This window comes from Streptomyces sp. NBC_01451 (genome assembly GCF_036227485.1).
Lineage (GTDB): Bacteria > Actinomycetota > Actinomycetes > Streptomycetales > Streptomycetaceae > Streptomyces.
This window is the reverse complement of record NZ_CP109479.1, coordinates 8,761,208-8,818,878: the sequence shown is the minus strand read 5'-3', so window position 1 is coordinate 8,818,878 and position 57,671 is coordinate 8,761,208. Positions and strand designations below refer to the sequence as shown.

Below are 57,671 nucleotides of genomic sequence, written 5' to 3'. Positions count from 1 at the left end.
ACGCCGCCCCGGGCAGCGCCGCCGCGCACAGCGCCGGCATGCGCTGCATCGCTGTCCCGTACCTCGCCGCACAGGCCGACGCCCCCGGCTTCGCCACGGCTGACCTGCTCCTGCGGGGCGGCCAGCGGGAGTTCACGGCCAGGGCGGCGTACGACTGGCTCGCCGGTACGGCGCGACAGCGCGGACCGGCCTGACCAGCGGGATCAGGGTCGGGGCAGCCGCGAGGCGGCTCCCGGCCCGTTCCCCGCCATCAACTCCCGGCATTCCGCGGCCAGTAGCCGCATCCCGTTGGCCTCCGCCCCCGCCAGCGCCGACCGGAGCAGCGCCACGCCCTCGGCCCGCCGTGCGCCGTCCTTCTCGCGCAGCATCGCGCGGGCCTCGTTCGCCCTGAGGCGTGCCGTCTGGGGTGGCGAGCTGCCCACGACCAGGCGTTCGGCCTGCCGGAAGTGGCCGAGGGCCGTCGCGATGTCGCCCTGTGCCAGTGCCAGCAGGCCCATGGCCCGCTCGGTCGGTCCGACCAGCACCACGGGCCAGCCCGCGAGCGCGATCCCCGTCGGCCTGCGCGCGAGCGCCTCGCGCAGTACCGGTACGGCACGGGCGAGTTCGGCCTCGTACCCGCCGCGTGCGTCGAGTCCGGCGCAGACCTCCGCGAGCAGGACGAGCGCCGGTACGGACCAGCCGTGCGGCGGCAGGGAGGCACAGTCGTCGGTCTCCCGGAGGAAGGCGAGCAGCCGGTCGGCCGCCTCGCCGTGGTCACCCACCTCGCAGCGGGCCAGCGCGAACCCCGCCCGCCAGACGGGGAAGTACCCGTGCCGTTCCACGCCGTCGGCGAGTCCGGAGCTGAAGAGTTCGGCCATCCTGCCCTGCTCTCTGAGCAGCCAGTACACCTGGCCCAGCCGGGTCTGCAGCAGGGTGTCGGCGGGGACGGCCAGGTCCGCCTCCAGGCCCTCGACGATCTCCCGGGACTCTCCGAAGATCCAGTCGGTGGCGGAGTCGAACCGGCCGCACCACAGGTCGAGCAGCGTGTCCAGGGTGCACTGCTGCCAGCGTGCCAGGGTGTTGCGCGTGCGGGCCGCGTGCCTGCGGTGCTCGGCCACCGTCCCGGTGGCGCCGTGCACCCGGCCGACCCGGAACTGGTCGATGGCGAGCGCGACGAGGGACTCGCCCAGGAAGTACGGGGAGCGGGCGCGCAGGGCGCAGTCCCGCAGCCGGAGGGAGATGGTCAGCGATTCGATGGCCGGTACGAAGTCGTACAGGCCCCAGCGGCACTCGGTGAGCACCTCGCAGCGCGTCTCGTCGTCCTGGCTGCCGGTGGCGAGCCCCTCCAGGGTCCGCCGGGCAAGGTCGGCGCCCTGTGCGGGTCCGGCACCCGGCCAGGCGGTGTCCTCGCTGACGGACATGGAGAGCTTCTTCGCCAGATGCGCGCCGAGCCGCAGGCGCAGCCCGGCCGCCTCGGTGCCCTCGCGGGTCCTGAGCGTGGCGAGGGTCTCCCGGACGAGGTGCAGGAGTTCGTGGTCGACGCGGCCCGGGTCGGACCAGCGCCGGGCCCGCCGTACGACGGCCACCGCCCGCGCCTCGGGGTTGTCAGCGCCCCGCTGGCACGCCTGGCGGTAGTAGACGTCCGCCTCCTCCATGCGTCCGGCCAGGTAGCTGGTGTCGCCGCGGTGCAGCAGCCGGTCGAACTCCGCGCCGTACCGGGAGGGTTGGGCCGGGACCGGGCCGCCGGTGTGCGTCGGTGGCGGTCGCCGGACGCCGGGGGCCCGCGCCGGTGTCGCGTCGGGGGTGTCGCCGCGCGACTCGGGGGCCAGGTTGAGCAGTTGGCCCTTGGCTTCCAGCGCGTCGTCGCAGGCGTCGGCCAGTTCACGGGTGACCCGGCGGTGGCCGTTCTCGATGCGGCTGAGGTAGCCCCGGCTGCAGTGCACGAGTCCCGCGAGGTCGGCGAGGGAGAGTCCGGCGGCGAGCCGCCGGCGCCGTAACTCCCGGCCGAAATGTCCCGACTCCTCGGTCACACCGTTCGCCACGTTGTCCATGCGGCTCCCAACTGCACGCAATCGCCTGTCTGTTGCTCGGTGTTGCCAAATATGCCCTGGCAACACCGGATCTCTCGCACTGTCGGCGAGTTCGGACAAAGCTGACCCAAAAGGTGTATGGGGCGCCCCATCGAATGTATGGAGAAAGCATTGAGGACCAGGACCGGACGAAGGGAGCCGCCGGGCAGGGCCCGGAGGAGCTCTCCCGTTCCTGGCCCCTGTCTCCTCGGTCTCCTCGGTACAGGTCCGGGGTGTCGAGGGAGAGGTCCCGGGTGCTCCACGGGGGTGGGCACCTGGGACCTCCACAGCCTCGGGAGCCGGCCACCGGGGGCGGAGTCATGCGCTGGCCGGTGAGGCATCCGATCGTCCTGGTCCCGGGAATCCTGGGCAGTGTCCTGGACGGTCCGACGGGTCCGCTGTGGGCACCCGGCAAGCCGTTGCTCCAGTCGCTGACGGAGCTGCGCGATGCGGACACCGCCGGGCATCCGCTGACCCTGCGCTGCGACACGTCGTCGGTCAGGGCGTCCGGCCTGTTTCCCGGCGTCGCCGTACTGCCCGGCCTGTCGCGGATCAAGGGGTACGCACAGACCGTCGACTGGGTGCGCGGGAACTTCGCGGTGACGGACGGTCCGGGCGGCGGGCTGCTGACGTTCCCGTACGACTGGCGGCTGGACAACCGGGTGCACGCCCGCAGACTGGCCGAGGCGATCGACCTGCACGTTTCCGAGTTCCGGGAGCGGACCGGCGCCAAGGACGCCAAGGCCGTCGTCGTCGCCCACGGCATGGGCGGCCTGATCGCCCGCTACTACGTCGAGGTGCTGGGCGGCTGGCGCGACTGCCGGGCGCTGATCACCCTCGGCACCCCGCACCGCGGCTCGGTGCGCGCGCTCGACACGCTCGCCAACGGCTTCCGGCACCTGCCCGGCGTACGGACCCTGACCCGCGGTTTCCCCTCGGTGCACCAACTGCTGCCGGTGTACTCGGTCATCGACACCGGGGCGGGGTACATCCGGATCGAGGACGCGGCGCCGCTGCCGGGGGTGCGCCAGGACCTCGTGGGCGACGGCCTGGGTTTCCACCGGGAGATCGCGGCGGCGGCGGCGTACAACGCCGAGAGCTTTCCCGCGTACGCGCAGCAGCATGTGACGCTCCCGCTCGTGGGCACCCGGCAGAGCGGCACCCTCCAGTCGGCGCGCTGGAACGGCCACGGGGTGGTGTGCTCGGCCGCGCCTCCGGGGGCGCTGGTCCCGCCGGTCCTGGCGGACGGGGACGGTGCCGTCCCCCGGGTCTCGGCGATGCCGCCGGCGCTGCCGGAGGACCGTTGCCGCTTCGTCCCGGCGGCGCACAGCGCCCTCCAGTCGCCGCGCGTGCTGACCGGCCGGCTCCTCCCTCTCCTGCTGCGCCTCCAGTCGCCCGGCCCGATGGACGTGCGCGGCCAGTCGGACCCGCTCACGCTGGTGGCCCCGGCCATCAGCAGCGAGGTCGACGACGCCTACCCCGGCTCGGCGCCGGCGACCCTGCGCGCCCGGGTGGTGGGAGCCGCCCGGCCACCGGAGCGGCTGCTCGCGCGGGTCACCGGGGAGGACGGCGAGACGCTCTCCCTGGTGCTGTCCGAGGTCGCACCCGCCCGGTACGAGGTGCGGAGGGTGCTGCCGCCCGGGCTGTACGAGATCGAGATCGCCGCGGACTCTGGTTCACCGGTCCCGGAACAGGTGCAGGACTGCTTCGCGGTGTTGCCCCACCCCGATTGACGTGCGGTTCCTCCGCGCGGGCCGGTGGGGTGCCGGGCCCGCGGTTCCCCGCGCCCCGTCAGGGCGCGGCGGGTGCTACGACTTGCGGCGGGGCTTGCCCTGGCGGGTGCCGCCCGCCTTGCCGGAACCGCCGCCGCGGGCGCCCCGGCCCGCGGACCTGCCCGCGGCGGGCTTGCGGGCCGTGCCACCCGTACCGGAGCTCTTCTTGGCCTTCGGCTGCTCCGCCTTCGGCTCCTCCCGGCGTCCGCGTGAGCTGTTGACGGTGCGGCCCCGCACAATGCCGATGAAGTCCTCGACCAGGTCGGTCGTGCGGTCCTCCGGCCAGGACAGCGCGACCTGGGACCCGGGCGCGTCGGTGACCGGGCGGTAGGTGAGGTCCCTGCGGTGGTGGAGGCGGGCCAGGGACTGCGGGACGACGAGCACGCCGATGCCGGCCGCTACCAGTTCGACGGCGTCCTCGGTGGTCGCGGGGCGCTCAAGCGCGGGGCGGCCGGGGAACGCCTCCCAGGCGAGGGTGTCGTCGAAGGGGTGCAGCACGATGTCGTCGGCGAGGTCCTCGGCGGTCACCTCTTCGACGGCGGACACGACATGGTCCTTGGGGACGACGACCACCGAGGTCTCGGTGTAGAGGGGGATCGCGCTGAACACCGTACGGTCGACCGGCAGGCGGACCAGGGCCGCGTCGGCGTCACCGGCCAGCATCAGGGCGTGCGCCTCGGCGGCGGACACCTGGAGCAGGGTCAGGGGGACGTCGGTCCGCCGCTCGTTCCAGATCCGCACCCACTTGGCGGGGATCACTCCCGGGACGTACGCGAGCCGGAACGCGGGGGATTCTTCCGAGCCAGTCACCGCGCCAGGCTACCTTCCGTACTCCTCGCGTCGCGCTGCCGCCCTGCTCACCGCTGCCCGCCCGGTCCGCCGTGGTCGGCGCTGGTTCATACGCTCGATACCCTTGAACCATGACGACGCAGCAGACCTCCCAGACCATGAAGCCCGCGACCGCGGCGAAGAAGCTGGGTGTGTACCTCCAGGCCACCCCCGCAGAGTTCCAGGAGGGTGTCGTCACGCGCGCCGAGCTGACCGCGTTGCAGGCCGACCCGCCGGCCTGGCTGCGCGACCTGCGCCGCGACGGCCCGCACCCCCGGCCGGTGGTCGCGTCGAAGCTGGGCGTCTCCATCGCGGGGCTCGCCCGCGGCGGGGTCACCGAGGCCCTCACCACCGAGCAGATCGAGGCTCTGAAGCAGGACGCCCCCGAGTGGCTCCGGCACGAGCGCTCCGTTCAGGTCGATGTCCGCAGGGAAGCGGCGCGCATCAAGGAGCTGCACCAGGAACAGCAGGAGAAGCGGGAGAACCAGGGCCGCTAGCAGCGGGCCGGGGCGTGCGGGACACCCGGTCCGGGCCTCTGCCGAGCCGCCTCTCCCGACGTGCGCGCGCCCCTTGGGTCGCCGATCATTGTCGCTGCCGTGCGGCAGGCGCTGTGCCGCCGAGAAATGAGAGGTACGGAGGCCATGGACGCTTTCCGGCCGCTCCTCTTCGAGGACGTCGAGGCACTGCTCGCCGGACCGACCGCCGGGGACCTGCCGCGACTGGTCGGGGAGTACGGGCTGCTGCGTCAGCTCGTCGAGGGCACGGCCGCCGGGGTGGTCGTCCTCGACACGGAACTGCGCTTTCTGTACGTCAACCCGCACATGGTCCGGATCAGCGGCCTGTCGGCCGCGGAACTCCTGGGGCGGACCCTGGCCGAGGCGTCTCCGGAGGTGGACCGGCCCGAGAGCGTGCTGCGGCAGGTCCTGCACGACGGGCAGCCGCGTGAGCTCGTGGGCACGGGGCACACACGCGCGGACATGCCCTTCACCCGCCGGGCCTGGCACGCCACCTATCACCGCCTCCAGGACGAGCACGGCCGGGTCCTCGGGCTCGCCGGGATCTTCCTGGAGATCAGCGCTCCGCAGCAGCACGTCGACGAGCTGGAGCGCGCGCACCGCCGGATGACACTGCTGGACACCGCGACCGCGCGCATCGGCACCACCTCGGACGTGCAGGCGACCTGCGTCGAGCTGGCCCAGTTCATGGTGCCGGACCTGGCGGACGCCGCCGGTGTCGAGCTGAACCTCGATGTGAAGGCCGGTCCGCACCGGCCGCCTCCGGGAGTGCTGCGACTGCGCCGGGCGGCCCTCGCGGCGGTGCCCGGACTCAAGGAGGCGGTGCTCGCCCTGGCCGGCCTCGGCGACACCCTGGACTATCCGCCGGGCACGGAAGTCCGCGCGTGCCTGGACGCCGGCCTCCCCTGGCTGAGCAACGGCATCTCCGACCAGGAGTGGCATGTCGGGGCCGTGCACACGGACCGGTCCACGTCCTACCGGAACATCGGCGTCCACTCGGTGCTCGTCCTGCCCCTGATAGCGGGCAGGCGCCCCCTGGGCACCCTGTCGCTGGTGCGCGCCTACGACTCCCCCGGCTTCACCGCCGACGACGTGTCGGTGGCCCTCGAACTGGCGCAGCGCGCCGCCCGCGCCCTGGAACGCGCCGCCCTGCACACCCGTGAGCACAGCATGGCCCTGGAGCTCCAGCACGCGCTGCTCACCGACGCCGGCGCGCCGCCCGACCCGCGCGCGCCGACCGCGTTCCGCTATCTGCCCGCCGACGACGTGGCCCTCATCGGAGGCGACTGGTTCGACTCCCTGGCGCTGCCCGACGGCCGGAATCTGCTGGTCATCGGGGATGTCATGGGGCACGGGGTCGAGGCCGCCGTCGCGATGAGCCACTACCGCTCCGCGCTGCGCGCCCTGGCCATGGCGGGCCTGCCCCCGCACCTGCTGCTCACGCATGCCGACCGCACGGTCGCCGACTCCGGGTTCGACCGGGTAACCACCTGTCTGCTGGCCCTGGAGGATCCCGTCCGGCAGACGGTGTCCTACGCGAACGCCGGCCATCTCCCGCCCGCCTTCCTCTCCCCGGACGGCACGGTCGGTCTCGTCGAGGTCCCGGTCGGCCCGCCCCTGGGCACCGGATTCGGCAGCTACACGACGCTCACCCACCCGACGGTCCCGGACGGCGTGCTCCTGCTCTACACGGACGGGCTGGTGGAGCGGCGCGGCGAGGACATCGACGTGTCGCTGCGCCGCCTCACCCGGCTCCGGCTGTCGCCGCGCGCCTCCCTGGACGCCATCCTCGACGACGTCCTGGCCCAGCTCGCGGACGCTCCCGCCGAGGACGACATCGCCGTACTGGCGGCCCGTTCACGGCCGGCCTGACCACTGCCGACGGAGCGGCTCCGGAGGCGGCCGGGGAGCCGGTGCGGAGACCGGACCACCATGGCCCTGTACCTGGTCTGTCCGGCCGGCGGAACGGGCGGGGGCGCCACCCCCGACGAAGGGTGACGCCCCCGAAACTCCGTGCCTGCCGCTACACGGCGGACTCGCCCGCCGTGGGCCGCCGCGAGGCCGCCATCGCCTCGTCGACGTCCGTCAGGGGACGGAGCCGGTAGCTGTACGAGTAGTCGCGGTTGGCGAACAGCTTGTACTCGTCGTGGGTGTGCGCGCCCCAGCTGTTGTCGCCGCCGACGCCCATCTGGCGGTGACTCAGGCGCAGGACGACCTCGTCGCGCGGGGTGAGCTGGTAGTCGTGGCGGGCCCCGACCGACAGGTCCTCCGGGGTGAAGTGCGAGGCGTTGACCTCCAGGAGCGGTTCGGCGGAGACCAGCAGACCGGAGCCCTTGCGGTCGGTGAGGGCGATCCAGCGGACGTCGGTCCTGTTGCCGTTCTCCTGCGGGCGCAGGTAGCCGCTCCACTGTCCGTCGACGGTGCCGGAGTACAGGCCCACGTCGGTGGAGTTGTTGCGGTCCCAGTGGTTCTCCTCGGGGCCCCGGCCGTAGTAGTGCAGCCGGTCCAGGCGGCCGGGCAGCAGGAGCAGGTTCCCGACCTCGGGGATGTACGGCAGTGAACTCGCCCCGGGGTGCAGGGTGTTGTCGACCTTGATCTCACCGTTGCCGAAGACGGTGTAGGTGGTGGTGTACGTCGACGCCGTGGCCGTCGGCAGGGTGCCGGCGACCTTGATCTCGACGGCCTGGTCCCCGAGTGCGCGGACGCTCACGCCGGTCACCGCGCGCCGGGCGCCCGCGTCGCGCCAGGTCTGGTTGCGGGTGTGCTGGCCGTTGCCCCGGTCGTTGTCGGTGGGCGCCCGCCAGAAGTTCGGGGTGGGCCCGGAGACGATCAGCCGGGCGCCGCCCGCCTTGTACGAGGTGATCACGCCGGTCGCCTTGTCGACGGTGACCGAGAAGCCCTTGCCCTTGACGGTGACCGAGGTGTCGCCGTCCTCGTGACGGAGCGCCGGGACGCCGCTCAAGGGGATGGGCGTGACCGCGGGGCTGCCCACGTCGAGAGCGAGCTGCTGCCGGGCCACCTCGAAGCCGGCCTTCGCCCACTTCGTGCTCTCCCTGGTGGTGAAGGACAGCTGGAGGAAGTACTCCGCGCCCGGTGCCGGGTCGTCCGGCAGCTCGAAGGGCACGGTGATGGCCTTGCTGGACAGGGGCGGCACATCCAGCTGGGCGCGGGTCAGCCTGCCGCGCCGGATCACCCTTCCGTCGGCGACCAGTTCCCAAAGCCCTTCGAATTCACGGAGATTGGTGAAGAGGTGCTCGTTGGTGAGGGTGACCGCGCCCGGTGTCGCACCCGAGGTGATCTGCACCGCCTGGTAGATCCGCTTGACCTCGGCGGACTTGCCGGTCAGGCGGCGGTCGGCGGTGATGATGCCGTCCCCGGCGAAGGCTCCGTCGTTGGGGTTGTCGCCCCAGTCGCCGCCGTAGGCGTAGAACGTCTTGTCGCGGGGCCGCTTCTCGGTGAGGCCGGCGGTGTCGGCGTCGAACCAGAACCGTACGCCGTCGTCGCCGGGGCCACGGCTGTCGGAGGCCAGTTCGGCGGCGGTCAGCGCGCGGGCGTAGACGCGGGCCCGCCGGATGGTGCCGCTGAACTCCCGGGTCGGGTTGTCGATGTCGGTGGCCAGCGCGAGGGACGCGGTGTTGTTGTCGGGCCGCCGGGTGGTGGTTCTGGTGGCTCGCGCCACGCCGTCGACGTGGAGGGTGAGTGTGCCCGCCGACGCGTCGAAGACACCGGCGATGTGGTGTTCCCTGCCGGTCCAGTCGTCGGGCAGCGCCCACCACGCGCTGATCCACTGGCCGCCGCCGTAGATGAAGAACTCCAGGCCCCTGTCCGACTGCTTCAGGGCGTACTGGGTGTCGCCCTTGGCGATGACGGGCTGGTGGTAGCCGAGGAAGTGCGGGGTGATCCACGCCTCCAGCGTCAGGGACCCGGTGAGGTCGAGGCTCTCGTCGCGGGCGAAGACGGTGCCGCCGGAAAGGCCCTTGTCGCGGGTGAAGGTGCCGGCGGGGGCGATGATCTCGCCCTTCAGCGCGGTGGGCCCGGTCTCGGTGAGCAGTTTGCGCGTCGGGGTGGGCCAGGCGATGGCCTGGTCGACGAAGTCCCAGATCCAGCCGCCCTGGAGGACGGGGTAGCGGCGGACGAGGTCCCAGTACTTCTTGAAGTTCCCGTTGGAGTTCCCCATGCCGTGGGAGTACTCGATCATCACGTACGGCCGGGTGTCGGCGGTGTCCTTGGCCCGCTGCTCGACGCGGGCGGGACTGTCGTACATCTCGGAGCGGATGTCGCTGATCCCGGGGCGGTCGTCACCCTCGTACTGGATGACCCGCGTGGTGTCGTAGGAGCGGATCCAGTCGTACATGGCGTTGAACGTGGTGCCGCCGCCCGCCTCGTTGCCGAGCGACCAGATGACGACCGAGGCGTGGTTCTTGTCGCGGTGGACCATGTTCTGGGCGCGGGCCACGCACGCGGTGGTCCACTCGGAGTGGTTTCCGGGGTACTCGCCCCGGACGCCGTGGGTCTCGAGGTTGGTCTCGTCCACGAGGTAGAGGCCGTACTCGTCGGCGAGTTCCAGCCACACGGGGTTGTTCGGGTAGTGCGAGGTGCGGACGGAGTTGATGTTCAGCCGCTTGATGATGCCGATGTCCTCGACCATGTCCGCGCGGGTGAGCGCCGAGCCGTGTACGGGGTGCATCTCGTGCCGGTTGGTGCCCCGGAAGGAGACCGGCTTGCCGTTGATGCGCATCAGGCCGCCCTTGAGGGCGAACTCGCGCAGGCCGACCCGGTGGGAGAGCGTCTCGATCACCCGGCCGGCCGGGTCACGCAGACGGAGCACGGCGGTGTAGAGGTTGGGGTGTTCGGCCGACCACAGGCGCGGCGCGGGCACGGCTTTCGCGGCCTGTACGGACCTCTCCTCTCCGGCGCCGAGCGCGACGGTCTGCTGGAGCGGGCGCGACCAGACCGGGTGCCCGTCGGCGTCGTACAGCTGGGTCTCGACGGAGTACTGGCCGGCGCCCTTGCCGCCGTAGTCCCGCACGTTCGCGGTGACCGACAGTTCGGCCGCCGTGTAGTCGTCGCTCAGCGGGGTGTCGAGGCGGAAGTCGCGCAGCCGCACGGCCGGGGTGGAGTAGAGGTAGACCGAGCGGAAGATGCCGCTCAGCCGGATCATGTCCTGGTCCTCCAGCCAGTCGCCGTCGGAGTAGCGGTAGACCTCCACGGCTATCTGGTTGGTGCCCGGCTTCAGGTGCGGGGTGATGTCGTACTCGGAGGGGTCGTAGGAGTCCTCGTGGTAGCCGACCAGGGTGCCGTTGATCCATACGTAGTGGGCCGACTTGACGCCCTCGAAGTGCAGGAACGTACGGCGCCCCGACCAGTCGCGCGGGAGGGTGAAGGTGCGGCGGTACTGGCCCACGGGGTTGTGGACGGTCGGCGCGGCCGGCGGCTGCGCCTCCTCGCCCCGGCCGTTGGCGCCCCACCAGGGGTAGTCGCTGTTGACGTAGATCGGGCTGTCGTAACCGTGCAGCTGCCAGGCGGAGGGGACGGGGATGGTGTCCCAGGCACGGTCGTCGAGGTCGGTGCGGTGGAAGTCGGTGTCCCGGTCGTCGGGGCGGTCGACGTAGGCGAACTTCCAGGTGCCGTCGAGGCTCTGCCGGTACGGGGAGCGGGTGCGGTCGGCGGCGAGGGCCTGGGCGAGGGTCGCGTACGGCATCAGCGTGGTGTGCGCGGGTTCGGTGCCGACGCGGAAGACGTCGATGTGACCGTTCCACTCGGGAGTGGTGGCGTCCGCAGCGGCGGCCCCGTGGGCGGCGGCCGGTCCGGACAGGGCGAGCGCGCCGAGGACGGCGGCTCCGCCCTCCAGCAGACGGCGGCGGCTGACGGCGAACTCGTGGGGGTGCGGCATGACCGTGGCCTTCCTCGGTACGACAGTGCGCTGCACGGACCGAGGGTGCGTCAGATGGTGTTCGTTACTGTTGACAATCGACCCGGAATCCGGCAGCGCTTCGGTCATCGGTGACGGCTCAACTCACCGAGGCGGTGCAGGAGTTGACATTGATTCAGCACACAACTGCTGGTGACAGTGGGAGCTGCCGAGCCAGGCTCACCCTAGGACTTCGAACACAGACGAAGCAAGAATCTTGTCGGACTCTGTTGGATCCTGATGGCTCGCCCATCCGCCCCCCGCCACTGCCCGCCGCTCCCCGCGCCTTCCCCGCTCCGTGACCCCGGAACGCTCCCTCGTCAGACGGGAGCGTCCCACCGCACATGCAGGGCTGACGGCTTGCGGAAGACCAGGCCGTGCACAGCGGCGGGACGGTCCGGGTCGAGGCGCAGCCCGGGCAGGCGTTCGAGGAGCCGGTGGAGGGCGATGCGGGTCTCCAGGCGGGCGAGGTGCGCGGCGAGGCAGTGGTGGGGGCCGTGGGCGAAGGCCAGTTGGAGGCGGGCGTTCTCGCGGCGGACGTCGAACCGGTCGGGGTCGGGGAAGACGGCGGGGTCGCGGTTGGCGCCGGTCAGGGAGACGGTGACCAGGTCGCCGCGGCGGATCGCGGCCGGGCCGAGACCGGTGTCCCGGGTGGCGTAGCGGTCCACTACCGCGGCGCCGGGTTCGAGACGCAGCGACTCCTCGATCGCGCCGTCGAGGAGGTCGAAGTCGTCCCGGACGAGGGCGAGTTCGGCGGGGTGGCGGAACAGGTGCAGCAACGCGTTGGTGATCATCGCCTCGGTGGTCTCGATGCCCCCGAACATCAGGACGGCGGCATTGGACGCCACCTCGGGCACGGTCAGCCGTCCGGCGGCGGAGACGAGGAGCGAGGCAGCGCTCCGGTCGGCGACGGTGGCTTCGACGGCGGCCCTCAGGCGCGCGTAGGCAGCGGTGCCGGCGGCGCCCGCCGTATGGCCGGCGGTGATGTCGGAGACCGACCGCACGATGGCGTCGTACCAGGCGAGCACCGTGTCCGCGGTGGTGCCGGTGAGGCCCAGCGCCTCGGTCACGACGGCGACCGCGAGGGGTCCGGCGAAGGCGCGCCGCAGGTCGGCGGCGCCGGTCGGCGGGAGTGCGGTGATGAGCCGGTCGGTCTCGCGTTCGATGCAGACGGTGAAGCCCTCCCGTACCGCCCTCGGGCGGAAGGGGGCGTTGAAGGGTTCGCGGTGACGGGTGTGCCGGTCGCCGTCGAGGGAGAGCATGCTGGGGCCGACGACCTGCGCGGTGGAGAAGCGGGGGTCGTCGACGGTGAAGGTAGCCGCGTCGCGCATCACGGTCAGGGCGAGGTCGCGCCGGGTCACCAGCCAGCCGTTCAGCTCCGGCAGCCAGGAGACGGGTTCGTGGGCGCGCAGCAGCGCGAGTCGCGGATGCGGGTCGTCGGCGAGTTCGGCGAGGGTGGTGGCGGCGCCGAGTGGGCAGGCGTCGGCGAGGCGGGGTGTCATGCGGTGCGAAATCTTTCTCGGTGGCAGGTGTCCGGGCAGGGGGCGTTCACTCGACGAACAGCCCCCGTGCCGCGGCCCGCGCGTCGAACTCCTCCAAATGGGCCTGCGCGTCCGGCAGGGCGTCGCACATGGCCTCCAGCAGAACCTGCCCCAGCAGCATCGGAGCGCTCACGGTGTCGAACACCAGGCCGGTGCCCACGGCCGCCGGAAGCAGCAGATCGCTGTGCGCGGCCACGGGGGCGAACGTGCCGTCGGCGATCGTCACCACGGTCAGTCCCGCGTCACGGGCGTGGTCGAGGGCATCGAGGACCTCGCGCGGGTGACGCGGCAGCGCGAAGCACAGGAGCGCGCTCGCCCCGGCCTGCCGCGCCGCGTCGATCCGGTCGGCGAGCAGCGAGCCGCCCTCGTCGAGCAGCCGTACGTCGGGGTGGACCTTGGCCGTGAAGTAGGCGAATCCCCGCGCCTGGGCGGCGGAGGCGCGCAGGCCGAGCACCGGGAGGGGCCGGGAGGCTGCCAGCAGCCGCCCCGCGCGTTCCACCGGTGCGGGGTCCGCGAGCAGGGACGCCAGTTGCCGCAGGTTGTCGATCTCGGCCTGTACGGCCTGCTGGTACGGGTTGGCCGACTCCTCCTCCGTCTCCGTACCTGCGGGGGCGACCTCCCGCAGATGTCTGCGCAGTGCCGGATAGCCGTCGAAGCCGAGGGCGACCGCGAACCGGGTCACCGACGGCTGGCTGACGCCCGCCAGGTGGGCCAGTTCCACGCTCGACAGGAAGGGCACGTCCGCCGCCTGCCGGACCAGGCAGTGCGCGATACGGCGCTGTGTCGGGGTGAGCCGGCGCCCCTCGAAGAGCTGGTGCAGCCGTGCGGAGGAGCCGGCCTGAGCAGCCGTGTCGCTACCTGCGCCGTCACTCATCTGCTTCCCCGGGCGGTCGTGTTCGGTCACCTTTCCCCCGCCCGGCGTGCCGGGCGGGGGAAAGGTCGGACGGTGGTGTGCGGCCGGTCCGGGTCAGCTCACGAGACCTTTGCTCGTCAGCCACTCCTTGGCGACGACGCTGGAGTCCTCCTTGTCGTTGACGAGCTTCTTCATCATCTCCAGCAGGTCCTCGGTGGTGAGCTTCGCCGACAGGGCGTTGAGCGCCGCCTTGGCCGTGTCGTCGACCGCCGACTTGTAGACGAGGGGCGTGACGTTCTGCGACGAGAAGAGGTTCTTCGGGTCTTCGAGGACCACCAGCTTGTCCTCGACGATGGCCGGGTCGGTGGTGTACAGGTTGGCGGCCTGCACGTCGTTCGACTTGAGCAGCTTCACCAGGGTGGTCTGGGCGCCCGCGTCCAGCGGCTGGAACTTCCCGAACTCGACGCCGTAGACCGTCTTCAGGCCGACCCCGCCCTGGGTGCGGGTCTTGAACTCGGAACCGGCGCCGATGGTCATGTCCTTGGCGACCGGCTTGAGGTCGGCGAGGGTCTTGAGGTTGTACTTGGCGGCGGTCTCGGAGGTGACGGTCACCGAGTCCTTGTCCTCGGCCGCTGCGGAGTCGAGGATCTCCACCGTGGAGGGGAGCTTCGCCTTCAGCTCGGCGTTGACCTGCTCCGTGCTGGTGGCGGTGCTGTTCTTGTCGACCGCCACCGACAGCAGGGCACCGTTGTACTCCGGGAAGACACCGATGCCGCCCTTGACGACCTGGTCGTAGTAGACCTCGCGGGCGCCGATGTCGAACTTCCGGGTGACCTTGAGGCCCTTGGCCTCCAGGGCCTGGGCGTAGATCTCGCCGAGCAACTGGTTCTCGGGGAAGTTCGCCGAACCGACGACGATGGACTTCCCGCTGCCGCTGCCGGCGCTGTCGCCGGTCAGCGGATTGCTGTCGCTGTCGTCGCCTCCGCCGCATGCCGTCAGCGAGAGCGCGGCGACCAGGCCGAACGCGGCGCCACGGTAGATGCCTCGGGTGGTGCTCATGGGGTGTTTCCTTTCTCGGAGCTCGGAAGCCCGGAAGATCAAGTGGTCAAGTGGTCAATGGGTCAAGGGGATTCGGACGGCGTGGAAGGCTCAGGACTTGGACGGCGCGACCCGAAGGCCCGGCGAGACGACGACGCGCCGCAGCGCGGTGAAGGCGACCTGGACGACCAGTGCCAGTACGACGACGACGGTCGAGCCACCGATGACCAGCTCGTAGTCGTTGCGGGAGAGCCCGTCGACGATGAAGCGGCCGAGGCCGCCGAGGCCGGGGTAGGCGGCCACGGTCGCGGTGGCGACGACCTGGATCGCGGCGACCCTGAGGCCGAGGAGGATCAGCGGCAGCGCCATCGGCACCTCCACCCTCAGCAGGACCTCCCACTCGGTCATACCGACCCCGCGAGCCGCGTCCCTGGTGGCGGGATCCACGCCCCGGACGCCCTCGAAGGTGTTGATGAGGATGGGCGGGACCGCGAGGGCGACCAGGGCGACCAGTACGGGCGTCGTGCTGAGCCCGGCGAGGGTGACGACGAGGACCACCAGCCCGAAGGTGGGGATGGCCCGCGCCAGGTTCGCCACGCTGGCCACGGCGAACGCGCCCCGGCCGGTGTGTCCGACGAGCAGCCCGAGGGTGAGCCCGATGAGGGCGGCGAACAGCAGGGAGATACCGCTGTAGGTGAGGTGTTCGAGGAGCCGGTTGGGGATTCCGTCGTCGCCGTGCCACTGCTTCGAGGACGTCAGCCAGTCCCCCACGAGCCGGATCTGGTTCAGGAAGTCGTTCATGACGCCGTCACCTTGTTCCGGGACCACGGGGTCAGCAGCCGCTGCGCGAGCACCAGAAGGGCGTCGGTGGCGAGTGCGAGGAGCATGATCAGCACGATGGCGGTGATGATCGGCGTCGGGAAGTCGAGCTGGAGACCACGGGTGATGTAGTACCCGAGTCCGCCCTGTCCGATCAGTTGTCCCACCGCGACCAGGCTGATGGACGACACGGCCGCGACACGTACACCGGCGATGACGACGGGCACGGCGATGGGCAGTTCCACCTGGACGACACGCCGTATGGCGCCGAACCCCATCGCGGTGGCCGCGAGCCGGACCGGTTCGGGGACCGAGGCCAGCCCGTCCACGACGTTGGGCACCAGCACCGACAGCGTGTAGATCGTCAGCGGGATCATCACCGTGCGTTCGGTGAGTCCCGTGTACCGGACGAAGATCATGAAAAGGGCCAGCGACGGGATCGAGTAGAGGATGTTGGCCACGGTCAGCACCGGTGGGTACAGCCAGCGATAGCGGTGGCAGAGGATGCCGAGGGGCACCGAGATGATCAGGCCGAACAGCACCGGCAGCAGACCGAGTCTCAGATGGATTCCGGTGTAGTCGGCCAGTTCACCGGCGTGATCGCCGATCCACTGCCACCGGATGAGCGGCTCACCGTCACTCATCGTTTCTCACCGTCCGACCCGGCGACGCCGCCGTCCGTCGCGGCGGTGTCGGCCGTGCCCGCGGACAGTTCGTGGGCGTCCGCGACTCCGACCACCGCGCCGTGCGCGTCCACGCCCACCGCGAGCCGGGCGGGCGACAGGAGCGCCGAGTCGAGGGCGGCCCGTGCCGAGTCGCCGACAAGGCTGAAGGTGTGGCCGAGGGGTGCCAGCGGTACGTCCGCGAGGGTGCCGCTCTCCGGCAGGTCGGCCACCGCTGCCCAGCCGAGCGGCCGGCGGCCCTCGTCGACGACCAGCACCCAGGGCTCGTCACCCGTCCGGGCCGCCGCCACCGGTGAGGTCGCCGGGAGTACCGGACCGTCCCGCAGCGGCACGTCGGCCGCGTTCACGAAGGACAGCCGGCGAATGCCCCGGTCGTGACCCACGAAGTCGGCGACGAAGTCGTCGGCGGGATCGGCGAGCAGCCGTTCGGGGGTGTCGAACTGCGCCAGCCTGCCGCCGGTGCGGAACACGGCGATCTTGTCACCGAGTTTGATCGCCTCGTCGATGTCGTGGGTGACGAACACGATCGTCTTGTGCAGTTCCTTCTGGAGCCGGATGAACTCCGCCTGCAGTTCGCCCCTGACAATGGGGTCGACCGCGCTGAACGGCTCGTCCATCAGCAGCACGGGCGGGTCGGCGCCCAGCGCCCTGGCCACCCCTACGCGCTGCTGCTGTCCGCCGGAGAGCTGGTTCGGATAGCGCTTGGCCATCTCGCCCGGCAGGCCCACCAGCTCCAGCAGTTCCGCTGCCCGCGCGCGGGCCTTCTTCCGGCTCCAGCCGAGCAGCAGCGGAACGGTGGCGATGTTGTCGAGGATCGTGCGGTGCGGGAACAGCCCCGCGTGCTGGATCACGTATCCGATGCCGCGGCGCAGCTCGGGGGCGTTGACCTCCCGGATGTCCTTGCCGCGCAGGCTCACCGTTCCGGCCGTGGGCTCCACCATGCGGTTGACCATGCGCAGGGTGGTGGTCTTGCCGCAGCCGGAGGGACCGACCAGGACCGTGAGTCCACCCTCGGCCAACTCCAGCGACAGTTCGTCCACCGCTGTCGTCCCGTTTGGATAATTTTTGCTCACCGCATCGAATCTGATCAAAGCTGCCCCTTACCCGACTGCATATGGTCATGCAGAGTTATCCGTGACTGAATGACAGTCAATGCCCAGCTGTAAACGGCACGTTACAATCACACGAAATCAGGCCAGGACGTCCGAAATGCGGCAGGACACCAGCATGAATCCGGTCTGGTTCACCTTTTTGAACGGCTCCGACATCGAACAACTGGAGCTGACCGACGCCGAGATCCTCGACGCCGTCGAGGAGGGGCTGCGCGCCCAGGGGCAGGGCGAGACGGTGATCGAACCGCGCGTCCACCTCGTGCCCGACCCCGCGTTCGACGGTCACTTCAACGTGCTGCGCGGCTATGTCGCCCCGCTGTCGCTGGCCGGGGTCAAGATCGTGGGCGACTTCGTCGGCAACTACAAGGCCGGTCTGCCGTCCGAGATGGCTCTGCTCAACCTCTTCGACCCGCGTACCGGAATGCCGGTGGCCGTGGTCGACGCGACCGCCCTGACCGAGATGCGCACCGGCGCGCTCACCGCGCTGGGGGCTCGGCACCTGGCGCGTCCGGACGCCAGGGTGCTGGGACACATCGGCGCCCGCGCCACCTCGTACTGGAACGTCCGCCTCCTCGACCGGCTCTTCGACCTCACCGAGATCCGCGTCCACTCACGCCGCCCGGAGAGCCGCGAGGCCTTCGCCGGGCGTCTGGAACGGGACCTCGGCAAACCGGTCGTCGTGACGGAGGACTGGCGGAGCTGCGTGGAGGGCGCGGACATCGTGGTGGAGGCGTCCCGCCTCGAACGTCCGGAGCCACTCCTGAAGACGGAGTGGATCGCCCCGGGCGCCCTGGTCGTGCCCTACGGGACGAACAGCGCGGTCGAGCTGAGCCTGACCGACATCATGGACAAGATCGTCGTCGACGACTGGGGCCAGGCACACGCCGGACCGTTCGGCGCCCTGCGCGCCCATGTCGACTCCGGTCGGCTCAACAGGACCAATCTGCACGGCGAGCTGGGCGAGATCGTCGCGGGCCGCAGACCCGGCCGGGAGAGCCCCGAGGAAACGAACCTGTTCTGGCACCGCGGCCTCTCCCTCTCCGACATCGCACTGGGCGCCGCCATGCTGAGAAAGGCCGAGGAACGCGGCCTCGGCCAGAAACTCCGCTTCTCATGACGGACACCGGTTTGACGGACGCCGGCATCGCGAAGGTCGCCGAGGTCTTCGTCGACGGGCGGAGTCTGTCCTTCGCCGATGTCGTCGCCGTCGCCCACCACGGCGCCCAAGTCACCCTGGCGGAAGGGGTGTTGCCACGACTGGAACGTGAACGGGCCGTCGTCGAGGACGTCGTCGACAGCCAGGTGCCGACGTACGGCCTGACGACGGGACTCGGCACCCGCTCCTCCTACGCCCTGCCGCGCGCCGAGCTGGAGGAGTTCAGCGTCCGCACGGTACGGGGAAGGGCGAACGCGGTCGGCGATCCGCTGCCGGTGCCGGTCGTCCGCGCAGCCGTCCTCGCCCGGGTGAACGGCATCGCGGGCGGCGGCAGCGGGGTGCGGCCGGAGATCCCGCGGCTGCTCGTGGCGATGCTCAACGCGCGGGTCCATCCCGTGATCCCCGAGGTGGGGTCGATCGGCGCCTCCGACCTGTGCCAGCTCGCGCATGTCGGTCTGGTCGTCATCGGCGAGGGCAGCGCCGAGTTCGACGGGGAGGTGCTCGACGGCGCCACGGCACTGCGGCGGGCCGGACTCGCGCCGGCCGTACTCGGCCCCAAGGACGGGCATGTGCTGTGCAGCGCGAGCCCACTGGCGGCCGGACAGGGCGCGCTCGTCCTGCACGAGGCCGCCGCACTCCTCGCCCTGGCGCAGGCGGTCACGGCACTGACCTACGAGGGGTTCCGGGCGAACACGAGCCCGCTCGACGCCCGGGTACTGGCCCTGCGCCCCGCCCCCGGCCAGTCCCGCGCCGCGCGTGAGCTGCTCGCCCTGCTGGACGGCGGTGAGCTGGGCGATCCGCGCAACGCCCGGCGCGTCCAGGACCCCGTCAGCCTGCGCTGCGCCGCCCAGGTGCACGGTGCCGCGTACGCCGCCCTGGACTTCGCCGGGGCCGCGCTCGCCCCGGAACTGAACGGCTGCGGCGACAACCCGGTGGTGCTGCCCGACACCGGCGAGATCCTCTCCTCCGGCAACTTCCACACCCCGGCCCTGGCCCTCGCCCTCGACACCCTCGCCCTGGCACTGGCCCAGACGGCGTCGGTCTCCGCCGAACGCATGCGCCGACTGCTCGACCCCGGCGTCAGCGGACTGCCCGCGAACCTGTCGCCGTACGGACCGGAGCGCTCGGGCTTCGCGCCCCTGACCAAGACGGCGCAGGCACTCGTGGCCGAGATCCGTCTGCTGTCCGCGCCGGTGTCCACCGACCCCCGTCACGGCGCGGACGCCGTCGAGGACGACTCGACCAACGCGTCGCTCGGAGCGCGACGGCTGGCGACGGTCCTCGCCCGGCTGCGGCTGCTGCTCGCCGTGGAGGCCGTGGTCGCCGCGCAGGCGGTGGACCTGGCGGCGCCGCCCGCCCTCGGCCGGGGGCCCCGGTTCCTGCACCGGGCGATCCGGGCGGCCGTGCCCGGCCTCGACGACGACCGGCCCTGTGGGGTGGACGTGGAGGCGGTGAGTAGGGGCATCCTGGGGTCCGACGACGTCCGGGGCGCGCTGCGCGCGATGCTGGAAGAATCGTCACCCCCGGTGGGAGGAACGTCATGACCAGCGTCGACGTGCACCAGCATCTGTGGACCCCGTCGCTGGTGGCGGCCCTGCGCTCACGTCGCGAACCACCCTTCCTCGACGGCTGGACCCTGCACCTGAACGGTGAGCCGCCCTACGAGATTCCGCCCGCCGACCACGACGTGGCCGGCCGTGCGGAACTCGCCGCCGCCGACGGTCTCGGCCGGGTGCTCGTCTCGCTGTCCGCCCCGATCGGCGTGGAGTGGCTGCCCGCAGCCGAGGCACGACCCCTGCTGGACGCGTATCACGACGGATCGGCCGCCCTCCCGAAACCTTTCGACGCCTGGGCCGCAGCCTGCGTACGGGACATCGACACGAACGCGACGGCCAAGGACCTCGACCGAGGGTTCGCCGGCCTCCAGTTGCCGGCGAACGCCCTTGCCGACGCCGCCGGTTACGAGCGGTGCGCCCCGCTCCTCGATCTGCTCGAAGAACGCGACCTGCCGCTGTTCGTCCACCCGGGACCGGCGGCCGGCGGGCCGACGGGTCCGGGATGGTGGCCGGCGATGGTTCCGTACGTCCAGCAGATGCACGCCGCCTGGTTCGCCTTCCGAGCCTTCGGCCGGCCCCGCCACCCGCAGTTGCGGGTGTGCTTCGCCCTGCTGGCCGGGCTCGCCCCGCTGCACGGGGAGCGTTTCACGGCCCGGGGCGGCGGCCCGGAGGGAAACGTGGACCCGGGCGTCTTCGTCGACACGTCGTCCTACGGTCCTCGCGCCGTCGACGCGGTCGTCCGCGCCCTCGGCGCCGATGCCGTCGTGCAGGGCTCGGACCGGCCCTACGCGGAGCCTCCGCTGCACCCCGGTTTCGGGCTGGGCGGAGCGGCGGCGTACGCCTTCCGCATCGCCAATCCGCGGCGGCTGCTCACAGGCAAGAAGTGACGAAACCTTTCGACGTGAAAAGCGAATGATGCGAGGGGTATTGACGCGCGCCGCGCGCCTTCTAGTATCCAAGATGCCCGAAGACGCGGCCAACGTTCGACATGTCGAACACTAAGAGCCGATTCCTCGCCCCGCGCCCGACTACGCACACCTCTTAGCCCCCAGACAAGAGGAGCGCTCGCATGTCATGGCTACATCAACCGCGCACGCGCCGGAACGCGCTGACCGCGGCGACCGGTCTGGCCGTGGGAGCGGCCCTGCCCGCGGCAGCGTCCGCGCAGACGTTCCCCGCCGCCGCGCAGTACGCGAACCCCGTGCTCTGGCAGGACTTCGCCGACATCGACATCATCCGCGTCGGCGACACGTACTACTACTCGGCGTCGACGATGCACTACTCCCCCGGGGCGCCGATCCTCCGCTCGTACGACCTGGTGAACTGGGAGTTCGCCGGTCACTCCGTGCCGGTCCTGGACTTCGGGGCCAAATACGACCTGAACGGCGCCCGCGGCTACGTGCGCGGCATCTGGGCGTCGTCGCTCGCCTACCGCCCGAGCAACCGCACCTTCTACTGGCTCGGCCAGATCGACTTCGCCCGCACCTACGTCTACACCGCTGCCGGCGTCGAGGGTCCCTGGAACCGTCTCACGACGCTCAACACTGCCTATTACGACGCGGGTCTGCTCGTCGACACCGACGACACCCTCTACGTGGCGTACGGCAACGGCACCATCAGCGTGGCCCAGCTCTCGGCGGACGGCCGTACGCAGGTCCGGGCGCAGCAGGTGTTCAGCACCCCGTCGGACATCGGCACCCTGGAGGGCTCCCGCTTCTACCGGATCAACGGGAACCACTACATCTTCCTGACCCGCCCGGCCAACGGCCAGTACATCCTGAAGTCGACGAGCGGCCCCTTCGGCCCGTACACCCTGCGGCAGGTGCTCCTCGACCTGCCCGGGCCGATCTCCGGCGGTGGTGTCCCGCACCAGGGCGGGCTCGTGCAGACGCAGAACGGGGCCTGGTACTACCTGGCCTTCGTGGACGCCTTCCCCGGCGGCCGGGTCCCCGTGCTGGCGCCGGTCACCTGGACCTCGGACGGCTGGCCCGTCGTACAGCTCGTGAACGGCGGGTGGGGCGCGTCGTATCCCGGGCCCGTCGTCCCGTCGCCGCCCCGGCAGGTGGCCCCGATGACGGGCGTCGACATGTTCGACGGTACGACGCTCAAGCCGAAGTGGGAGTGGAACCACAACCCGGACAACACCAAGTGGTCGGTCGGCAACGGCCTGACCCTGCGGACCGCGACCGTCACCGACGACCTGTACTGGGCCCGCAACACCCTCACCCACCGCGTCCAGGGCCCCACCTCGACCGCCACCGTCCAGCTCGACTTCTCGGCGATGCGGGACGGCGACCGGGCCGGGCTCGCGCTCCTGCGTGACTCCTCGGCCTGGATCGGTGTCAGGCGCGACAGCGGCGCGACCCGGGTGGTGATGGTCAACGGGCTCACCATGGACGGCAGTTGGAATACCACCGGCACGGGATACGAGGCCGCGAGCGCCGGTGTCTCCGGTGGCCGGGTCTGGCTGCGCGCCACGGCCGACATCCGGCCCGGGTCGTCGCGCCCGGGGACGTTCTCCTACAGCACCGACGGCGTCGACTTCGTCCGGCTGGGGCCCGCTTTCACCATGGGCAACAGCTGGCAGTTCTTCATGGGTTACCGCTTCGCCCTCTTCAACCACGCCACGCAGGCGCTCGGCGGGTCGGTCCGCATCGCCCGCTTCGAGCTGTCCACCCCCTGATCGCACCACCCGCACATGGCCACGGGCACACATCCGCACCCGCATCCCGCATCCCGCATCCCGCATCCCGCACACGACCGTACGAGGAGAGCAGATGACCCTTCTGAAACGAGCGAGTCGGCGCCGCTCACCGGCACTCGGCCTGTTGGCCGCGACCGCTCTGATGGTGACCGGCACCGCCTCGGCCGTGCCCGCGGCCGGGACCGGAGCGGATGTCCGCGCCAGCACTCTGGGGGCTCAGGCGGCCCAGTCCGGGCGGTACTTCGGGACCGCGGTGGCCGCCGGCAAGCTCGGCGACACCACCTACACGAACATCCTCAACCGTGAGTTCAACTCGGTGACCCCCGAGAACGAGCTGAAGTGGGACACCACCGAGCGCACCCGCGGTTCGTTCGACTTCGCTTCCGGCGACCGCATCGCCAGTCAGGCCTCGTCGCACGGACAGCGCCTGCGCGGCCACACCCTGGTGTGGCACTCCCAACTGCCCAGCTGGGTCAGCTCGATCACCGACGCGAACACGCTGCGCAGCGTGATGAACAACCACATCAGCACTGTGGCGAACCACTACAAGGGCAAGGTCTACGCCTGGGACGTCGTCAACGAGGCGTTCGCCGACGGCGGGAGCGGCACGCACCGTGCCTCGGTGTTCCAGAACCTGCTGGGCGACGGCTTCATCGAACAGGCCTTCCGCACCGCGCGGACGGCCGACCCGGCGGCCAAGCTCTGTTACAACGACTACAACATCGAGAACTGGAGCGCCGCGAAGACGCAGGGCGTCTACCGCATGGTGCGTGACTTCAAGGCGCGCGGGGTGCCCATCGACTGCGTCGGCTTCCAGGCGCACTTCGGCACCGGCGGCCCGCCGTCGAACTTCCAGACCACACTGTCGAGCTTCGCGGCGCTCGGAGTGGACGTACAGATCACCGAACTCGACATCGCGCAGGCGCCGTCGGCCGCGTACACGAACACCGTCCGGGCCTGCATGAACGTGGCGCGCTGCACCGGCATCACGGTGTGGGGCATCCGCGACAGCGACTCCTGGCGCAGTGGGGAGAACCCGCTGCTGTTCGACGGCAACGGCAACAAGAAGGCGGCCTTCCAGGCGACGCTGACCGCGCTCGGCGGCAGCGCGGCCACGGTGGCGGCGCAGCCCACGAACACCCGCTCGGCCGCCTCGGCGGCAGCACTGCCCGCCAGCTTCAAGTGGAGTTCCAGTGCCGCGCTGATCGGGCCGAAACCGGACGCCACCCACAACATCGCGGCGCTCAAGGACCCGTCGGTCGTCTACTACAACGGCAAGTACCACGTGTTCGCCAGCACGGCGAGCGCCTCCGGCTACAACCTCGTGTACCTGAGCTTCACCGACTGGTCGCAGGCGGGCTCGGCCACCCACTACTACCTGGACCGCACCGCGATCGGCACCGGGTACCGGGCCGCGCCCCAGGTCTTCTACAACGCGCCCCAGAAGCTGTGGTACCTCGTCTACCAGACCGGCAACGCCTCGTACTCCACCAACTCCGACATCAGCAACCCGGGCGGGTGGAGCGCGCCCCGCAACTTCTACTCCGCGATGCCGGACATCATCAAGCAGAACATCGGCACCGGCTACTGGGTCGACATGTGGGTGATCTGCGACAGCGCCAACTGCTACCTGTTCTCCTCCGACGACAACGGCCACCTCTACCGCTCGCAGACGACCGTCGGCCAGTTCCCGAACGGCTTCACCAACACCGTCATCGTGGCCCAGGACTCCAACAAGTACGCCCTGTGGGAAGCGAGCAACATCTACAAGGTGCAGGGCAGCAACCAGTATCTGATGCTCGTCGAGGCGATCGGCTCGGACGGGAGGCGCTGGTTCCGTTCCTGGACCGCCGGCAGCCTCACCGGCTCGTGGACGGCGCTGGCCGCCTCCGAGAGCAACCCGTTCGCCCGGGCCAACAACACCACCTTCCCGGCCGGAGCCTGGACCAAGGACATCAGTCACGGCGAGATGATCCGCGCGGGCTACGACCAGACACTGACCATCCCCGGCTGCAAACTCCAGTACCTGTACCAGGGGATGAACCCCAGTGCGACCGGCGACTACAACACCCTGCCGTGGCGCCTCGGACTGCTCACCCAGACCAACTCACCCTGCTGAACGGCTGATTGTCCCGATGAGGTGAGCCGGGGTGCCGGGTCCTACGACCCGGCACCCCGGCTCACCTCGCGCTCGCGCAGGCCGCCCGGGTCGACGACCTCGCGGATGAGCCGCAGTTCGGTCCCGTCGGGCAGACGGGTCTCGGGGGCGCCGGTCGCGTCGAGCGCGAAGCCGGTGTTCGCGTGCACCTCGTCCGCGGTGACGCCGGGATGCAGTGAGCGCACGCGCAGCCGTCCGTCGTCCCCGTAGTCGAGGACCGCGAGGTTGGTGATCACCACGCCGAGGTCGTGGAATCTGAGCCCCTTGCCGCCGCGCGCACGGTCGTTGCCCACACCGCAGACCACGTCGACCTTCTCGACGAAGACCTTCGGGGTGTGCCGGGCCACCCAGTAGTCGGTGCGGTGGTTGGCCGTGTTGCCCGGGGCGCCGCGCACGCCGATGAGCTGGCGCGTGGGACGGCGCCAGTCGCCGATGAGGGAGATGTTCTGGTTGCCGTAGCGGTCGATCTGGCTGGCGCCCATCATGCTCTGCCGACGGCCACTGGCGACGATGTCGAAGACCCGCCGGTACGGCACCCAGCCCTCGACGACGCCCCCGTCCGCTGCGGTCCGGCCGAGCGGTGGCGGATCACTCATGAAATAGGCCTCGCCGTCGGTCAGCACCAGGTCCGGGCTGGTCGTCAGACGGGCGAGGCGTGCTCCGATCGAGGGCAGCACACCGGCCGTGTGCGCGAGCACCTCACCGGCATCGCGCCACGCGTCGGCGCAGGCCGCGGCGCACACCTCGGCCCGGGTGATCTCCGTCATCGGCCCTCCTCCTGTCCGTCGCGGTTGGCGTGGAACTCCGCCACCGCCTCCTGGTACGCCCGCTCGTCGCCGTCGAGGAACGTCTTGCGGAACAGCCGCCAGGAGTCCGCGTCCCGCGCCGCCGACGCGTAGTGCGCCTGGAAGGCCTCGTCCCGCCCGTAGTCGGGATCGCAGGAGGTGAAGTGCGCGCCACGAGGTGCCTCGATCACCCCGTTGACGAAGAGGCGGCTGATCAGCAGTGACTGCGCGGGCCCGGCGGCGAGCAGGTCGGCCGGCTCCACGATGCGCTCGGTGCTCACATAGCAGCGGTCGGCCGCCATCGCGAACAGGTCGTCGAAGTACGGGTCCGGGCCCAGGTACTGGGCGTTGCCCGCCCGGTCGGCCCGGTTGACGTGCACCAGGGCCGCATCGAGCCGCAGGGCCCGCATCGCGACGTACTCCTCGTCGTCGTACGGGGAGGCGATCGTCACCAGGTCCGGGTTCATCGTGAGGACGTCGGAGCCCAGGCCCGCGCGGGTCGGCAGGAAGGACAGACGGCTCGCGGCGGCCCGCAGGCCGGTGACGAACATGCCCTCGTCGTACTCGGCGGTCTCCACTCCGCCCCGCTCCCGTACCGCGCGGAAGTGCGGGTCGAGGGCGATGCTGTCCAGCGACACGAAGCCGTAGACGAGCTTGCGCACCTTTCCCGCCGCGCACAGCAGCCCCACGTCCGGGCCGCCGAACGTGACGACGGTCAGGTCACGCACGTCGGAACGCAGAAGCCGGCGCACGAGTGCCATCGGTTTGCGTCGCGATCCCCACCCGCCGATTCCGATCGTCATGCCCGACTCGACGGTGCCGGCGAAGTCCTCCAGGGACATCGACTTGTCACCCATGGACCGATCCCTCCCACGCTCTCACCCTTACGGAGTCTTACCTATCAAACACTTGTTAGGTTACGTTGGCCAGACCGACAACCCCTCGGAAGCCGGGCCCGGGGATTCGTCCCCGCCCCGGCGAGCGGCGCGAGAAGGAGACCCGGCATGAGCGCCCCCATCGCCCCCGTCCATCCCGCCCTGCACACCGCGCTGTGCGACCTGGTCGGCGTCCGCCACCCCATCGTGCAGACCGGCATGGGGTATGTGTCCGGCCCCGAGCTGACGGCGGCCACCGCGGCGGCCGGCGCGCTCGGCATCCTGGCCAGTGCGACGCTCTCCCTCGACGAGACCCGGGACGCCATCCGGGCCGTCCGGGAACGCACCGACGCGCCGTTCGGCGTGAACATGCGGGGCGACTCGCCCGACGTCCTGGAACGCGGTGACCTGTTGGTGCGAGAGGGCGTGAAGATCGCGTCCTTCGCGCTCGCGCCCCACGAGCGCGTCATACGCAAACTCAAGGACTCCGGGCTGGTCGTCATCCCGTCCGTCGGCGCCCGCCGCCACGCCGAGAAGGTCCAGGCGTGGGGCGTGGACGCGGTCGTCGTGCAGGGCAGCGAGGGCGGCGGCCACACAGGGGGCGTACCCACCTCGATCCTGCTCCCGCAGGTCGTGGACGCCGTAGACATCCCGGTGATCGCGGCAGGCGGATTCCGCGACGGGCGGGGGCTGGTGGCGGCGCTCGCCCAGGGTGCCGTGGGCATCGCCATGGGCACGCGGTTCCTGCTGACCAGCGACAGCACCGTACGCGACTCGGTCAAGGCCGAGTATCTGAGGCGGGGCGTCACCGACACCGTCGTCACCCCGGTCCTCGACGGCATCCCCCAGCGCGTACTGCGCACCGAGGCGGTGGAACGGCTGCTGCGGGAACGGGCGCCCGCGCGGCTCGTCCGTTCCCTGCGCCACGCCGTCACGTTCCGGAAGACCTCCGGCACCTCGTGGTCCGACCTGGTCCGCGAGGGACTGGCGATGCGCCGCAGCCACGAACTGGGCTGGTCCCAGGTCGTGATGGCGGCCAACACCCCGATGATGCTCCGCGCCGGCATGGTCGACGGCCGGACGGACCTGGGCACCCTCGCCTCCGGCCAGGTCACCGGCGTGATCGACGACCTGCCCAGCTGCGCCGAACTCGTCGAACGCATCGTCGCGGAGGCCGACGCCGTCCTCACCCGGCTGACCACCGCCGGAGCGAAACGGTGACCGGTGACCACGGTCGGCCGCGCCTCGGTCCGGCCCTCGCCGCAGGGCGCGACACAGGGAGAGAGCCCATGGGCACGGAAATCATCAGGGCCGCTGTCGACGAGCGCGGCATCGCCGAGGTCGTCGTCGACTGCCCGCCGGTCAACGCCCTGCCGGTGGCGGGCTGGTACCAACTGGCGGCGACGGTCGAACGGCTCGGCCGCGACCCTGACGTGCGGGTGGTGGTGCTGCGTGCCGAGGGCCGCGGTTTCAACGCGGGCGTGGACGTCAAGGAGTTGCAGGCCGACACCGGCCACACCGCCGTCATCGGGGTGAACCGGGGCTGCTTCGCCGCCTTCGCCGCGGTCTACGACTGCGCGGTGCCGGTCGTCACCGCGGTCCAGGGGTTCTGCCTGGGCGGCGGGATCGGTCTGGTCGGCAACTCGGACGTGATCGTCGCGGCGGAGGACGCCTACTTCGGGCTGCCGGAGGTGGACCGGGGCGCGCTGGGCGCCGCGACGCACCTGTCACGTCTCGTCCCGCAGCACAGGGCCAGGGCGATGATGTACACCTGCGCCACCGCGTCCGCCGCCGAACTGCACGCCTTCGGTTCGGTGTTCGACGTCGTCCCCGTCGACCGGCTGCGGGACCGGGCCCTGGAGGTCGCCGCCGGCATCGCAGGGAAGAACCCGACGGTGATCCGCGCCGCCAAGGAGGCCTTCAACGGCATCGACCTGTGGGACGTCAAGCGCAGTTACCGCTATGAACAGGGCTTCACCTTCGAGATCAACCTGTCGGGCGTCGCCGCCGAGGTCCGCGACACCTTCGGCGACCGTACGGACGGGGAGAGGTGAGCGGTGGATCTGACCTGGAGTGCCGAGGAGGAGGCGTTCCGCCAGGAGGCACGGGCGTGGCTCGCGGCGAACGTCCCGGCGAACCCGCTGCCGTCCGGTGACACCCGTGCGGGGTTCGCCGCCCATCTGGAGTGGGAGCGCGCCCTGTTCGAGGCCCGCTGGTCGGTCGTGTCCTGGCCCGAGGCGTACGGCGGCCGGGACGCGTCGCTGTGGCAGTGGCTGGTCTTCGAGGACGAGTACCACCGGGCCGGAGCACCCGCCCGGGTCACGCAGAACGGCATCTTCCTGCTGGCCCCGACCGTCTTCGCGTTCGGCACGGAGGAGCAGCAGCGACGCATCCTGCCGCGGATGGCCGCCGCCGAGGACCTGTGGGCGCAGGGCTGGTCCGAGCCCGGCGCGGGCAGCGACCTCGCCGCGATCCGCAGCCGAGCGGTCCGTGACGAGGGAGCCGGTGGCTGGCGGCTGACCGGCCAGAAGACCTGGACGACCCGCGGCGCCTTCTGCACACACCTGTTCGGCCTCTTCCGTACGGACCCGGAGGCGGAGCGCCACCGTGGTCTCACCTACTTCCTCGTTCCGCTGGACGCGCCCGGCGTCACGGTCCGCGGTTTCGAACGCCTCGACGGCGACGAGGGGTTCGCCGAGGTCTTCCTCGACGACGTCCTCGTGCCCGACGCCGACGTACTCGGCGGAGTCGGCGAGGGCTGGCGGGTGGCCATGGCCACGACCGGATCCGAGCGCGGACTGACGCTGCGCTCCCCCGGCCGCTTCCTGCACACCGCCGACCGGCTGCTCGACCTGGCGCGGGCGAAGGGACCGGGGGCCCACCGGGACCGGGTCGTGCAGTCGTGGATCGAGGCCCAGGCCTACGAGTTGTTCACCCTGGAACAGGTCACCTCGATCGTCGAGGGGCGGCAGGTCGGCGCCGAGTCCAGCCTGAACAAGCTTTTCTGGTCCCAGCTCGACATCGCCCTGCACGAGACGGCCGCCGAACTGCTCGGCCCCGAGGCAGAGGTCGACGGGCCGTGGAGCCGAGGTTTCCTCTTCTCCCTGGCGGGCCCCATCTACGCCGGGACCAACGAGATCCAGCGCAACATCGTCGCCGAGCGGCTGCTCGGCCTGCCGAGGAGGTGACCGGAAGCGATGCGCTTCGCCGTAACCGAACAGGACACGGCTCTCGCCGAGGCCGCCGGTGAGGTGCTGGCCAAGCAGGCCGGCGCCGAACAGATCCGGGCCGGATGGCCGGGTGGCCGCACCGAGAGCGTCGACGCCGTGTGGCGCACGCTGGCCGGGGTCGGTGTCACCGGCGCCCTGGTACCCGAGAACGCCGATGCCCTCACCCTCGGCCCCAGCCCCGGCCCCGGTCTCGGTCTCGGTCTCGACGAGAACGCGCTCCCACCCCTGATGGAGATGCTCGGCCGCAGCGGCCTGCCGGTGCCCGCCGCCGAGATCGTGGCCGTCGGCGCGCCCCTGCTCGCCGCCGCGGGCGCCCCTCAACTCCCCTCCGTACTAGAGGGATCGGCGCTGCTCACCGTGTCCCTCGCCCCCGATGCCCCGGTGCCCTTCGGCGCACGCGCCGATCTGATCGCCGTACCCCACGGTGACGGGCTGCGCCTGTACTCGCGCGAGGAGGTGGAGACCGAACCGGTCGACTCGGTGGACTGCTCCCGGCGGCTGGCCCGGGTCCACGCTCCGGCGGGCGGCGGGCTGTTGCTGGCCGAGGGCCCCGCCGAACTGGCCGCCGCGTACGGACGCGGGGTACTGGCCACTGCCGCCCTGTTGCTCGGGCTCGCCGGGCGGATGCTCGAACTGACCCTGGCCCATGTACGGGAGCGGCACCAGTTCGGCGTACCGGTCGGCTCGTTCCAGGCGGTCAAACACGCCCTGGCCGATGTGGAGTTGGCCGTGCGGTTCGCCCGGCCGGCGGTCCTCGCGGCGGGCTGGGCGCAGGCGGCCGGAGATCCGGAGACCGCCGTACGGACATCGATGGCCAAGGTGCTCGCCTCGGAAGCCGCCCGGAAGGCGGCCCGTACGGCGATCCAGTGCCACGGCGCCATGGGCTACACCACCGAGTACGACCTCCATCTGTACGCCAAACGGGCCTGGGCCCTGGCCGCGGACTGGGGCGGACCCGCGCAGCACCGGGAGTTCATCGCGCGGCGGCTGGGCCTCGCCGGAGGCAGGACCGTGCAGGAAGCGACAGAGGAGAGCAGGGCGAACGGCGGCGCGGCTGCCGGGCCGGGCATCGTCAGCGAAGGGGCGGGCACGTGAGCGGAATCTGTCGGGACCGGGTCGTCGTCGTCACCGGAGGGGGGCAGGGACTGGGGCGCGAGCATGCCCTCGCGCTGGCGGCGGAGGGGGCCCGGGTCGTGGTCAACGACCTGGGCGAGTCCGCCAAAGCGGTGGCCGAGGAGATCGGGGCGGCAGGCGGCACCGCTGTCGCCGACCTGGGCGACGTCAGCGACTGGGGGTACGCGGAGCGGCTCATAGGGCGGGCCGTCGACGAGTTCGGCGGGCTGCACGCGCTGGTGAACAACGCGGGCATCAATCGCGACCGGATGCTGGTCTCCATGACCGAGGCGGACTGGGACCTGGTCCTGAGGGTCGACCTCAAGGGGCACGCTGCGCCGCTGCGGCACGCTGCCGCCTACTGGCGGGAGCAGAGCAAGCAGGGCCGGCCGGTCGAGGCCCGGATCGTCAACACCAGCTCCGGCGCGGGGCTGATGGGCAGTGTCGGCCAGGGAAACTACGGCGCCGCGAAGGCTGGCATCGCGGCGCTCACCGTGATCGCCGCCGCCGAACTCGCCCGGTACGGCGTCACCGTGAACGCGATAGCGCCCTCCGCCCGCACCCCGATGACCGAGGCGGTCGAGGCCTTCGCCGAGAAGATGCGCGCACCGGAGTCCGGCTTCGACGCCCCGCACCCGGGCAACGTGTCGCCCCTGGTGGTGTGGCTGGCCTCGGCCGGCTCCGGCGACGTCACCGGCCGCGTCTTCGAGGCCGAGGGCGGCACGATCGGCCTCGCCGACGGCTGGCAGCACGGACCTCTGCGGGTACGCGACCGCCGCTGGACCCCCGACGAGATCGGCCCGGCGGTACGCGGACTGCTCACCGAAGCGCCCTCGCCGGCGCCCGTCTACGGCGCCTGAGCGCGGACTGCGGATAAACGGCCCGGCACTCAGGCACCGGGCCGTCCGTCCGCGTGCGCGGGGGCTGGTGCGCGCGAGGACTTCGGCCCGGCTCCTCCCGCGGCGCCCGGCGGACCCGAAGCTGCACCCCGCACGGTCGGCCGGCGGCGGCCTGGTGGCTGGGCGGCTGAGTGGCTCGGCCACCCAGCCACCGAACCACCCAGTCACCCAGTCACCCAGTCACCCAGTCAGGGTCACGCGGCGCATCGGCGCACCCGACAGCGTGGCCCGGGGCGGCGGGCAACGTCAGCGGCCGGTGCGGATCAGCCCTGTCAGGTAGCGCCACAGCGAGGAGCGCTGCCTGGCCGCCGGGTCCGGCAGCTCCGTCTCGGCGGACTGCGTCGCCGGGTCGTACGCCAACCGTCGCTCGGGCACCGGGGCGAGTTCGTACCGGACAGGCAGCGACCGCAGGCCGCGCATGAACGGCGAGGATCGCCAAGGCAGTTGATCGACGGGAAGGGCGAGGTCCAGGTGCGAGAACCGCTCGAACAGCCGACCCACCCCGACCGACGCGACCGTCGACGCCAGCTCGCGCGCCGGGCACTGGCGTGGGCCCGCGCCCCAGGACAGGTGTGCCCGGGTGCTGACCGTGGTGCTCGGGCACATGTTCTCGGCGAAGAGAGGGTCGGCGTGGGCCGCCGCCGAGGAGACCCACACCGGATCGCCGGCGCGGATCGTGTAGTTGCCCAGCACCGTGTCCCTGGCCGCGAAACGGGGCACGAAGTTGACGAGCGGCGGCTTGCGCATGACCACCCGGTTCATGGTCTCCCTGACCATCCCGGCGGACAGGCTGGCCCGCACGCCACCCTCGCCCGAGATGACCTCGACCACCGTGTTGGACACGAGGATGCCGACGTGGTCGGAGGTCATGCCCAGCAGCATGAACAGTTCGCGGGCCAGTTCGTCGAGCGAGAGTCCGGGGTGCGCGGCTATCAGGTACGACGGGAAGTCGTCCCCGGGCTCGTCCATTTTCACCGCCGCCAGTTCGGCCAGTGTCGCCAGCAGTCGCTCCAGGGCGGGCTCCGCGTCCGGGCCCGCGTCCAGGACCCGCCACATGTCCATCAGCGCGTCGTCACCCTGCGAACCCGGGAAGCCGAGCAGACGACTGGCCACCATCAGCGGCAGGGGCCGGGAGAACTGGGCGGACAGATCCGCCAGACCGGTGCTGCCGCCCTGGCCCATCAGGCTGATCAGTTCGTCGGCGTATTCGGTGACGGCCCTCTTCAGCCGCCGTGCCTGGGGGTGCCCGGGATCCTGGAACGGTTTCAGCGCCACGTCCCACGCCGCCCGCAACGGCCGGTATCCGGGGCCGCCCTGGATCAGCACATGGTTGACTTCCAGGGACGGTCCGAGCGGCCAGTCGGCGGGTACGCGGCCCTCCGAGCGGGCCCGCCAGTTCTCCAGACCCTTCGGCCACCCCTCGTCGTCCTGGAGGACCTGGAGCGACTCCTGGTAGCCCAGGACCAGCCAGGCGGGTACGCCCAGCAGGTCGACCGGTGCGACCTGGCCGTGCCGCTGCCGCAGCCGTTCGTACACGAGCGCGGGACGCGTCTCGTAGTCCCTGGTCAGCAGCGGTTCAGGGCTCAACTCTTCTAACCGTGTGCCGCCCAGGTCCACGGATCCGCCGTCGCCCCACTGGGATTTCATCGTCGCGCCGCCCCTCCACCACTCCCTGTACCGGCCTACGTTCAGCTGGTAGTTGGAAACGGTGGGGACCCTACCGCAGGGCGTACGGCAGAGTAACAACCGGGGCACAACTCACAGTTGAGGACCCGGTGAAGGCGGCATCCACATCGCCGCCGCGAGGCCTCCACACGGCCTTCACGCGAGGGGTGGTCAGGCCGCCGTGTATCCGAGTTGGCGCCTCATGTAGGGGGTCATGAGGGTCTTGGCCTTGGCCAGGGTGGCGGTGCGGCCACCGAGGACAGCTGTCTCGCCGCCGGGCACGGGCACCATGGTCACCCCGTCGGAGGGGCCGAACGGCACGACGAGCGGGGTGCGGTGGATCGGGCGGTAGAAGCGCGGCTGCCTGCGGTGCCTGCCCGAACCCTGAAGGTACGCACGGATGTTGTGGAAGGCGAGGTCCGCCTGGGCGAGCGCGACGGGGGTGATCTTGAGTTCGCTGACGTCGTTCACGTCGCCGACCGCGAACACGTCCGGCCACCCCTCGACCCGGAGCGTCCGGTCGACCTTCACATGTCCGGAGGCGTTCAGCCAGTCGCTGTGTCCGGCCATGCGCAGCCAGAACGTGTTGGGGGTGGTGCCCGTGGCCCAGTAGGAGCGGTCGGCCTCGATGACGTTGCCCCGGGCGTCGCGATAGGTGCCGAAGTCGTTGCCGGGCGACATGAAGGAGTCGAGCCGGACCTCGACGTCGTGCGCCTCCAGCCAGGAGCGGGCCCTGTTCCCGGCGCGTTCGCTGCCCGTGGCGTGGAGCAGCGCCGACCCGGAGTGGGCGAGGGTGACCCGGGCGTCCGGCCGGGCCAGACGGATCTCGGCGCTGAGTTCGACGCCGGAGGGCCCGCCGCCGACCACGAGGACATGTTCCGCGGCGGCGATGTTCCGCTGGTGCCCGGCGAACGACCTGGCCGCCTCCTCGACGGTGGTGCCGGTGAAGCGCGCCGGTTCCGGGTAGTCGGCGCCGGTGGCGATCACCACCGCGTCGTACGGGAGCCGCTCCCCCGAGGCCAGCACCACCTGACGCTCGGCGGTGTCGACGCGGACCGCCTTGCCCACGGCCACCCGGCCGTTGCTCAGCAGCCGGTCGTAGGGAATGAACGGGGCGACCGTCCACTCGGGGTGAACGCCTGCGCGCAGGGAGGCGATACGGTGGAAGAAGACCTCCTTGCGGTCCACCAGCGTGACGTTCGCCGTCTCGTCCAGTCGTTTCGCCAGTCGCACGCCGGCATAGCCGCCGCCTATCACTACTACGTCGCCGTCACGCACACCGAGTCTCCTGTGCCTGTGGGGGGAGCGAGCACCGGGGCGTGTGGGCGCCGTCGGCCGCTCGACTGCCGTCGAGCCTAGCGCTTGAAACTTAAAGAGCCGAAGAACTTCGGTGTGCATTCTGTGAAGCGACGGCGCGGATACTCGGCCGCGGCCCGCGCCCCATGTCGCCCACCCGACCGGTCGCCCGAGGGACTCGACCGGGGCGAAGAGGGCTGCCTTGGCCGGGTGCCGGTCACCATCACCCCTTGATCCGGCGTAAGTATGGTGATCCCGTGAAGGCACTGTTGTTGCCCGGCGAGCAGAAAGGTTCCCCCAGGTGAGCTCCAGGATCCAGCCGACCGCCCAGGTCGACGAGACGGCCACGATCGGCGACGGGACGACGGTCTGGGATCTGGCCCAGATACGGGAGGACGCCCGGCTGGGCAGCGGGTGCATCGTGGGCCGGGGAGCCTATGTCGGTCCGGGGGTGCGGATCGGCGACAACGTGAAGCTCCAGAACTACGCGCTGGTCTACGAGCCCGCGGTGCTCGGCGACGGGGTGTTCGTCGGCCCTGCGGCGGTATTCACCAACGACTACTTTCCCCGCTCGGTGGACCCGGAGGGCAGGTTGAAACGCGGCGGCGACTGGGAGGCCGTGGCGGTGGTCGTCGGCGAGGGCGCGTCAGTGGGGGCCCGCTCGGTGTGCGTGGCACCGGTGCGCATCGGACGCTGGGCGCTGGTCGCCGCCGGCGCCGTGGTGACCCGGGACGTGCCGGACTTCGCGCTCGTGGCCGGTGTCCCCGCCCGCCGGATCGGCTGGGTCGGCCGGGCCGGCGTACGGCTTGCCGAGCGGGAAGGCGAGCCGGGCGTATGGGAGTGCCCCGAGACGGGCGCGCTGTTCGAGGAGAAGAACGGCGAACTCGTCGAGCACGCGTAACTTCCACGTCCCACAAAACGCAAATCTTCGAACATCTACAGGCATAACATGTGTGCGAACTATGCAGACCAAGCACAATGAGCACACTGACCAGTGCCCAGGGGGGGTTACCGGGTGGATACGCCTGTGCCAAAAGCGAGGAGCGACAACCGCTCCGACGCCTTACGTCCGACACCTGATGCCTGATGTCTGATTCCTGACGTCCGATGTCCAATGTCTGACGTTTGATTCCGCCGCGTGCCCACTCCGTGCCGCTGCGGTCACCAGTCTGTTCGCCACAGGACCCACAGGGGGGTTGGTGTGCCCAAACCATGACCACCACACGTCTGGCAGCGCTCGGCCGTGCGGAACCAACGCTGCTCGCGCTCGCCCAACGGCTTCTCACCGTCGCCGAGTCCGGGCTGCCGGCGATGCTGCTCCCCGGCGGTGAGACCTTCGTCTTCACCATGACCGGGCGGGAAACCCCCAGCGGCGCCTGGACCTTGGAGCGGCGCGGGACCAGCACCCGGTACGCGGCCATCACCGCGCTGGGCGCCCAGTACCTCCCCGAGGACCGCCAGCGCGCGGTGCTCGGCGGACACACGGCGCAGGAGTTCACGGGTCTGCTGGTCCAGTCACTGCCCTCGGTGACCAACCTCGGTGACGCGGCGCTGATCGCCTGGGCCGCCGCCGAGACCGACCACCCCAAGTTGTCCGACGCCGTCGCCCGGGTCGACGCCCTCGACGACGAGGACCGGCCGCAGTACACCGTCGAGGCGGCATGGGTGCTGTCGGCCCTCGCGGCGGCTCGCGGCACGGTCGATGTGGAGAGACGTTTCACCGCGGCTCGCGACCGGCTCCTGCGGGCCCGGATCGGGGACAGCCCGCTGTTCCCGCACGCGACCGGGCCCGGCCTGGTGCCCTGGTACCGGTCGCACGTGAGCTGCTTCGCGGACCAGACGTATCCGCTCCAGGCCCTGGCCCGGGCGCACGCCAGCGGCGACAGTGACGGTGATCCGGAGGCACTGGCCGCCTCCGAGGCCTGCGCGGCGCGTATCTGTGAACTGCAGGGCGACGGCGGGCAGTGGTGGTGGCACTACGACGCGCGCACCGGCGGTGTCGTGGAGGGCTACCCGGTCTACAGCGTCCACCAGCACGCGATGGCACCGACCGCCCTGTTCGATCTGACCGACGCGGGCGGCAGCGACTTCGGCGCGTCGATCCGCAAGGGCCTGCGCTGGATGACGGACGTGCCCGAACTGACCGCCGGGAACGAGGAGCCGATGATCCTCGACGAGCTCGGCGTCACCTGGCGCAAGGTCTACCGGGGCGACCCGAAGAAGGCCGTACGCGCCGCCCGAGGACTCGGCACCCGGGTCGCGCCGAACCTCCGGCTGAAGTCCCTGGACCGGGTGTACCGCCCCCTCTCCGTGGACCGCGAGTGCCGACCGTACGAATTCGGCTGGATGCTCCACGCCTGGCTGGGGGGACGAATATGAGCGGGCGCCGGACTCTGTTCGGGGTCGAGCTCGACCCGCTGACCATGGACGAGACCGTGCGGCGCTGCCTCGAAGCGGTCCGGGACGGCCACCAGTTGGAGATCGGTGTGGTCAACGCCGCGAAGCTGGTGAACATGCGGCGCGACCAGCGGCTCGCCGACGCGGTGGCCGGCTGCGATCTCGTCGTCGCCGACGGACAGGCCGTCGTCTGGGCCGGCCGGGTGCTGCGCGCCCCGCTGCCGGAACGGGTGGCCGGCATCGACCTGTTCATGCGACTGCTGGCCGAGGCCGAGACGGCGGGCATCTCCGTGTACTTCCTGGGCGCCAAGCAGGAGGTGCTGGAGGAGATGCTGTGCCGGGTGGCCGACCGCTTCCCCGGCCTGAAGGTGGCCGGCAGCCGCAACGGCTACTTCGACGACTCCCAGCAGGAATCCATCGCCGGCGACATCGCCGACAGCGGCGCCCAGATGCTGTTCCTCGGCATGACCTCGCCGAAGAAGGAGATCTTCACCGCCGCCTACGGCGAACGCACCTGCGCCCGCGTCGTGCACGGAGTCGGCGGCTCCTTCGACATCCTGGCCGGGGTCACCAGGCGGGCCCCCGAGGTCTGGCAGCGGTGGGGAGTCGAGTGGCTCTACCGCGCACTGCAGGAGCCGCGCCGCCTCGGCCGGCGCTACCTCACCACCAATGCCGCCTTCCTTCTCATGACGGCGCGGGAGCTCATCCGGCTCACCCCGTCGCCCGCCTCCGCGAACAGGAGCAGCTGATGCGCGTAGTCGTGGTCGGACAGGGATACGTCGGCCTGCCGCTGGCCATCCGCGCCGCCGAGGTCGGACACGAGGTGATCGGCTACGACGTCGACGCCCGGCGGATCAAGACCCTCGCCGCCGGTGAGTCCTTCGTCGAGGACGTCTCCTCCGAGCGGATCCGCGCGGCACTGGACAACGGCTCGTACCGCCCGAGCGAGTCGGCCCGCGACTGCGGCGGCTTCGACATCGCCGTGGTGACCGTGCCGACCCCGCTGCACGAGGGCACTCCCGACCTCCGTTACATCAGGGAGTCGGCGGTCACCCTCGCCCGGTACCTGCGCCCCGGAGCCACCGTCGTCCTGGAGTCGACAACCTACCCCGGCACCACCCAGGAGCTGTTCGCGCCGATCCTGGAGGACGGCTCGGGCCTGACCGCGGGCGCCGACTTCCACCTCGGGTACAGCCCGGAGCGGATCGACCCCGGCAACGCCGTCTGGGGCTTCAAGGAGACCCCGAAGGTCGTGTCCGGGGTCAACGAAGCCTCACTCAAGGCCGTTGAGGGCTTCTACGCCGAGCTCGTCGACACCACCGTGCCGGTGAGTTCGCCCAAGGAGGCCGAGCTCGCCAAACTGCTGGAGAACACCTTCAGGCATGTGAACATCGCGCTGGTCAACGAGATAGCGATGTTCGCCCACCACCTGGACATCGACGTCTGGCAGGCCATCGACGCGGCCTCCAGCAAGCCCTTCGGCTTCATGAAGTTCACGCCCGGACCGGGTGTCGGCGGCCACTGCCTGCCGATCGACCCCTCGTACCTGTCCTGGCGGGTGCAGCGCGAACTCGGGCAGAGCTTCCGCTTCGTGGAGCTGGCCAACGACATCAACAACCACATGCCCGAGTACGTGACACGCCGCATCAGCGACCTGTTCAACGAGCAACGCCGTTCCGTCAACGGCTCCCGCATCCTGCTGCTCGGTCTGGCGTACAAGAAGAACACCAGTGACGCCCGTGAGTCGCCCGCCCTGCGCATAGCCCAGCTGCTGCTGGACATGGGAGCCCAGGTCAGGGCGGCGGACCCGCACGTGGTCGAGAGTCTGCCGGTGGACAGCCGGCTGGTACGGGTCGAACCGACCCCGGAGGAGCTGGCTGCCGCCGATGTCGTGGTCCTGCTCACCGACCACGACAGCTTCGACTACGAACTCGTGGCCGAGCACGCCCCCTTCGTCCTCGACTGCCGTCGACGGATGTCGTCGGGCTCCACGATCGAGGTGCTCTGAAACCATGCCGCGAATCGTCTGCGTCGCCGGGGCGCGACCCAACTACATGAAGATCAAACCGGTGATGGACGCCCTGGAACGCCGGGGCGCCGAGGTGGTCCTGGTCCACACCGGCCAGCACTACGACCCGGCCATGAACGACGTGTTCTTCGCCGACCTCGGCATCCGTCCGCCCGACCGTTTCCTCGGGGTCGGTTCCGGCAGCCACGCCGAGCAGACCGGACGCGTGATGACCGCGTTCGAGCCGCTCCTGGACGAGGTGTCCCCGGACATCGTCGTGGTGGTCGGCGACATCAACTCCACCCTGGCCTGCGCCCTGGTCACCGCCAAGGCCGGGCCGCTGCTGGCCCACGTCGAGGCGGGCCTGCGCAGCCGCGACTGGAGCATGCCGGAGGAGGTCAACCGCGTCGCCACCGACCGGGTCAGCGACTACCTCCTGGCTCCCTCGCCCGACGCCGCCGAGAACCTGCGCGCGGAAGGCTACCGGGACGACCAGATCCACCTGGTCGGCAACGTCATGATCGACACTCTGCTGGCCAACCTGGAACGGGCCAGGGCCTCGGACGTCCTCACCCGGTACGGCCTGTCCAGGGGCGAGTACGGCCTGGTCACCCTGCACCGCCCCGCCAATGTGGACGACCCGGAAGTCCTGACCGCGCTGCTGAAGGCCCTGGGCGAGATCGCCGGCCGTTGTCCGCTCCTGCTGCCCGTGCACCCCCGCGCGTCGCAACGGCTGGCCGAGATCGGCGTCCCCGGGGGTGTCCGGCTCGTACCGCCCGCCGGATACCTGGACTTCATCGCCCTGCAGGACTCCGCCCGTGTCGTGCTGACGGACTCCGGTGGCATCCAGGAAGAGACCACCGCGCTGGGCGTGCCGTGTGTGACCCTGCGGGACAACACCGAGCGGCCCATCACCGTCGAGCAGGGCACCAACGTGCTGGCCGGCCGCGATCCGGCGCGGATCGTGTCCACCGTGAACCGGGTTCTGGACGCTCCGCCCGCCCCGCGCCGACCCGAACTGTGGGACGGCCGCGCGAGCGACCGGATCGCGGATGTGCTGCTGGAGGGGGGCGACGCGAGCACTCGACAGAGACCGACCGACCGGCCGAGAACCACGGACCGCACGTTCCCCATATGATCCGCTTGAAACACATGCTCGTAGAACATTTGGCCGCAAGGGGGGACCGCCATGGATCTCGCTGAGATCTTCCGGGTCACGCGCAGGCGCTGGTACGTCCTGCTGCCCGGACTGCTGCTGACCGCCGGTCTGGTGGCCGCCGTGGTGCTGCTGGTTCCGGTCACCTACCAGTCGCAGAGCACGGTGCAACTTCTGAACTCCCCGAAGGCCACCGTCGCCTACGGCGGCAACCCCTTCCTCAGCACCCAGACCTCGCTCACCGGCATGGCCGACAGCCTGGCCCGCAACCTCAACTCCGACGGCTCCGTCCGGGAACTCAAGTCCCGTGGCGCCAGCGGTACGTTCGAGGCCAAGATCGCGGACAACGCCCAGGGTCCGCTCATGTGGCTCACGGTCACCGGCACCGACAAGTCCGCGGTGCTGGCCTCGGACCGCATTCTGACCGCGTACGCCACGGACCGGCTGAAGCAGTTCCAGGAACAGCAGTCGGTCGATCCGAAGGCCATGATCCAGATGATGACGATCGTGGTCCCGCAGCCGCCTGTGGCAGACACCAAGACCCGGCTCGAATACATGATCATGGCCGGTGGCGGGGGCCTGGTACTGAGCCTCGTCGCCGTCTTCTACGTCGAGGCGCGCCGCCGGTCGCAGCCACCGGTGAAGCCGGAGGAACCCACGGAGCCGGCCGACGCCCCCGAGCCGGCGCCGGCGGCCGAATCCCGTGCCACCGCCCCCCGGGCGGCGGCCGAGGAGTCGGTCGCGGAACAGACGATCGCTCTGCGTACCCCGCCCGCCTGGGCGCGGTCCGCGAACAGGCCTGCCGCGGAGCCGAGAGCGGGACGGGCCGCCACGGTCGTGGCACCCGCCGCCGAGCCGCTCGACGAGGAGTCGACTCATGGACAGCGTTCGCACACCGGACAGCGAGACCGCTGAACCCAGCGACACCCCCGCGCCGCCCGCCGCGCCCTCCCTCGGCGGGAAGGTCCGTTCGGCTGCCCGCTGGAGCCTGATCAACACCGTTGTCATGCGGCTGGGCAACTTCGCGACCGGCATCCTGCTGGCACGCTTCGCGCTCGGACCGGCGGAGTGGGGCGTCTACGGCATCGCCCAGACCGTGCTGCTGGTCCTGCTGTCCGCGAACGAGCTGGGCGTGGGCCTGGCCATCGTGCGCTGGGAGGGCGACGCACGACGCTTCGCACCCACCGTGCTGACCCTCAGCGCCCTCTCCAGCGGCCTGCTGTACGTGACACTGTTCGCGGCGGCACCGACGGTGGCGGGCCTGCTCGGCTCGCCGGACGCGGCGAACGTGCTGCGGGTGATGTGTCTGTGCGTGGTGATCGACGGGGTGGCACAGGTGCCCGCCGGTTTCCTCACCCGGGAGTTCGCCCAGGGCAAGCGGATGATCGTCGACGCGCTGAACTTCGTGGTCAGCACCTCGGTGACGCTGCTGCTGGCCTTCGAGGGCTGGGGCGCGATGAGCTTCGCCTGGGGGGCCGTGGCGGGGAACGTCGTGACGCTGTTCGGCTGCTGGCTGGCGGCGCCGGGCACCCTCAAGTTCGGCTGGGACCCGGACCAGGCCCGGGCGCTGCTCAGGTTCGGGCTTCCGCTGGCAGGGGCGAGCATGCTGGCCCTCGCCGTGGTCAACGTCGACACCATGGTGGTGGGCGCGACGCTGGGCAATGTGTCACTGGGTTTCTACGTACTCGCCTTCAACATGTCCGGCTGGCCCGTGCGCATCATCTCCGAGGCCGCCCGCCGGGTCTCCTTCGCCGGTTTCTCCCGCCTGGCCGACTCGCCGCAGGCGCTCGCCCAGGGCTTCAGCCGTGGCCTGGGCGTGGTGATCACCGGCACCGTCCCGCTGTGCGTGCTGCTGGCCTGCCTCGCGGGGCCCGCCATCCAGCTGATCTACGGCAGCCAGTGGGCGCCGGCCGCCGCGGCCCTGCCCTGGCTGATGGCCCTCGGGCTGATCCGTATCGGCAGCGAACTCGCCTACGACTGTCTGGTCGCGATCGGACAGCGCCGGTCGCTGTTCCTGGTGCAGGGCCTGTGGCTGGTGGCCCTGGTCCCGGTGCTCCTCGTCGCCGCCCGCACGAACGGCATCGTCGGCGTCTCACAGGCCCATGTACTGGTCGCCGGCGGCCTGGTGGTGCCCGTGTTCCTCGTCGCCCTCAGCCGTGGCGGGATCGGTGTCGGCCTGATCGCCAGGGCCTGCGCGTGGCCCTTCCTCGGCGGAGCCGTCATGGCCGCGATCATCCTCGGTCTGGAGCCCCGGTTCGGTGACGGCCGGTTCGCACTGCTCGCCATCAGCACGCTCGCCCTGGCCGGTTACACGCTGTGCGTACTGCCCAGCCGCGACTTCCTGCGCGGTGTCGACCGCGGCGACCGGTCCCAGCACGGTCGGCACCGGCCCTCCGCACCGGGCCGGCCCACCCAGAAGGACCTGAGGTGAACCTGATGTCACGGCGTATCAGCCGGAACTCCCTCACCGGACTGCTCCTTGCCGCCCTGCTGGCGGTGCTGGGTGCGGCCTGCTCCGGATCGGACCAGGCCGCGTTGCCGGACTGCCCGGACGAGGCACTGACCTGCCCTGCGGGCGGATCCCCGGCCGCATCCGGTGCCAGCCCCTCGGCCACGGTCGGCGAGGCGACGGGCCGCCCCTCCGCCCCGGCGTCCCCGACGGGCAAGCCCACCGGCGCGGCGAAGCCGACCGCGACCCCGGCAGGGACTCCCGCCACCACAGCGGGCGCCGGCACGTCGTCGGGCGCGCCCGCTGCCGGGGCCGGCTGCGCCTCTCCCGGCGACTGCGGATTTCCCGACGCCGACACCACCGGTCCGCGCGTCCCCCTGACACCCCACAAGACCGGGTACATGGCGGTCCGCACCGACGGGCAGGTCATCCGGGGCTGGGACATCACCGGCTCGCTCGACATCTACGCGAACGACGTCACCGTCATCGACACCAGGATCACCTCGGACAACTGGTGGGGCATCAACCTGCGCCCCGGTTACAGCGGCCTGCGGGTCCTGCACTCCACCATCACGGCCGTGCCCGGCAAGGGGCCGGACAACGGCGGTGTGGACTACGCGGTGTCGAACATGGGGGACAGCTCCATCGAGGTCGGCTGGTGCGACGTCTCGGTGTTCGGCGACGCCCTGTCCATGGGGCAGGGGAACCTGCACGACAACTACGTGCACGACATCGTCCCGTTCATCAACCTGGGCGGCGAGTGGCAGCACACCAACACGGTGATCAGCGGCGGCGGCAACACCGGCCACCTGATCATCCGCCACAACACCCTGCTGAACCCGACCGGCCTCAAGCAGGGTGCCTCGGGCAGCATCGGCCTGTTCGCGGACACCGGGGTGGTCCGCAACGTCACCGTGGCCGACAACTGGATCGCCGGCGGCGCGTACGCCCTGTACGGCGGCAGCACCGGCGCCACCGGGATCAGGGTCACCGACAACGTCTTCTCGACGGAGTACCACCCGGCCTCCGGCGGGTACGGCGTGGTCGCCCACTGGAACGCGGGCGGTGCCGGAAACGTGTGGCGGAACAACAGGATGTCCGACGGCCGCCCGGTCCAGCCGGAGCCGGCGTCATGAGCGCGGTCGTACGCCGTCCCGCGCGGGCGCCCTGGACCCTGCTCAAGGCGTTGTTCGGCTGGCTGGTGCTCTTCGAGGCCAGGAACAAGATCCTGCTGGCCCCCGGCGCGGTTCGGCTGCGCCGGATCGAGAACGCCGAGACCCGGCGGCTCGCCGCCGGCCTGCCGTCGCCGCCCTCGGCGCTGGTCGCCACAGTGATCGCCACCCACCGACGTCCCGAGGCACTGCGCGCCGCGGTGCGCTCGGCACTGCACCAGACCGTTCGCGACCAGGTCGTGATCGTGGTCGACGACGGCGCCGGACTGCCCGAACTCCCGGACGATCCAAGGCTGTTCGCCGTCTCCCTGGCACACAACACCGGTGTGGCGGGAGTCGTGCGCAACGTGGGCATCCGCCTTGGCCGCTCGCGGTACGTGGCGTTCCTGGACGACGACAACCTGTGGGAACCCGACCATCTGGAACGGACGTTGGCGGTCCTGGAGTCCCCCGGCGGGCCCGACGCCGTCTACACGGCACTGCGCCGTGTGCTGCCCGACGGAAGCGAGAAGGACGTCCTGTCGGTGCCCTACGACCGGCGCCGCGCCGCCCGCGAGTCCTTTCTGGACACCAACGCCTTCGTGGCCCGCCGTGATCGTTCACTGCGCTTCAGCCGCCTGCGCCGGACACCGGACGTGATGCCCCGGGAGGACTGGGAGCTGATCCACCGGTACGCCCGCGGGCACCGGGTGCTCCATGTGCCGCACCCCACCGTCCGGTATCTGGTGAACCCGGCCAGCTTCTACACCCGGTGGTGACGTCCGGATGAAGCCGAACCGCTCGGCCGACCCTTGCTCCGCCGACCGTTGCTCCTCCCCCGCCGTTCCTCCCCCGCTGCTCTCTCTGACTGTTCCTCTCCCGCTGTTTCTTCTCCCGTACCGAACACAGGTGGTTGATCCCATGGCCCGCTCCCGCGCCCTCAGGAACAAGTTCGTCGACGCGCCCGGCTCGCTGGGCGAACGCATGCGCATCGCCCGCTGGGAGCGGTTTCGGCGCTGCTTCCCGGGCATCGAGAACATGAGTGTCGTGGACCTGGGCGGGACGGCCGACATGTGGCTGCGCGCCCCCCTCCGTGCCAAGCACGTCCACCTGATCAACCTTGCGGAGCACCCCGCCGAACTGCCCGACTGGATCACCGCGGAGGTCGCCGACGTCACCGACGAGGCGGTCGCCGCCGAACTGAGCGCCAAGGGCGGCTACGACCTGGTGTTCTCCAACTCGACCATCGAGCACGTGGGCGGCCACAGCCAGCGCCGGAAGTTCGTCTCGGCCGTCGAGTCGCTGGCGCCGCTGCACTGGATCCAGACGCCCTACCGGTACTTCCCCGTCGAGCCCCACTTCGTGGCGCCCGGCTTCCAGTTCCTGCCGCTCGCCGCCAGGGCACGTCTCGTACGCCGCTGGCCGCTTGTCCACAGCCGCCCCGACAGCCCGGAGTCGGCGATGGACGCGGTGATCAACATCGAGCTGCTGACCCGCACCGAAATGCGCTATCTGTTCCCCGGTTCGGTGCTCCTCAGCGAGCGGGTGCTCGGTGCCCCGAAGTCACTCATAGCCGTCAGAACGGAGCCCGTATGCTGAACAACCTCATCAACAGACATGACGCGGACCGATTACTGCGCAAAGTACGGCGATTAGAACTCGACCCGGTACTGACCAAGTTCCGGGTTCACGGCGGCGCACGAGTGGTCCGGCACTGGTCCCGGGTCGACCCGTCACTGACCGAGTGGTGGGCGATACCGGCAGTCGTCAAGCGATGGAACCTGCTGATGACCGGCGACCCCGGCCTCTCCTTTCCCGAGTACGTGGCCGCCGAGTACTTCGCGCCGCGCACCGATCTGCGCGGCCTGTCCTTGGGGTGCGGCACCGGCGGCAACGAACTGCTCTGGGCGAGGACCGGCGCGTTCGGCCGCCTGGAGGGCGTGGACGTGGCGCAGCAGCGGATCGACTTCGCGACCCGCGCCGCCATCGAGCAGGGTCTCGCGGACGTCCTGCGCTTCCGGGTCAGTGACGTCAACCGGATGACCGGCGGCGGGGAACGCTTCGACGTACTGCTGGGTCTGCAGTCACTGCACCATTTCGACGACCTCGACGAGACCCTGCCCCGGCTGTCCCGACTGATCGAGCCCGGCGGGACGTTCGTGGTCGACGAGTTCGTCGGCCCCACCCGGTTCCAGTGGACCGACGGCCAGCTGGAGGCGGCGAACGACCTCCTGGACCGGCTGCCCGAGGAACGGCGGCGTCAGGCCGACGGCCGGATCAAGCACCGTGTCGTACGGCCCAGCAGGCTGTCGATGGTGCTGGACGACCCCTCTGAGGCGGTCGACGCGGCGGCACTGCTGCCAGGCCTCCGGCGCGAGTTCGACGTCGTCGAGGAACGGCCGTACGGGGGTACGGTGTTGCACATCGCGCTCTCAGGAATCGCGCACAACTTCCTCGACCAGAAGCCTGAGACGGTGGCGCTGCTGGAACGGTGCTTTGCCGCGGAGGACGCGGTGCTTACTGATGTGGGGCACGATTTCGTTGCCATGGTGTGTCGGCCTCGGAGTGATCCGGGCTGAGGGGGTGCCGCGATCTGTCGTCGGCCGGCCGCGGCGCCGTCGTGGCTTGTCGCGCAGTTCCTCACGCCCCTTCGGTGCGCCCCTGTGGGCGCTCGCTGTTACGGGCCAGGTGTTCTGCGCAGGGCGCCCGGTCTGGCCAGCGCGGCTGCCGCCGCGCGGGCGGCCGGGCGGCCCAGTGCGGCACGGGAGGTCTCCCGGAGGAGGACGGCGGTACGGAAGGCGGCCGTGGCGAGGGGGCCGTGACGCTTGCGGTACAGGCGGACGCGGTTGAGTGTGAGGAGGGTCCACAGCCGGGGCGACACCTGGGAGTCGCCTCCCAGGTGGACCGCCTCGGCCGTGGGCTCCAGCTGGGTGGCGTATCCCCGGTCCCGCGCCCGCAGGCAGTACTCGGTCTCCTCCGAGTAGAGGAAGAAGGACTCGTCCCACTGCCCGCAGACGGCCAGGCAGTCACCCGAGACGGCCATGAGCGCGCCGGTCGCCCAGTCCGCGCGCGTGGGCCCCCGGTACGCGGCCGGGTCGGTGACGAGCTCGCTCAGGCGCGGGAAGCGTCCCGCCCTGGTGTTGCCGATGAGGGCCTCGCCGAACGCCCGGGCCACACTCGACTCGCGGCGCAGTGAGCGGTGGGGCGTGTCACTGCCCTCTTCGTAGAGAAGGGGTACGGCGATGCCGACACCCTCACCGAGACTGTCGACGAGGCGTTTGGCGCAGCCCTCCCGCATCCGGATGTCGGGGTTGCAGATGAGGACGGTCCCGTACTCACCGGCCGCGCCCAGTGCCGCGTTGACCCCGGCCGCGTACCCCGCGTTGCGGCCGGTCTGGACGACGGTGGCGTCGGGGGCCAGCGTCCGGAGCACCTCGACGGTGTCGTCGGCGGAGTCGTTGTCGGCGACGACGAGCCGCCAGTCGAGGCCGGTCATGCCGTCGGGAAGCGCGTCCAGGAACCCGGGAAGCACCGAGGCGCTGTTCCAGGTGACGACGATGACGGCGACGGTGCTCATCGGGACTCCGCGAGTTGGGGGAGCTGGGCTTCGGACGCCTTGCGAGGGGCGGGGACCGTCGGGGTGTCCGCTGCCGCGGCCTCGGCCGCCTCGCGGCGGATGAAGCCGAGGTAGCTGCCGCCGGCGCCCAGGGTCAGGAAGAACATCCCGGCGTACATCGGGAAGCTGAGCGCGTCGAAGGTGGCGCTGATGACCAGGGCGACCAGGGCCGAGGCGAGGAACGCCTGCCCGAGTTCGCGGTCCGAGTCGGTGCGGGCGAGCCGGCGGACGGCACCGCCGGTGTGTATCCCGGTGACGAACAGGGCGAGCAGGGCGACGAGCCCGACGACCCCCATCTCGGCCAGGGTCAGCATGTACTGGTTGTCGGTGAAGAAGTACAGGTCGGGGGTGAAGGTGCCGAATCCCCTTCCGAACCAGGGGTGTTCGTTGAGGTAGGGGACGATCGCGCTGTATTTCACGGTGCGCGCCTGGGTGCTGCTGTCGGAGCCGGCGAAGAAGGTGGCGAACAGGTTGGTGATGGTTCCGATCAGCCCGGGGATGATCACCTTGAAGCCGGCCACCGAACCCAGGATGATCCCGATCGCGGCCCAACGGCGCTGCGGCTTCCAGCGGGGCACCATCACCATGATCACGATGGCGGCGCCGATGATGGACGTCCTGGACACCGTGAGCGGAAGCGCACCGGCCATGATCGCCACCGGGGCCCAGCGGCGCATCGCGCCGGCATGACGGCGTACCGGATCGAACGCCTGGTGGACGGCGAAGGGAACGAGGATGGCGAGCATCCCGCCGAACTCCAGCGGATGGGCCGTGGTGGAGCGCGGCCGGGTGAACGACCCGCGGTCCATGGCGCTGATCCCGGCGGTGCTCGACTGGAGGCCGGGGATGTGGATGGAGTCGGCGATGTTGGTCGCCGCGAAGAAGTCGTAGTAGCCGATCAGGGCCACCACCGTGCCCAGGACGACGAGCCGGCGCATCAGGGTCTCCAGTCGGCCGCGCTCCTGGATGCCGGCCGAGGTCAGCACCACCAGCGCCACCCACACGCCGAGCCCGATGAGGCCGCGGTCCGCTCCGAGGACCTCCTCGTGCGAGCTGTCGCGGCTCGCGTCCGCGAGGTAGGACAGCAGCACCGCCACGGCGAGCAGGCACATCGCCACGCGCGGGAGCCTGGTGCCCTCGGCGGGACGGATACGGCCGCCGAGCCAGGTCGCGAGGTACCAGAGAAGCCCCAGCAGGGCGAAGACGTTGGCCGGGGTGCCGACGCCGCCCAGCGCGGGCAGGGTCAGGTTCGACGGGACGAAGAAGGCGAGCACCAGATAGCCGGTGAGGATCGTCGTGGCGTCCAGCCGCCGCACCAGGAGGCCCCTGGGCTCCCGCTCGGGAGGCTGGGCGCGATGGCGCCGGGGCAGGTATCCGGCCGTGGCGCGTCCCCGGCGGCGGACCACCGCGACACCCTCGGCCAGGATGGACAGCAGGAACGCGCTGACGATCCCGACGATGAGGACGGACGCGATGTTCTGGTACCGGGCCTTCGACTGGGAGACCGGTGTCTGCGGCAGCACGACCGGCGTGGCCTGCACGGAGTACTTCGCCGGCACCTTGGAGGCGGCCTGCAGGGCCTTCAGCTGCTCCGCGGCGAACCTGGTGAGGGTGGTGGTCTCCCGCAGCACCTTCGCCCGGTCGGTGCCGGTGACGCTCAGGGTGAGCAGCGGGCTGTCGGCCTCCGGCGCGAAACCGGCCGTGTAGCGGTCGGTGACACCGCGGGAGTGCAGTTCCTTGGCCGAGTCGCTCGACTGGAGGGTCCTGATCAGCACGTCGGCCGTGACGACCAGCGAACCGCCCGCGTTCGATATGGGGTTGCCGAAGGTCGGCGCCAGATCGGCGACCGCGGTGGAGTCGAGCAGCGTGACGGAACTCTGCGACTCGTAGGACACCGGGATGGTCCGGTACAGGTAGCCGCCCGCGAAGAGACTGAGCAGGGTGAGGGGCACCATGAAGTACCAACGCCTGCACATGATCGCCCAGATGTCGCCAAGGCTCATGAGAACTCCCCCCGGCCCGGTGCTGCGATACCGGACGTCCGGGCTCCGGGACAGCATAGGCCTCGTGATCTGGTGGCGATCCGCCCCCGCGCCTGCGAGGATCGGTGCCGACGGAAGGAATCCCCGTGTCGCCCCGTGACGTCGCCGAAGCGCTGCTCCGCCGCTGGTACGTGCTTGTGCTCGCGCTCCTGCTGACAGCTGTCGGCGCCTACCCGGTGATCCGGCCCGCTCCGCAGTATCTGAGCTCGGCGGTGGTCGTCCTGAAGCCGCCCGTGACGGGGAACCAGCCGAACCAGCTGACAAATCTGCAACCGCCGCTCGCCACCCTTTCGTACGGGGTCATCCAGCAGCTCGAATCGCCCGCCGGGCGGCGGGAGCTCAGATCCGCGGGTGTTCGGGGGAAGTACCAGCTGATCCCGCGCAACAGCGGCACCAGCGCGACGCCCGCCTATCTGATCCCCTCGTTGCAGATCCAGGCGCGGGCCGCCGACCCGGTCGAGGCCGACACCGCGGTCCGCCGGATCATCGAGATCTACTCCGGGCATGTGGCGGACGTCCAGAAGGCGCAGGGAATCACGGCGGCGGCGCGGATCAACGCCTCCGTCCTGGTGGCCCCGAGCGCCGCCCGGGTGCTGGGCACCAAGAGCCGCGCGGTGGCCGGTACGGCACTGCTGGGCGCGACCGCCGCGCTCCTGAGCGCGCTGTGGTTCGACCAGTACGCGCTGCGCCGCAGGAGCAGGAAGGGCGGTTCCCCGGACCCACGCCGCTACGCGGTGACGGCACCCGTGGCCAACTGAGCCGGGCGCCGTCAGCGCGTCCCGCGCTGAGCGTTCGCGCATCAGATGCCGCGGCGCTTCCAGGACTGCCACCACAGCCATTCCCGTCCGCGGTCGACCACGGCCGACCACACCAGCGGCTGGAGATACGGCATCAGCCCGGCACCGACGCGCTGCCGTCTGTGCAGCGCCTGGTATTCGGGCAGGGAGGTGAACCCGGGACGGCACTCCGCGGCGAAGGCGACGAGGTCGTCGACCGGGACGACGTCGGTGCGCCCCCGGTCGTAGGCGCGGTACGCGCGCCGCAGGGCATAGCGGGCGAGCCGGGTGTGCACCGTTTCGGCCAGTTGCTCGGCCTGCGGGAGGTGGTCGGCGCATTTGGCGAGGACGGAGTCGAAGGCGACGAGGCGTTGGCGCAGGTCGTCGAGCTGGCCGCCGAAGTCGGTGGTGGACATGTTGTTGCCGTGGACGCGGTAGAAGGCCTGGTCGGCGCCGCGTACGTAGCCGACGTCGGCGCGGGCGGCGAGCCGCATCCACATCTCGATGTCGCCGGCGTGCGGAAGTTCGGGGTCGTAGCCGCCCACCTCGCGCTGCAGGCTGGTGCGGACGACGACCTCGGGCGAGGTGATGCAGCCGGTGCCTTCGCGGAACCGGCGCTCCAGCCACCAGTGCCCGGGGTAGACGACCGAACCGGTGCTCTGTGTACGGGCCTTGGGCAGCGGGCCGCCGTGCTGGAAGCGCAGCGGGCGGCCGTAGGCGAACCCCGCTTCCGGGTGAGCGTCCAGCAGGGCGGCGGCGCGTACCAGTGCGCCGGGGACCAGCCGGTCGTCGGCGGACAGCAGTGCGACGTAGTCGCCGTCGGCCCACTCCAGGAGGCCCTCGTTGTAGGTGGCGATGTGTCCCTTGTTGGTTTCGTGGACGCGGACCTCGATGCGTGAGTCGGCGGCGGCCAGCTTGAGCGCGATCTCCGCCGAGTCGTCGGGAGAGGCGTCGTCGATGATGAGTACCCGGACGTCAACGCCGTCCTGCTCGTCCAGGACGCTGCTCACGCAGTCGGCGAGGAAATGGCCGTACTTGTAGCAGGGGATGACAACGCTGACGGTACTCATCTGTTGGGAAAGCCAATCCCCGTCGGTGGCCTACCGCGGTTGTGCGGGAGGCCACCGACGGTGGGTTGTGATCGGTCAGTTCTTCTTGTGGACGGTCTTGCTGGTGAGGGTCCAGACGCGGGACGTCACCGTGTGGTGCTGCTTGTCCCGGGCCGTGACCGTGATCTTGAACCGCGTGCCGTCCGGCAGCGGGGTGGACAGGTGGACGGACACCTTGTGGGTGGCCCGGTTGTAGGAGAGGACGGCCTTGACCTTGAGCTTCCCGGCGGCAGCGGCCTTCGCGCCCGGCAGGACGGTCACCGTCGCCTTCACCGTGGACAGCTTGGCCGTGCTGGGCAGCGAGGTGACCAGCGGGTTGGCCGCGTCGGCGGTGCGCGCCAGCGCGGAGGTGCCCACCTCCGAGGATGTGCCCGACGTCAACGACGCGGACGGGTCGTCGGCGGTGAAGACCGGCCCCACCCAGTAGTTCGCGGAACCATAGGAACCGGTGGGGAAGGCCACGTCACTGCCGTACCGGTACAGCCCGTTGTGGGCCGTGCTGATGTCGGCGGTGGCGGTCAGCGGGTAGGACTTGTGGGCCGACGCGAAGTAGCCGCCGTCCACCGCGTAGTTGCCGTTCGGCGCGTGGTAGGAGACGACGTACGCGGTGTCGGCGCTGATCGCCACCGGGGTCGCGAACGTCATCGTCTGCCAGCCGGAGGCGGACTCGGTGGTGAAGGTGCCGGTGGCGAGGAGCGTGCCGTCGGCGGACCAGAGGCTGCCCGTGTGGGTGCCGGTGTTGGTGGCGCCCTTGTAGAAGGTGACGCCGGTGACCCAGCCGCTCGCCGAGGACTGGAACCTGGTGCCCAGTTCGAGGGAGTTGGGGTCGTCGGTGACGGCGGTCCTGGCCGGCACGGTGCTGGAGTTCCACAGCGTGCAGGGGCAGGTGACCGCGGGCGGGGTGGAACTGGTGGTGAACGACCACGTCACCGGGGCCGACATGGCGTTGCCCCACAGGTCCTCGGCCTGGACGGACGCGGTGTACGTGGTGTGCAGTTCCAGTTCCGTCGACGGGGTGAACGTCGCCTGGTTCGACGCGGGGAGCGTCTTGGTGCCTGGCACGGTGTTGCCGTTCGGGTCCTTCAGGGTGAACGCCAGGGTGTCGGCGTCGATGGCGTGGTCGAAGACGGCCGACACCGGTGCCGTGATCGACGCGCCGGTCGCTCCCGACGTCGGTGAGGTCGAGGTGACGACGGGCGGGGTCGTACTGGCCGTCGAGGTGTCGAGCACCACGTCCACCCAGTAGTTGCTGCCCGAGGACGCCGAGGACGGGAAGGCGCTGGTCGAGCTGTAGCGGTAGACGCCGTTGCCGCCGTCGGTGCCCGACTGGAGTGCCGTGAGCGGGGCCAGGCCGGCCGCGCCGGAGGAGAAGTAGCCGCCGTCGTAGGAGTATCCGCCGTTGGGGGCGAAGTACGAGGCGACGTAGGTGGTGTTGGCCTTGACGGTGACCGGGGTGGCGAAGTTCAGCTGCTGCCAGCCGGAGGCCGTCTCGTTGGTGAAGGTGCCGGTGGCCAGGCGGGTGCCGGAGGCGCTCCACAGACTGCCGGTGTGGGTGCCCGTGTTGGCCGGCGACTTGTAGAAGCGGACGCCGGTGATCGAACCGGCCACCGTGGTGCGGATCTTGACGCCGAGCTCCAGCGGGCCGTTGTCGCCCGCGTTGAGGGTGCCGGGCACCGCGGTGGCGGGCCAGACGGTGCAGGGGCACGCCTGGGGGCCGACGGTCACCGGGATGGTGGTGACGGCGCCGATGTTGACGCTGTCGTCGACCGCGCGGACCTTGATGGACGCGCTGCCCGGGGCTGTCGGCGTCCAGCTGTACGTCCAGGACGTCAGTCCGGTGGCGGCGTTCCAGGTCGTTCCACCGTCGGTGGACACCTCGACGCGGGCCACCACGCCCCCGCCGGAGTCGGCGGCGGTGCCACTGATCGTGACCGGCTTCAGTGCCGGGACGGTGACGCCGGAGGCCGGGCTCGTCACGGTGACGGCCGGGCCGGTGGTGTCGGTGGAGGCGGTGGCACTGGCGAGGTTGCTCTGCAGGGTCAGCGGCTGGACGCCCATGTCGGCGAGGACGTTCACGGTCGCCTGCTGCATGCGGGCGTCCTCGGTGACCACGACGTCCTCGGGGTCGTACGTGGGGAGGTTGGTCAGGCCCCACGACCACTGGACGGTGCCCGCTCCGAACACCAGGGCTCCGGAGTCCTGGTCGCGGAACTCGACGAGATTGTGCGTCGCGGTGCCGTTGCCGTACATGTTGCCCCAGTCGAGGCGGTACTTGCCGTCGTCGATGTCAACTGTCGTGGACGACAGATGGATCGCTCCGGCGGGCCTGGTGCTGTTGACGATGTCGCTGTCCCACTCGTAGCCGAGGGTGCCGGCCGGGAAGGTGGCCGTCTGGCTCGACGTGAGGTTCGCGATGGAGGTGTTGCGCCAGATCCGGTTCTTGCCGTACGAGCCGGGGACCGTGATCGAGTCGGCGCGGTAGCCGTTCACCGTGAACATGGAACCGGTGAGGATGTTCGGCGGCTGGTAGGTCTGGCCGTAGGAAGTGCTGGTCGGGTCCATCCAGGTGCCGGTCCAGGTGCCGCTGGGGTCGGCGATGCCGTTGCCCTGCGTCATCTTGGTCATCTTGTAGCAGACCAGGGTCCGGTTCGCCGTGCTCGTGCCGTCGTTGCTCGCGGCGAGCCGGGTCTTCCAGAAGACCTCGTTGCCGCTGAAGAAGGCCTGCCGGACGCCTGCCTTCCTGGCCGCCAGCACGTTGGAGTACTGACTCTGCGTCCAGTACTCGTCGTGGCCGGAGGACAGGTACACCTTGTGCCTCGGCAACAGGGTGGCGCCGTTGGTCGACACGTCCACGCCCGACAGATAGCTGACGTCGTAGCCGTTGCGCTCCAGCCAGGACAGCATCATGAACTCGGAGCCGTAGATGCCGTTGTCGCCGCCGATGTCCAGCGGCCGGTTGTAGCTGACCTCGTAGGCGCGGCCGTCCGGCGCGGGGCCCGCGCCGCCGTAGAAGTCCTGGCCGCCGTAGTCGTTGTAGGCCTGCCAGGTCTGGTCACTGGTCTGTACGACGATGTCGGAGGTGCTGGAGTCCTTGCGGACGACGAACGGGTACGGCATCAGGCCGTCGCCGTCCGTCTGCGTCAGGTTCGCGATGTACAGGCCGGACACGGCGTCGCTGGGCACCGCCCAGGACGCGGTCACGGGCCAGTTGCCGCAGTCGACGAGTCCCGTGCTGCTCTTGGTGGTGCAACTGGCGGGATTGCTCGTGTAGTTGGCCGAGTAGGTCACCGCTGCCTGGGCCGCGGTCGACATCAGACGTGCCCCGTCGCCGCCGTACCAGCCGAGGCGGTAGATCTCGACGTGGTACGAGACCGGTGACTGGATCTTGAACTGGACGGTGTCACCGGCCTGGACGCTCTCCTTGGTGGAGAAGCCCTTGATGCCACCGTAGGCGTTGGGCGAGTACCAGTCGGACATAGGGCTGCCCGTCTTGGAGTTCTCGCAGACGATCGCGTTCGAAGCGGTTCCGCACGGATCGGATGCCGCCTGTGCGGGCAGGGCCTGCGGGAGCACCGCCCATATCAATGCTGCTACGACGGCGAGGCGCCCGCCCCGGATCCGTCTGCCCCATCTGTTCATGTGTACCTCTCAGCGGTGCTGTGCTGGGCCGACCCTGAATTGTCGGCGTGGAGCGTGAAACAGGGGACCGATCAGCTCTGGAGCGCCTTGGTGAGCGTGTCCACGACGCGTTGCTGCTGGTCGGGGCTTATCTGGGGGAAGAGCGGCAGCGACACGATGCGGTCCGCCGCCTTCTCGGCGTGGGGGAAGTCGCCGCGGGCGTGGCCGAGATGCCGGAATGCCTCGGTGAGGTGGACGGGCGCGGGGTAGTGCACCCCCGCGCCGATGCCTTCCGCGTTGAGTTTGCCGACGATGTCGTCCCGGTCGGTGCCGTCGACCTGGACGACGTACAGGTGCCATACGTGGACGTTGCCGGCGTCCGTCGTGGGGAGCACGACCCGCCCGGTGGACGCCAGGTCGGCGAGCAGTAGGTCGTAGCGGGCAGCGGCGGCCCGCCGGGCCGCGTTGCCGTCCGCCAGCCGGGACAGCTTGGCCCGCAGGACGACGGCCTGCAGCCCGTCCAGACGGCTGTTGAACCCGGGGACGTCGTGGCGGTACTTGGCGACGCCGCCGTGGTTCGCTATCGCGCGTACCAGGCCCGCGAGTTCCTCGTCGTCGGTGAGGACCGCGCCGGCGTCGCCGTAGGCGCCCAGGTTCTTGCCCGGGTAGAAACTGGTCGCCGCGATCCCGCCGCTGCCGGGTGAGCGTCCCTCGCGGGTGGCGCCCTGGCACTGGGCGGCGTCCTCGACGACCCGTACCCGGTCGGGCACCTGACCGGCCAGCGCGGTCACCTCCGCCATCTGCCCGTACAGGTGCACCGGCACGACCGCGCGGGTGGCCGGGCCGACGGCGTCCAGCGCGGCCTGCGGGTCGAGGAGGTAGGTGTCGGGCAGGCAGTCGGCCAGGACGGGCCTGGCGCCGATCCGGGCGACCGCTCCGGCGGTGGCGATGAAGGTGTTGGCGGGTATGACGACCTCGTCGCCGGGCCCGACCCCGCTCGCGCGCAGGGCGAGTTCGACGGCGTCGGTGCCGTTGGCGACGCCCACGCAGTGCGCGACGCCGCCGAAGCCGGCGTACTCGCGCTCGAAGGCTCCCACCTCGTCGCCGCCGATGAACGCGGTGTTGGCCAGGATCCGTTCGAATCCGGCCCGTACCTCGTCGGCGACCTCCTCATGGGCCGCTTTCAGGTCCACAAGCGGAATCTGGTTCATCTCAGCGGTCCCCCCACTGTTGTTCGTGCTGTTGTCCGTGTCGCGAGTTCGTCCAGCGCGGGCGCCGCCGCCGCGCGCAGTCGCCGGGCCGGGCTCCCCACCCAGACCTCGCCCGGCGGCACATCACCGAGCACGGCGCTGCCCATCCCGACCAGCGACCAGGCGCCGACCACCGTGCCCTCCCGGACCAGGGCTCCGGAGCCCACATAGGCGCCCCGCTCCAGCCGCGCTCCCCCGCCCAGGCGGACACCGGAGGCGATCGTGGCGAAGTCCTCGACCACGTCGTCATGGGTGAGGACGACCTGCGGCATCACCGCGACATGCGCGCCCACCCGCACGGCGGCGGTCAGGACACAGTGCGCGAGCAGCACCGAGCCCGGACCGACCTCCGAGGTCGCCGACACCGAGGCCGTCGGGTGGATCACGGTGGCGTAGCGGTCCGCCGGCAGGCCGAGCCTGCGGACCAGGCGGGCGCGGGCCGCGTAGTCCCGGGGATTGCCCACACAGATCACGACCCGCGTCCCGGGCAGGTCGTGGACCAGGTCGCAGCCGCCGAGCACGGGCACGCCGTCCACCTCGGTGCCGTGCAGGGCGGAGTTGTCGTCGAGGTGCCCGAGCAGGTCGACGTCACCCGCGTCCCGTACGGCCTGTGCGGTCTCCCGGGCGAAGCCGCCCGCGCCGATGATCAGAAGTCCGCTCATCCACGGGCCTGTTCGCGCAGTGCCGCCACGACGCGGTCCTGCTGCGCCTCGGTCAGCGTGTGGAACAGCGGCAGGATGAGCGAGTCGCGGCTGATCCGCTCGGTGACCGGCAGCGGCGCGGCCGGGTGCCCCTCGTAGGCGGGTTCGAGGTGCGAGGCCATGATCCCGCGCCGGGCGGAGACGCCGGCCTCGGCGAGCGCGCCGAGCAGGTCGTCGCGGCCGACGGGGAAGTCCTCGGCCAGCAGCACCCAGTAGGACTGGAAGTTGCTCTGCCCGTGCTCGGGGTCGCGTACGGGGGTGAGTCCGGGCACGTCCCGCAGCAACGCGTCGTAGCGGGACGCCAGTTCGCGGCGGCGGGCGATCATCGCGTCGAGTTTGCCGAGCTGGACCAGGCCGATCGCGGCCTGGACGTCCGTCATCCGGTAGTTGTAGCCGACTTCGAGGTAGCTCTCCAGGACGGGCCTGCTGCTCGAATGGCGTTCGGCCGCCGAGGCGTTCATGCCGTGCTCGCGCAGTCGGCGCAGGCGTACCGCCCACTCGGCGTCGTCGGTGGTGATCATGCCGCCCTCGCCGGTGGTGACGAGCTTGCGGGGGTGGAAGGACCAGGCGGCGATCAGCGCGCCCTGTCCGACGGGCTTGCCGCCGACGGTCGAGCCGATGGCGCAGGCCGCGTCCTCGACGAGGGGCAGGTCCCAGTCGGCGCAGGCGGCGCGCAGGCTGTGCACGTCGGCCGGTACGCCGCCCTGGTGGACGGCGAGGACGGCCTTGGTGCGGGGGGTGCGGACCGCGTCCACGGTGGCCGTGGTCAGGTTGCCGGTGGCGGGGTCGACGTCGGCGAACACGGGCTCGGCACCCACGTAGCGCACGGCGTTGGCGGTGG

At 70.9% G+C, this 57,671-nt stretch carries 46 protein-coding genes (2 of these 46 running past the window's edge); 26 read left to right on the top strand and 20 right to left on the bottom strand.

The features are described from left to right. Positions 1 to 194 carry the 3' end of an HAD family hydrolase gene (locus OG595_RS38820; protein WP_329280509.1) on the top strand. The gene continues 511 nt to the left of window position 1, outside the view, so only the last 194 of its 705 coding nucleotides appear in the window; the start codon falls outside the window, past its left edge; it ends in the stop codon at positions 192 to 194. A 9-nt stretch (positions 195 to 203) separates the two neighbouring features. On the opposite strand, the gene OG595_RS38815 is transcribed toward OG595_RS38820, so the two are convergent. Next, positions 204 to 2,030 carry a helix-turn-helix domain-containing protein gene (locus OG595_RS38815; protein WP_329280507.1) on the bottom strand — a complete coding sequence of 609 codons (1,827 nt, stop codon included), beginning with the start codon at positions 2,028 to 2,030 and terminating at the stop codon, positions 204 to 206. A gap of 338 nt (positions 2,031 to 2,368) precedes the next feature. Between OG595_RS38815 and OG595_RS38810 the strand changes: the two genes are divergently transcribed. Continuing rightward, entirely contained in the window at positions 2,369 to 3,781 is a 1,413-nt protein-coding gene (locus tag OG595_RS38810) for a lipase/acyltransferase domain-containing protein (protein WP_329280505.1), read from the top strand. A 75-nt stretch (positions 3,782 to 3,856) separates the two neighbouring features. On the opposite strand, the gene OG595_RS38805 is transcribed toward OG595_RS38810, so the two are convergent. Further along, the gene (locus tag OG595_RS38805) at positions 3,857 to 4,630 is read right to left on the bottom strand and encodes a LysR substrate-binding domain-containing protein (RefSeq protein ID WP_329280503.1); all 774 of its coding nucleotides are present in this window, start codon (positions 4,628 to 4,630) and stop codon (positions 3,857 to 3,859) included. A gap of 110 nt (positions 4,631 to 4,740) precedes the next feature. Here OG595_RS38805 and OG595_RS38800 point away from each other — a divergent pair, with 110 nt between their 5' ends. Further along, positions 4,741 to 5,145: a DUF5997 family protein gene (locus OG595_RS38800; RefSeq protein WP_329280500.1), complete on the top strand. Its 405-nt coding sequence runs from the start codon at positions 4,741 to 4,743 to the stop codon at positions 5,143 to 5,145. A 144-nt stretch (positions 5,146 to 5,289) separates the two neighbouring features. Beyond that, positions 5,290 to 7,035, top strand: coding sequence for a SpoIIE family protein phosphatase (locus OG595_RS38795; RefSeq protein WP_329280498.1), 1,746 nt, complete (start codon positions 5,290 to 5,292; stop codon positions 7,033 to 7,035). Positions 7,036 to 7,186: 151 nt separating this feature from the next. Here the strand turns inward: OG595_RS38795 and OG595_RS38790 are convergent, their stop codons facing one another. The 7 genes from OG595_RS38790 to OG595_RS38760 all read right to left on the bottom strand — a co-directional run bounded on the left by OG595_RS38790 (position 7,187) and on the right by OG595_RS38760 (position 17,099). After that, positions 7,187 to 11,056, bottom strand: a complete 3,870-nt coding sequence (locus tag OG595_RS38790) for a glycoside hydrolase family 2 TIM barrel-domain containing protein (RefSeq protein ID WP_329283523.1) — start codon at positions 11,054 to 11,056, stop codon at positions 7,187 to 7,189. Between the two features lie 338 nt (positions 11,057 to 11,394). Next, a complete protein-coding gene (locus OG595_RS38785) occupies positions 11,395 to 12,576 on the bottom strand; it encodes a cytochrome P450 (RefSeq protein ID WP_329280496.1) in 1,182 nt (393 codons plus the stop codon). Between the two features lie 46 nt (positions 12,577 to 12,622). Further along, on the bottom strand, positions 12,623 to 13,489 hold the full coding sequence (locus OG595_RS38780) for a MurR/RpiR family transcriptional regulator (protein ID WP_329280494.1): 867 nt from the start codon (positions 13,487 to 13,489) through the stop codon (positions 12,623 to 12,625). Between the two features lie 93 nt (positions 13,490 to 13,582). Then, positions 13,583 to 14,527 carry an ABC transporter substrate-binding protein gene (locus OG595_RS38775; RefSeq protein ID WP_329280492.1) on the bottom strand — a complete coding sequence of 315 codons (945 nt, stop codon included), beginning with the start codon at positions 14,525 to 14,527 and terminating at the stop codon, positions 13,583 to 13,585. 90 nt (positions 14,528 to 14,617) lie between these two features. Further along, positions 14,618 to 15,307, bottom strand: coding sequence for an ABC transporter permease (locus tag OG595_RS38770; RefSeq protein ID WP_329280490.1), 690 nt, complete (start codon positions 15,305 to 15,307; stop codon positions 14,618 to 14,620). Continuing rightward, entirely contained in the window at positions 15,304 to 15,969 is a 666-nt protein-coding gene (locus tag OG595_RS38765; protein WP_329280488.1) for an ABC transporter permease, read from the bottom strand. The genes OG595_RS38770 and OG595_RS38765 overlap by 4 nt, the downstream gene beginning before the upstream one ends. Next, positions 15,966 to 17,099, bottom strand: coding sequence for an ABC transporter ATP-binding protein (locus OG595_RS38760; RefSeq protein WP_329280486.1), 1,134 nt, complete (start codon positions 17,097 to 17,099; stop codon positions 15,966 to 15,968). The genes OG595_RS38765 and OG595_RS38760 overlap by 4 nt, the downstream gene beginning before the upstream one ends. 118 nt (positions 17,100 to 17,217) lie before the next feature. Here OG595_RS38760 and OG595_RS38755 point away from each other — a divergent pair, with 118 nt between their 5' ends. From OG595_RS38755 to OG595_RS38735, 5 genes are all read left to right on the top strand, one after another. Further along, a complete protein-coding gene (locus OG595_RS38755) occupies positions 17,218 to 18,237 on the top strand; it encodes an ornithine cyclodeaminase family protein (protein ID WP_329280484.1) in 1,020 nt (339 codons plus the stop codon). Continuing rightward, entirely contained in the window at positions 18,234 to 19,820 is a 1,587-nt protein-coding gene (locus tag OG595_RS38750) for an HAL/PAL/TAL family ammonia-lyase (RefSeq protein WP_329280482.1), read from the top strand. The genes OG595_RS38755 and OG595_RS38750 overlap by 4 nt, the downstream gene beginning before the upstream one ends. Next, the gene (locus OG595_RS38745; protein ID WP_329280480.1) at positions 19,817 to 20,719 is read left to right on the top strand and encodes an amidohydrolase family protein; all 903 of its coding nucleotides are present in this window, start codon (positions 19,817 to 19,819) and stop codon (positions 20,717 to 20,719) included. Before OG595_RS38750 ends, OG595_RS38745 begins: the two co-directional genes overlap by 4 nt. 182 nt (positions 20,720 to 20,901) lie before the next feature. Next, the gene (locus tag OG595_RS38740; RefSeq protein ID WP_329280478.1) at positions 20,902 to 22,515 is read left to right on the top strand and encodes a glycoside hydrolase family 43 protein; all 1,614 of its coding nucleotides are present in this window, start codon (positions 20,902 to 20,904) and stop codon (positions 22,513 to 22,515) included. Positions 22,516 to 22,609: 94 nt separating this feature from the next. Then, positions 22,610 to 24,655: a non-reducing end alpha-L-arabinofuranosidase family hydrolase gene (locus OG595_RS38735; protein ID WP_329280476.1), complete on the top strand. Its 2,046-nt coding sequence runs from the start codon at positions 22,610 to 22,612 to the stop codon at positions 24,653 to 24,655. Between the two features lie 41 nt (positions 24,656 to 24,696). Here the strand turns inward: OG595_RS38735 and OG595_RS38730 are convergent, their stop codons facing one another. Together OG595_RS38730 and OG595_RS38725 are read right to left on the bottom strand one after the other, a co-directional pair. Next, on the bottom strand, positions 24,697 to 25,461 hold the full coding sequence (locus OG595_RS38730) for a CoA-transferase subunit beta (protein ID WP_329280474.1): 765 nt from the start codon (positions 25,459 to 25,461) through the stop codon (positions 24,697 to 24,699). Then, a complete protein-coding gene (locus tag OG595_RS38725; protein WP_329280472.1) occupies positions 25,458 to 26,336 on the bottom strand; it encodes a CoA transferase subunit A in 879 nt (292 codons plus the stop codon). The genes OG595_RS38730 and OG595_RS38725 overlap by 4 nt, the downstream gene beginning before the upstream one ends. Positions 26,337 to 26,483: 147 nt before the next feature. On the opposite strand from OG595_RS38725, the gene OG595_RS38720 reads away from it, so the two are divergent. The 5 genes from OG595_RS38720 to OG595_RS38700 all read left to right on the top strand — a co-directional run bounded on the left by OG595_RS38720 (position 26,484) and on the right by OG595_RS38700 (position 31,557). Beyond that, positions 26,484 to 27,575, top strand: coding sequence for an NAD(P)H-dependent flavin oxidoreductase (locus OG595_RS38720; RefSeq protein WP_329280470.1), 1,092 nt, complete (start codon positions 26,484 to 26,486; stop codon positions 27,573 to 27,575). Positions 27,576 to 27,643: 68 nt separating this feature from the next. After that, on the top strand, positions 27,644 to 28,408 hold the full coding sequence (locus OG595_RS38715) for an enoyl-CoA hydratase family protein (protein ID WP_329280468.1): 765 nt from the start codon (positions 27,644 to 27,646) through the stop codon (positions 28,406 to 28,408). Between the two features lie 3 nt (positions 28,409 to 28,411). Then, on the top strand, positions 28,412 to 29,542 hold the full coding sequence (locus OG595_RS38710; RefSeq protein WP_329280466.1) for an acyl-CoA dehydrogenase family protein: 1,131 nt from the start codon (positions 28,412 to 28,414) through the stop codon (positions 29,540 to 29,542). A gap of 9 nt (positions 29,543 to 29,551) precedes the next feature. After that, positions 29,552 to 30,679: an acyl-CoA dehydrogenase family protein gene (locus OG595_RS38705; RefSeq protein ID WP_329280465.1), complete on the top strand. Its 1,128-nt coding sequence runs from the start codon at positions 29,552 to 29,554 to the stop codon at positions 30,677 to 30,679. Beyond that, on the top strand, positions 30,676 to 31,557 hold the full coding sequence (locus tag OG595_RS38700; RefSeq protein WP_329280464.1) for an SDR family oxidoreductase: 882 nt from the start codon (positions 30,676 to 30,678) through the stop codon (positions 31,555 to 31,557). The genes OG595_RS38705 and OG595_RS38700 overlap by 4 nt, the downstream gene beginning before the upstream one ends. A gap of 285 nt (positions 31,558 to 31,842) precedes the next feature. On the opposite strand, the gene OG595_RS38695 is transcribed toward OG595_RS38700, so the two are convergent. Then, entirely contained in the window at positions 31,843 to 33,243 is a 1,401-nt protein-coding gene (locus OG595_RS38695) for a cytochrome P450 (protein ID WP_329280463.1), read from the bottom strand. A 189-nt stretch (positions 33,244 to 33,432) separates the two neighbouring features. Then, a complete protein-coding gene (locus OG595_RS38690; protein WP_329280461.1) occupies positions 33,433 to 34,539 on the bottom strand; it encodes an NAD(P)/FAD-dependent oxidoreductase in 1,107 nt (368 codons plus the stop codon). 319 nt (positions 34,540 to 34,858) lie between these two features. Here OG595_RS38690 and OG595_RS38685 point away from each other — a divergent pair, with 319 nt between their 5' ends. The 11 genes from OG595_RS38685 to OG595_RS38635 all read left to right on the top strand — a co-directional run bounded on the left by OG595_RS38685 (position 34,859) and on the right by OG595_RS38635 (position 46,297). Further along, on the top strand, positions 34,859 to 35,458 hold the full coding sequence (locus OG595_RS38685; RefSeq protein ID WP_329280460.1) for an acyltransferase: 600 nt from the start codon (positions 34,859 to 34,861) through the stop codon (positions 35,456 to 35,458). A 311-nt stretch (positions 35,459 to 35,769) separates the two neighbouring features. Beyond that, positions 35,770 to 36,936: a hypothetical protein gene (locus OG595_RS38680; protein WP_329280458.1), complete on the top strand. Its 1,167-nt coding sequence runs from the start codon at positions 35,770 to 35,772 to the stop codon at positions 36,934 to 36,936. Next, on the top strand, positions 36,933 to 37,703 hold the full coding sequence (locus OG595_RS38675) for a WecB/TagA/CpsF family glycosyltransferase (protein WP_329280456.1): 771 nt from the start codon (positions 36,933 to 36,935) through the stop codon (positions 37,701 to 37,703). The genes OG595_RS38680 and OG595_RS38675 overlap by 4 nt, the downstream gene beginning before the upstream one ends. Further along, positions 37,703 to 38,962: a nucleotide sugar dehydrogenase gene (locus OG595_RS38670; RefSeq protein ID WP_329280454.1), complete on the top strand. Its 1,260-nt coding sequence runs from the start codon at positions 37,703 to 37,705 to the stop codon at positions 38,960 to 38,962. Before OG595_RS38675 ends, OG595_RS38670 begins: the two co-directional genes overlap by 1 nt. A 4-nt stretch (positions 38,963 to 38,966) precedes the next feature. Next, complete coding sequence (gene wecB / locus OG595_RS38665) at positions 38,967 to 40,100, top strand: non-hydrolyzing UDP-N-acetylglucosamine 2-epimerase (protein ID WP_329280453.1); 1,134 nt, start codon at positions 38,967 to 38,969, stop codon at positions 40,098 to 40,100. Positions 40,101 to 40,151: 51 nt separating this feature from the next. Then, positions 40,152 to 41,033, top strand: a complete 882-nt coding sequence (locus OG595_RS38660; RefSeq protein WP_329280451.1) for a chain length determinant protein — start codon at positions 40,152 to 40,154, stop codon at positions 41,031 to 41,033. Then, a complete protein-coding gene (locus OG595_RS38655) occupies positions 40,996 to 42,549 on the top strand; it encodes an oligosaccharide flippase family protein (protein ID WP_329280449.1) in 1,554 nt (517 codons plus the stop codon). Before OG595_RS38660 ends, OG595_RS38655 begins: the two co-directional genes overlap by 38 nt. A gap of 5 nt (positions 42,550 to 42,554) precedes the next feature. Next, the gene (locus OG595_RS38650) at positions 42,555 to 43,703 is read left to right on the top strand and encodes a hypothetical protein (RefSeq protein WP_329280447.1); all 1,149 of its coding nucleotides are present in this window, start codon (positions 42,555 to 42,557) and stop codon (positions 43,701 to 43,703) included. Next, positions 43,700 to 44,497 carry a glycosyltransferase family 2 protein gene (locus OG595_RS38645; RefSeq protein WP_329280445.1) on the top strand — a complete coding sequence of 266 codons (798 nt, stop codon included), beginning with the start codon at positions 43,700 to 43,702 and terminating at the stop codon, positions 44,495 to 44,497. The genes OG595_RS38650 and OG595_RS38645 overlap by 4 nt, the downstream gene beginning before the upstream one ends. A 142-nt stretch (positions 44,498 to 44,639) precedes the next feature. After that, a complete protein-coding gene (locus tag OG595_RS38640) occupies positions 44,640 to 45,317 on the top strand; it encodes a class I SAM-dependent methyltransferase (protein ID WP_329280443.1) in 678 nt (225 codons plus the stop codon). Continuing rightward, positions 45,311 to 46,297 (top strand): class I SAM-dependent methyltransferase, encoded by a 987-nt coding sequence (locus tag OG595_RS38635; RefSeq protein WP_329280441.1) that lies wholly within the window; start codon positions 45,311 to 45,313, stop codon positions 46,295 to 46,297. The genes OG595_RS38640 and OG595_RS38635 overlap by 7 nt, the downstream gene beginning before the upstream one ends. Before the next feature lie 98 nt (positions 46,298 to 46,395). Here the strand turns inward: OG595_RS38635 and OG595_RS38630 are convergent, their stop codons facing one another. Both OG595_RS38630 and OG595_RS38625 read right to left on the bottom strand, forming a co-directional pair. Then, positions 46,396 to 47,295, bottom strand: a complete 900-nt coding sequence (locus OG595_RS38630; RefSeq protein ID WP_329280439.1) for a glycosyltransferase family 2 protein — start codon at positions 47,293 to 47,295, stop codon at positions 46,396 to 46,398. Further along, a complete protein-coding gene (locus OG595_RS38625; RefSeq protein WP_329280437.1) occupies positions 47,292 to 49,337 on the bottom strand; it encodes an O-antigen ligase family protein in 2,046 nt (681 codons plus the stop codon). Before OG595_RS38625 ends, OG595_RS38630 begins: the two co-directional genes overlap by 4 nt. 125 nt (positions 49,338 to 49,462) lie before the next feature. Between OG595_RS38625 and OG595_RS38620 the strand changes: the two genes are divergently transcribed. Beyond that, positions 49,463 to 50,134: a hypothetical protein gene (locus tag OG595_RS38620; protein WP_329280435.1), complete on the top strand. Its 672-nt coding sequence runs from the start codon at positions 49,463 to 49,465 to the stop codon at positions 50,132 to 50,134. A 41-nt stretch (positions 50,135 to 50,175) separates the two neighbouring features. Here the strand turns inward: OG595_RS38620 and OG595_RS38615 are convergent, their stop codons facing one another. The 5 genes from OG595_RS38615 to OG595_RS38595 form a co-directional block, all read right to left on the bottom strand. Further along, positions 50,176 to 51,222 carry a glycosyltransferase family 2 protein gene (locus tag OG595_RS38615; RefSeq protein WP_329280433.1) on the bottom strand — a complete coding sequence of 349 codons (1,047 nt, stop codon included), beginning with the start codon at positions 51,220 to 51,222 and terminating at the stop codon, positions 50,176 to 50,178. A 75-nt stretch (positions 51,223 to 51,297) separates the two neighbouring features. Continuing rightward, positions 51,298 to 54,738, bottom strand: a complete 3,441-nt coding sequence (locus tag OG595_RS38610) for a DUF4082 domain-containing protein (RefSeq protein WP_329280431.1) — start codon at positions 54,736 to 54,738, stop codon at positions 51,298 to 51,300. Positions 54,739 to 54,971: 233 nt separating this feature from the next. After that, the gene (locus tag OG595_RS38605) at positions 54,972 to 56,090 is read right to left on the bottom strand and encodes a DegT/DnrJ/EryC1/StrS family aminotransferase (RefSeq protein ID WP_329280429.1); all 1,119 of its coding nucleotides are present in this window, start codon (positions 56,088 to 56,090) and stop codon (positions 54,972 to 54,974) included. Next, the gene (locus tag OG595_RS38600; protein WP_329280427.1) at positions 56,087 to 56,791 is read right to left on the bottom strand and encodes an acetyltransferase; all 705 of its coding nucleotides are present in this window, start codon (positions 56,789 to 56,791) and stop codon (positions 56,087 to 56,089) included. Before OG595_RS38600 ends, OG595_RS38605 begins: the two co-directional genes overlap by 4 nt. Next, positions 56,788 to 57,671, bottom strand: the 3' portion of a protein-coding gene (locus OG595_RS38595) for a DegT/DnrJ/EryC1/StrS family aminotransferase (RefSeq protein ID WP_329280425.1). It continues 256 nt past the right edge of the window; only the last 884 of its 1,140 coding nucleotides appear in the window; its start codon lies off the right edge, out of view; the stop codon is at positions 56,788 to 56,790. Before OG595_RS38595 ends, OG595_RS38600 begins: the two co-directional genes overlap by 4 nt.

Coding starts and splice junctions, on each gene's coding strand:
- OG595_RS38795 (WP_329280498.1), top strand. CDS start 5,290: ATGGACGCTTTCCGGCCGCTCCTCTTCGAGGACGTCGAGGCACTGCTC.
- OG595_RS38640 (WP_329280443.1), top strand. CDS start 44,640: ATGGCCCGCTCCCGCGCCCTCAGGAACAAGTTCGTCGACGCGCCCGGC.
- wecB (WP_329280453.1), top strand. CDS start 38,967: ATGCCGCGAATCGTCTGCGTCGCCGGGGCGCGACCCAACTACATGAAG.
- OG595_RS38680 (WP_329280458.1), top strand. CDS start 35,770: ATGACCACCACACGTCTGGCAGCGCTCGGCCGTGCGGAACCAACGCTG.
- OG595_RS38650 (WP_329280447.1), top strand. CDS start 42,555: ATGTCACGGCGTATCAGCCGGAACTCCCTCACCGGACTGCTCCTTGCC.
- OG595_RS38600 (WP_329280427.1), bottom strand. CDS start 56,791: ATGAGCGGACTTCTGATCATCGGCGCGGGCGGCTTCGCCCGGGAGACC.
- OG595_RS38635 (WP_329280441.1), top strand. CDS start 45,311: ATGCTGAACAACCTCATCAACAGACATGACGCGGACCGATTACTGCGC.
- OG595_RS38705 (WP_329280465.1), top strand. CDS start 29,552: ATGCGCTTCGCCGTAACCGAACAGGACACGGCTCTCGCCGAGGCCGCC.
- OG595_RS38800 (WP_329280500.1), top strand. CDS start 4,741: ATGACGACGCAGCAGACCTCCCAGACCATGAAGCCCGCGACCGCGGCG.
- OG595_RS38810 (WP_329280505.1), top strand. CDS start 2,369: ATGCGCTGGCCGGTGAGGCATCCGATCGTCCTGGTCCCGGGAATCCTG.
- OG595_RS38815 (WP_329280507.1), bottom strand. CDS start 2,030: ATGGACAACGTGGCGAACGGTGTGACCGAGGAGTCGGGACATTTCGGC.
- OG595_RS38675 (WP_329280456.1), top strand. CDS start 36,933: ATGAGCGGGCGCCGGACTCTGTTCGGGGTCGAGCTCGACCCGCTGACC.
- OG595_RS38750 (WP_329280482.1), top strand. CDS start 18,234: ATGACGGACACCGGTTTGACGGACGCCGGCATCGCGAAGGTCGCCGAG.
- OG595_RS38765 (WP_329280488.1), bottom strand. CDS start 15,969: ATGAGTGACGGTGAGCCGCTCATCCGGTGGCAGTGGATCGGCGATCAC.
- OG595_RS38770 (WP_329280490.1), bottom strand. CDS start 15,307: ATGAACGACTTCCTGAACCAGATCCGGCTCGTGGGGGACTGGCTGACG.
- OG595_RS38630 (WP_329280439.1), bottom strand. CDS start 47,295: ATGAGCACCGTCGCCGTCATCGTCGTCACCTGGAACAGCGCCTCGGTG.
- OG595_RS38735 (WP_329280476.1), top strand. CDS start 22,610: ATGACCCTTCTGAAACGAGCGAGTCGGCGCCGCTCACCGGCACTCGGC.
- OG595_RS38670 (WP_329280454.1), top strand. CDS start 37,703: ATGCGCGTAGTCGTGGTCGGACAGGGATACGTCGGCCTGCCGCTGGCC.
- OG595_RS38780 (WP_329280494.1), bottom strand. CDS start 13,489: ATGAGTGACGGCGCAGGTAGCGACACGGCTGCTCAGGCCGGCTCCTCC.
- OG595_RS38740 (WP_329280478.1), top strand. CDS start 20,902: ATGTCATGGCTACATCAACCGCGCACGCGCCGGAACGCGCTGACCGCG.
- OG595_RS38605 (WP_329280429.1), bottom strand. CDS start 56,090: ATGAACCAGATTCCGCTTGTGGACCTGAAAGCGGCCCATGAGGAGGTC.
- OG595_RS38785 (WP_329280496.1), bottom strand. CDS start 12,576: ATGACACCCCGCCTCGCCGACGCCTGCCCACTCGGCGCCGCCACCACC.
- OG595_RS38720 (WP_329280470.1), top strand. CDS start 26,484: ATGAGCGCCCCCATCGCCCCCGTCCATCCCGCCCTGCACACCGCGCTG.
- OG595_RS38615 (WP_329280433.1), bottom strand. CDS start 51,222: ATGAGTACCGTCAGCGTTGTCATCCCCTGCTACAAGTACGGCCATTTC.
- OG595_RS38645 (WP_329280445.1), top strand. CDS start 43,700: ATGAGCGCGGTCGTACGCCGTCCCGCGCGGGCGCCCTGGACCCTGCTC.
- OG595_RS38610 (WP_329280431.1), bottom strand. CDS start 54,738: ATGTCCGACTGGTACTCGCCCAACGCCTACGGTGGCATCAAGGGCTTC.
- OG595_RS38715 (WP_329280468.1), top strand. CDS start 27,644: ATGGGCACGGAAATCATCAGGGCCGCTGTCGACGAGCGCGGCATCGCC.
- OG595_RS38660 (WP_329280451.1), top strand. CDS start 40,152: ATGGATCTCGCTGAGATCTTCCGGGTCACGCGCAGGCGCTGGTACGTC.
- OG595_RS38755 (WP_329280484.1), top strand. CDS start 17,218: ATGCGGCAGGACACCAGCATGAATCCGGTCTGGTTCACCTTTTTGAAC.
- OG595_RS38655 (WP_329280449.1), top strand. CDS start 40,996: ATGGACAGCGTTCGCACACCGGACAGCGAGACCGCTGAACCCAGCGAC.
- OG595_RS38725 (WP_329280472.1), bottom strand. CDS start 26,336: ATGGGTGACAAGTCGATGTCCCTGGAGGACTTCGCCGGCACCGTCGAG.
- OG595_RS38730 (WP_329280474.1), bottom strand. CDS start 25,461: ATGACGGAGATCACCCGGGCCGAGGTGTGCGCCGCGGCCTGCGCCGAC.
- OG595_RS38745 (WP_329280480.1), top strand. CDS start 19,817: ATGACCAGCGTCGACGTGCACCAGCATCTGTGGACCCCGTCGCTGGTG.
- OG595_RS38695 (WP_329280463.1), bottom strand. CDS start 33,243: ATGAAATCCCAGTGGGGCGACGGCGGATCCGTGGACCTGGGCGGCACA.
- OG595_RS38775 (WP_329280492.1), bottom strand. CDS start 14,527: ATGAGCACCACCCGAGGCATCTACCGTGGCGCCGCGTTCGGCCTGGTC.
- OG595_RS38625 (WP_329280437.1), bottom strand. CDS start 49,337: ATGAGCCTTGGCGACATCTGGGCGATCATGTGCAGGCGTTGGTACTTC.
- OG595_RS38790 (WP_329283523.1), bottom strand. CDS start 11,056: ATGCCGCACCCCCACGAGTTCGCCGTCAGCCGCCGCCGTCTGCTGGAG.